Annotated in this window: 52 protein-coding genes and 1 pseudogene (1 of these 53 running past the window's edge); 28 read left to right on the top strand and 25 right to left on the bottom strand. The window is 71.9% G+C overall.

Annotated features, from left to right (window positions below):
• Window positions 1–699: the 5' portion of a PaaI family thioesterase gene (locus GUY59_RS11460; RefSeq protein ID WP_132330278.1), read on the bottom strand. Its footprint begins 15 nt before the window's first position; the window shows 699 of its 714 coding nt (coding positions 1–699); its start codon is at window positions 697–699; the stop codon falls past the left edge of the window.
• Between the two features lie 496 nt (window positions 700–1,195).
• Between GUY59_RS11460 and GUY59_RS11455 the strand changes: the two genes are divergently transcribed.
• The 3 genes from GUY59_RS11455 (at window position 1,196) to GUY59_RS11445 (ending at window position 3,533) form a co-directional block, all read left to right on the top strand.
• Entirely contained in the window at window positions 1,196–1,822 is a 627-nt protein-coding gene (locus tag GUY59_RS11455; RefSeq protein WP_138199643.1) for an AAA family ATPase, read from the top strand.
• 442 nt (window positions 1,823–2,264) lie between these two features.
• Entirely contained in the window at window positions 2,265–2,681 is a 417-nt protein-coding gene (locus tag GUY59_RS11450; protein ID WP_138199644.1) for a hypothetical protein, read from the top strand.
• 72 nt (window positions 2,682–2,753) lie between these two features.
• Window positions 2,754–3,533 (top strand): class I SAM-dependent methyltransferase, encoded by a 780-nt coding sequence (locus GUY59_RS11445; RefSeq protein ID WP_212746152.1) that lies wholly within the window; start codon window positions 2,754–2,756, stop codon window positions 3,531–3,533.
• Between the two features lie 73 nt (window positions 3,534–3,606).
• Here GUY59_RS11445 and glnA read toward each other — a convergent pair whose 3' ends face one another.
• Window positions 3,607–4,968, bottom strand: coding sequence for a type I glutamate--ammonia ligase (gene glnA, locus GUY59_RS11440; protein ID WP_132330282.1), 1,362 nt, complete (start codon window positions 4,966–4,968; stop codon window positions 3,607–3,609).
• A gap of 188 nt (window positions 4,969–5,156) precedes the next feature.
• On the opposite strand from glnA, the gene GUY59_RS11435 reads away from it, so the two are divergent.
• Together GUY59_RS11435 and GUY59_RS11430 are read left to right on the top strand one after the other, a co-directional pair.
• On the top strand, window positions 5,157–5,702 hold the full coding sequence (locus tag GUY59_RS11435) for an EF-hand domain-containing protein (protein WP_132330284.1): 546 nt from the start codon (window positions 5,157–5,159) through the stop codon (window positions 5,700–5,702).
• Window positions 5,703–5,722: 20 nt separating this feature from the next.
• Window positions 5,723–6,721 carry a terpene synthase family protein gene (locus GUY59_RS11430; RefSeq protein WP_201760733.1) on the top strand — a complete coding sequence of 333 codons (999 nt, stop codon included), beginning with the start codon at window positions 5,723–5,725 and terminating at the stop codon, window positions 6,719–6,721.
• A 31-nt stretch (window positions 6,722–6,752) separates the two neighbouring features.
• On the opposite strand, the gene GUY59_RS11425 is transcribed toward GUY59_RS11430, so the two are convergent.
• Window positions 6,753–7,718 carry an ArsR/SmtB family transcription factor gene (locus tag GUY59_RS11425; RefSeq protein ID WP_138199646.1) on the bottom strand — a complete coding sequence of 322 codons (966 nt, stop codon included), beginning with the start codon at window positions 7,716–7,718 and terminating at the stop codon, window positions 6,753–6,755.
• Between the two features lie 59 nt (window positions 7,719–7,777).
• On the opposite strand from GUY59_RS11425, the gene GUY59_RS11420 reads away from it, so the two are divergent.
• The 4 genes from GUY59_RS11420 to GUY59_RS49935 all read left to right on the top strand — a co-directional run bounded on the left by GUY59_RS11420 (window position 7,778) and on the right by GUY59_RS49935 (window position 12,124).
• Entirely contained in the window at window positions 7,778–9,001 is a 1,224-nt protein-coding gene (locus GUY59_RS11420) for an MDR family MFS transporter (protein WP_252374844.1), read from the top strand.
• Window positions 9,002–9,053: 52 nt separating this feature from the next.
• Entirely contained in the window at window positions 9,054–10,826 is a 1,773-nt protein-coding gene (locus tag GUY59_RS11415; RefSeq protein WP_138199647.1) for an NAD+ synthase, read from the top strand.
• 162 nt (window positions 10,827–10,988) lie between these two features.
• Window positions 10,989–11,432 (top strand): metalloregulator ArsR/SmtB family transcription factor, encoded by a 444-nt coding sequence (locus tag GUY59_RS11410; RefSeq protein ID WP_138199648.1) that lies wholly within the window; start codon window positions 10,989–10,991, stop codon window positions 11,430–11,432.
• The gene (locus GUY59_RS49935; protein WP_201760732.1) at window positions 11,429–12,124 is read left to right on the top strand and encodes a GNAT family N-acetyltransferase; all 696 of its coding nucleotides are present in this window, start codon (window positions 11,429–11,431) and stop codon (window positions 12,122–12,124) included. The genes GUY59_RS11410 and GUY59_RS49935 overlap by 4 nt, the downstream gene beginning before the upstream one ends.
• Window positions 12,125–12,199: 75 nt before the next feature.
• Here GUY59_RS49935 and GUY59_RS11400 read toward each other — a convergent pair whose 3' ends face one another.
• On the bottom strand, window positions 12,200–12,838 hold the full coding sequence (locus tag GUY59_RS11400; protein ID WP_236667044.1) for an SDR family NAD(P)-dependent oxidoreductase: 639 nt from the start codon (window positions 12,836–12,838) through the stop codon (window positions 12,200–12,202).
• A 74-nt stretch (window positions 12,839–12,912) separates the two neighbouring features.
• On the opposite strand from GUY59_RS11400, the gene GUY59_RS11395 reads away from it, so the two are divergent.
• Window positions 12,913–13,275, top strand: coding sequence for a MerR family transcriptional regulator (locus GUY59_RS11395; protein ID WP_138199649.1), 363 nt, complete (start codon window positions 12,913–12,915; stop codon window positions 13,273–13,275).
• Window positions 13,276–13,472: 197 nt separating this feature from the next.
• Here the strand turns inward: GUY59_RS11395 and GUY59_RS11390 are convergent, their stop codons facing one another.
• Window positions 13,473–14,144, bottom strand: coding sequence for a TetR/AcrR family transcriptional regulator (locus tag GUY59_RS11390; RefSeq protein ID WP_138199650.1), 672 nt, complete (start codon window positions 14,142–14,144; stop codon window positions 13,473–13,475).
• Between the two features lie 75 nt (window positions 14,145–14,219).
• Between GUY59_RS11390 and GUY59_RS11385 the strand changes: the two genes are divergently transcribed.
• Window positions 14,220–15,356: a DUF885 domain-containing protein gene (locus tag GUY59_RS11385; protein WP_138199651.1), complete on the top strand. Its 1,137-nt coding sequence runs from the start codon at window positions 14,220–14,222 to the stop codon at window positions 15,354–15,356.
• On the opposite strand, the pseudogene GUY59_RS11380 reads toward GUY59_RS11385, so the two are convergent.
• Window positions 15,330–15,769, bottom strand: a pseudogene (locus GUY59_RS11380) (TetR/AcrR family transcriptional regulator C-terminal domain-containing protein). The gene GUY59_RS11385 and the pseudogene GUY59_RS11380 overlap by 27 nt on opposite strands.
• A 108-nt stretch (window positions 15,770–15,877) precedes the next feature.
• Here GUY59_RS11380 and GUY59_RS11370 point away from each other — a divergent pair.
• Window positions 15,878–16,264, top strand: coding sequence for a hypothetical protein (locus tag GUY59_RS11370; RefSeq protein ID WP_138199653.1), 387 nt, complete (start codon window positions 15,878–15,880; stop codon window positions 16,262–16,264).
• Between the two features lie 76 nt (window positions 16,265–16,340).
• On the opposite strand, the gene GUY59_RS11365 is transcribed toward GUY59_RS11370, so the two are convergent.
• The 3 genes from GUY59_RS11365 to GUY59_RS11355 form a co-directional block, all read right to left on the bottom strand.
• A complete protein-coding gene (locus GUY59_RS11365; RefSeq protein WP_132330297.1) occupies window positions 16,341–16,949 on the bottom strand; it encodes a TetR/AcrR family transcriptional regulator in 609 nt (202 codons plus the stop codon).
• 7 nt (window positions 16,950–16,956) lie between these two features.
• A complete protein-coding gene (locus tag GUY59_RS11360) occupies window positions 16,957–18,507 on the bottom strand; it encodes an MFS transporter (RefSeq protein ID WP_138199654.1) in 1,551 nt (516 codons plus the stop codon).
• A 202-nt stretch (window positions 18,508–18,709) separates the two neighbouring features.
• Entirely contained in the window at window positions 18,710–19,984 is a 1,275-nt protein-coding gene (locus GUY59_RS11355) for an MFS transporter (protein ID WP_138199655.1), read from the bottom strand.
• A gap of 135 nt (window positions 19,985–20,119) precedes the next feature.
• Between GUY59_RS11355 and panB the strand changes: the two genes are divergently transcribed.
• Complete coding sequence (panB, locus tag GUY59_RS11350) at window positions 20,120–20,950, top strand: 3-methyl-2-oxobutanoate hydroxymethyltransferase (RefSeq protein WP_138199656.1); 831 nt, start codon at window positions 20,120–20,122, stop codon at window positions 20,948–20,950.
• A 120-nt stretch (window positions 20,951–21,070) separates the two neighbouring features.
• On the opposite strand, the gene GUY59_RS11345 is transcribed toward panB, so the two are convergent.
• On the bottom strand, window positions 21,071–22,021 hold the full coding sequence (locus tag GUY59_RS11345) for a serine/threonine dehydratase (RefSeq protein ID WP_138199657.1): 951 nt from the start codon (window positions 22,019–22,021) through the stop codon (window positions 21,071–21,073).
• A gap of 43 nt (window positions 22,022–22,064) precedes the next feature.
• Window positions 22,065–23,237, bottom strand: a complete 1,173-nt coding sequence (locus GUY59_RS11340) for a trans-sulfuration enzyme family protein (protein WP_138199658.1) — start codon at window positions 23,235–23,237, stop codon at window positions 22,065–22,067.
• 60 nt (window positions 23,238–23,297) lie between these two features.
• Here GUY59_RS11340 and yczR point away from each other — a divergent pair, with 60 nt between their 5' ends.
• From yczR to GUY59_RS51320, 5 genes are read left to right on the top strand one after another with little or no spacing between them, the layout of a single operon-like run.
• Window positions 23,298–24,728 carry an aminotransferase-like domain-containing protein gene (gene yczR, locus GUY59_RS11335; protein ID WP_138199659.1) on the top strand — a complete coding sequence of 477 codons (1,431 nt, stop codon included), beginning with the start codon at window positions 23,298–23,300 and terminating at the stop codon, window positions 24,726–24,728.
• Window positions 24,729–24,740: 12 nt separating this feature from the next.
• On the top strand, window positions 24,741–25,427 hold the full coding sequence (locus GUY59_RS11330) for an alpha/beta hydrolase (RefSeq protein WP_138199660.1): 687 nt from the start codon (window positions 24,741–24,743) through the stop codon (window positions 25,425–25,427).
• Between the two features lie 45 nt (window positions 25,428–25,472).
• Window positions 25,473–26,360, top strand: a complete 888-nt coding sequence (locus GUY59_RS11325) for an ABC transporter ATP-binding protein (protein ID WP_138199661.1) — start codon at window positions 25,473–25,475, stop codon at window positions 26,358–26,360.
• Window positions 26,357–27,094: an ABC transporter permease gene (locus GUY59_RS11320; protein ID WP_138199662.1), complete on the top strand. Its 738-nt coding sequence runs from the start codon at window positions 26,357–26,359 to the stop codon at window positions 27,092–27,094. Before GUY59_RS11325 ends, GUY59_RS11320 begins: the two co-directional genes overlap by 4 nt.
• An 8-nt stretch (window positions 27,095–27,102) precedes the next feature.
• Window positions 27,103–28,797, top strand: a complete 1,695-nt coding sequence (locus GUY59_RS51320; RefSeq protein ID WP_161714485.1) for a helix-turn-helix transcriptional regulator — start codon at window positions 27,103–27,105, stop codon at window positions 28,795–28,797.
• 19 nt (window positions 28,798–28,816) lie between these two features.
• On the opposite strand, the gene npdG is transcribed toward GUY59_RS51320, so the two are convergent.
• Window positions 28,817–29,470: an NADPH-dependent F420 reductase gene (npdG, locus tag GUY59_RS11310; RefSeq protein ID WP_138199663.1), complete on the bottom strand. Its 654-nt coding sequence runs from the start codon at window positions 29,468–29,470 to the stop codon at window positions 28,817–28,819.
• 94 nt (window positions 29,471–29,564) lie between these two features.
• Complete coding sequence (locus GUY59_RS48495) at window positions 29,565–30,719, bottom strand: lipase family protein (RefSeq protein WP_269128756.1); 1,155 nt, start codon at window positions 30,717–30,719, stop codon at window positions 29,565–29,567.
• A 172-nt stretch (window positions 30,720–30,891) separates the two neighbouring features.
• Between GUY59_RS48495 and GUY59_RS11300 the strand changes: the two genes are divergently transcribed.
• Both GUY59_RS11300 and GUY59_RS11295 read left to right on the top strand, forming a co-directional pair.
• The gene (locus GUY59_RS11300) at window positions 30,892–31,470 is read left to right on the top strand and encodes a hypothetical protein (protein ID WP_132330322.1); all 579 of its coding nucleotides are present in this window, start codon (window positions 30,892–30,894) and stop codon (window positions 31,468–31,470) included.
• Between the two features lie 10 nt (window positions 31,471–31,480).
• Window positions 31,481–32,125, top strand: coding sequence for a cyclase family protein (locus tag GUY59_RS11295; protein WP_138199664.1), 645 nt, complete (start codon window positions 31,481–31,483; stop codon window positions 32,123–32,125).
• Here the strand turns inward: GUY59_RS11295 and GUY59_RS11290 are convergent.
• Window positions 32,122–32,325: a hypothetical protein gene (locus GUY59_RS11290; protein ID WP_132330326.1), complete on the bottom strand. Its 204-nt coding sequence runs from the start codon at window positions 32,323–32,325 to the stop codon at window positions 32,122–32,124. The two genes, GUY59_RS11295 and GUY59_RS11290, sit on opposite strands and share 4 nt — an antisense overlap.
• Before the next feature lie 5 nt (window positions 32,326–32,330).
• On the opposite strand from GUY59_RS11290, the gene map reads away from it, so the two are divergent.
• Window positions 32,331–33,179 (top strand): type I methionyl aminopeptidase, encoded by an 849-nt coding sequence (gene map / locus GUY59_RS11285; RefSeq protein WP_132330328.1) that lies wholly within the window; start codon window positions 32,331–32,333, stop codon window positions 33,177–33,179.
• A gap of 19 nt (window positions 33,180–33,198) precedes the next feature.
• Here map and GUY59_RS11280 read toward each other — a convergent pair whose 3' ends face one another.
• From GUY59_RS11280 to GUY59_RS11265, 4 genes are all read right to left on the bottom strand, one after another.
• On the bottom strand, window positions 33,199–33,588 hold the full coding sequence (locus GUY59_RS11280; RefSeq protein ID WP_138199665.1) for a sensor histidine kinase: 390 nt from the start codon (window positions 33,586–33,588) through the stop codon (window positions 33,199–33,201).
• Window positions 33,589–33,795: 207 nt separating this feature from the next.
• Window positions 33,796–35,772, bottom strand: coding sequence for a cytochrome c oxidase assembly protein (locus tag GUY59_RS11275; RefSeq protein WP_138199666.1), 1,977 nt, complete (start codon window positions 35,770–35,772; stop codon window positions 33,796–33,798).
• Entirely contained in the window at window positions 35,769–36,377 is a 609-nt protein-coding gene (locus tag GUY59_RS11270) for a copper resistance CopC family protein (RefSeq protein ID WP_138199667.1), read from the bottom strand. The genes GUY59_RS11275 and GUY59_RS11270 overlap by 4 nt, the downstream gene beginning before the upstream one ends.
• Window positions 36,378–36,435: 58 nt before the next feature.
• A complete protein-coding gene (locus tag GUY59_RS11265) occupies window positions 36,436–37,719 on the bottom strand; it encodes a helix-turn-helix domain-containing protein (RefSeq protein WP_138199668.1) in 1,284 nt (427 codons plus the stop codon).
• 445 nt (window positions 37,720–38,164) lie between these two features.
• On the opposite strand from GUY59_RS11265, the gene GUY59_RS11260 reads away from it, so the two are divergent.
• Window positions 38,165–40,957, top strand: coding sequence for an AfsR/SARP family transcriptional regulator (locus GUY59_RS11260; RefSeq protein ID WP_161714484.1), 2,793 nt, complete (start codon window positions 38,165–38,167; stop codon window positions 40,955–40,957).
• A gap of 30 nt (window positions 40,958–40,987) precedes the next feature.
• Here the strand turns inward: GUY59_RS11260 and GUY59_RS11255 are convergent, their stop codons facing one another.
• Window positions 40,988–42,547, bottom strand: a complete 1,560-nt coding sequence (locus tag GUY59_RS11255; RefSeq protein WP_138199670.1) for a PucR family transcriptional regulator — start codon at window positions 42,545–42,547, stop codon at window positions 40,988–40,990.
• 94 nt (window positions 42,548–42,641) lie between these two features.
• Here GUY59_RS11255 and GUY59_RS11250 point away from each other — a divergent pair, with 94 nt between their 5' ends.
• Genes GUY59_RS11250 through GUY59_RS11240 form a run of 3 tightly spaced genes read left to right on the top strand, consistent with a single transcriptional unit; the run spans window position 42,642 to window position 46,496 of the window.
• Window positions 42,642–44,840 (top strand): molybdopterin cofactor-binding domain-containing protein, encoded by a 2,199-nt coding sequence (locus GUY59_RS11250; RefSeq protein ID WP_138199671.1) that lies wholly within the window; start codon window positions 42,642–42,644, stop codon window positions 44,838–44,840.
• On the top strand, window positions 44,824–45,057 hold the full coding sequence (locus GUY59_RS11245; RefSeq protein ID WP_138199672.1) for an EF-hand domain-containing protein: 234 nt from the start codon (window positions 44,824–44,826) through the stop codon (window positions 45,055–45,057). The genes GUY59_RS11250 and GUY59_RS11245 overlap by 17 nt, the downstream gene beginning before the upstream one ends.
• A gap of 59 nt (window positions 45,058–45,116) precedes the next feature.
• Window positions 45,117–46,496, top strand: a complete 1,380-nt coding sequence (locus GUY59_RS11240) for an NCS2 family permease (RefSeq protein ID WP_138199673.1) — start codon at window positions 45,117–45,119, stop codon at window positions 46,494–46,496.
• Here the strand turns inward: GUY59_RS11240 and GUY59_RS11235 are convergent.
• Window positions 46,493–47,410 carry an excalibur calcium-binding domain-containing protein gene (locus tag GUY59_RS11235; protein WP_138199674.1) on the bottom strand — a complete coding sequence of 306 codons (918 nt, stop codon included), beginning with the start codon at window positions 47,408–47,410 and terminating at the stop codon, window positions 46,493–46,495. The genes GUY59_RS11240 and GUY59_RS11235 overlap by 4 nt on opposite strands.
• A 149-nt stretch (window positions 47,411–47,559) precedes the next feature.
• Here GUY59_RS11235 and ald point away from each other — a divergent pair, with 149 nt between their 5' ends.
• Entirely contained in the window at window positions 47,560–48,675 is a 1,116-nt protein-coding gene (gene ald / locus GUY59_RS11230; protein WP_138199675.1) for an alanine dehydrogenase, read from the top strand.
• 5 nt (window positions 48,676–48,680) lie between these two features.
• On the opposite strand, the gene GUY59_RS11225 is transcribed toward ald, so the two are convergent.
• Window positions 48,681–49,391 carry a DUF3105 domain-containing protein gene (locus tag GUY59_RS11225; protein ID WP_138199676.1) on the bottom strand — a complete coding sequence of 237 codons (711 nt, stop codon included), beginning with the start codon at window positions 49,389–49,391 and terminating at the stop codon, window positions 48,681–48,683.
• 121 nt (window positions 49,392–49,512) lie between these two features.
• Between GUY59_RS11225 and GUY59_RS11220 the strand changes: the two genes are divergently transcribed.
• Both GUY59_RS11220 and GUY59_RS11215 read left to right on the top strand, forming a co-directional pair.
• The gene (locus tag GUY59_RS11220; protein WP_138199677.1) at window positions 49,513–50,151 is read left to right on the top strand and encodes a DUF305 domain-containing protein; all 639 of its coding nucleotides are present in this window, start codon (window positions 49,513–49,515) and stop codon (window positions 50,149–50,151) included.
• A gap of 4 nt (window positions 50,152–50,155) precedes the next feature.
• A complete protein-coding gene (locus tag GUY59_RS11215; RefSeq protein ID WP_138199678.1) occupies window positions 50,156–51,553 on the top strand; it encodes a phytoene desaturase family protein in 1,398 nt (465 codons plus the stop codon).
• A gap of 23 nt (window positions 51,554–51,576) precedes the next feature.
• Here the strand turns inward: GUY59_RS11215 and GUY59_RS11210 are convergent, their stop codons facing one another.
• The 4 genes from GUY59_RS11210 to GUY59_RS11195 form a co-directional block, all read right to left on the bottom strand.
• Window positions 51,577–52,650 (bottom strand): threonine aldolase family protein, encoded by a 1,074-nt coding sequence (locus tag GUY59_RS11210; protein ID WP_138199679.1) that lies wholly within the window; start codon window positions 52,648–52,650, stop codon window positions 51,577–51,579.
• The gene (locus tag GUY59_RS11205; protein ID WP_138199680.1) at window positions 52,632–53,261 is read right to left on the bottom strand and encodes an SDR family NAD(P)-dependent oxidoreductase; all 630 of its coding nucleotides are present in this window, start codon (window positions 53,259–53,261) and stop codon (window positions 52,632–52,634) included. Before GUY59_RS11205 ends, GUY59_RS11210 begins: the two co-directional genes overlap by 19 nt.
• Window positions 53,258–55,465, bottom strand: a complete 2,208-nt coding sequence (locus GUY59_RS11200; protein WP_138199681.1) for a DUF6421 family protein — start codon at window positions 55,463–55,465, stop codon at window positions 53,258–53,260. Before GUY59_RS11200 ends, GUY59_RS11205 begins: the two co-directional genes overlap by 4 nt.
• A 98-nt stretch (window positions 55,466–55,563) precedes the next feature.
• A complete protein-coding gene (locus GUY59_RS11195) occupies window positions 55,564–56,148 on the bottom strand; it encodes a hypothetical protein (protein WP_138199682.1) in 585 nt (194 codons plus the stop codon).
• Between the last annotated feature and the right edge of the window lie 338 nt (window positions 56,149–56,486).

Here is a 56,486-nt window from a genome sequence, read left to right as displayed (position 1 = left end):
CCAGGTGGCGCGGGCGGCGGCCACCAGGGTGCCGTCGTCCTCGTAGATGGCGCTCTGCCCGAACATCTTGCGCCCGTCGCGGCCGGTCGGCCGGGCCACCACGGAGTAGCGGCCGCCAGGGTGGACCGGGCGGTGGATCTGCACGGCCAGCCGCCCGAGCAGCGCGGTCTCCCCCGGGCCGAAGTGGGCCCAGCCGGTGATGCAGTCGAGCACCGCCCCGACGATCGAGGCCCGAACGCCGTCCTCGCCCGTCACGGTGAACGGCACCCGCCATCCGGCCGCCACCATGTCGGTGCCCTCCACGGGCCCGGGGAAGATGCGCAGGCCGTCGCCGGGCTCGCGCATGCCGCAGGCGAAGCACTCGGCGAACGGGTGCGCCCGCAGCCCGACGAACCCCGCCTCGGCGCGGGCGGCGTCGGTGAACGGCACGAAGCCGGGCCCTTCCAGGTCTTCCGCCACGGGGATCGCCTCGACCAGGAGCCGCTCGCCGTGGGAGAGGGAGACGGAGTTGGCCACGTGTTCGAGGCGCAGCTCGGTCTCCAGCGGGGTGGGAGCGTGGAGTGTGACCTCGACGGCTGATCGGCCACCGTTCAGAGCCTCCGCCATGGTGCCCGCTATCCAGCCGCCGTTGGCGATCCCCACCGGGCCGCGGAAGCGCTCGGGAACGGTCAGCACGGTCTGCAAGGCAGCCGTCGTCATGCCACACCCTCCTATATCGCCGCCTATGGCGAAAAGTCCGTAAATGTCAATAGAAGCAGGCCGATTTTAACCAGACTCCCGATTCCCGCAGATGCCGGGGTCTCGCGGCTGATCGACACGACCTACAACGCCTCGACGAGGTCCGTTGCTTCCCACCGGCCGCGCGGTCACGCCTGCCGGGGACGTTAGGTGTCTCACATCGCGCGGACGTGAGCCGGAAGTGAGAAGGAACGAAAATCGGCCTCACCCCGGACCACTGCCGGGAGTGAGGCCGATCAAGGCGTCAGGCCGTACCCTATCCCGGCTTCTCCGCCTCCCGCGACCAATCCGCCGATAGCGGCCGCAAGCCACAGGTCGTCCCCGTCCGGCCCGGCTCTCACCACATGCCTGGCCCCCAGGGCGCGCGTCATGGCCCCGCGTCCGCGAGTGTCTAAGGCACGCGGTCCCTCGCCTGAAGGGCAAGGGACGGGTACGTTGATCATGCGGGGGTGGGCCTGTGCGGGGCGCGAGAGTGCGGTACCCGCCCGGATCCCTGGTCATCCTGACCGGGCTGCCGGGCGCCGGCAAGACCACCCTGCTGCGCCGCCTGTACGCCCTGCGCGGCACCGAGAGCAGGCCCGTCACCGTGGACGGGGCCGTGGTGATCGACTCGGCGCAGGCCAAGCGGCACTGGCATGGCAGGCTCGCCTGGATGCCGGGCTCGGTGCGCCGCGCCGTGGTGTTCGCCACCCATGCGGGCCGCATCCGGCAGGCGCTCGCCGGCGGCCGACCGGTCATCGCCCACAACCGGGGCTGCGGACCGTACGTGCTGAGGGGGTTCGCGTGGCTGGCGCGGCGTCACCGGGCCCGCTTATACCTGCTGCTGCTGGACGCGTCGCCGGAGGCGGCGCTGGCCGGGCAGCGGGCCAGGGGCCGGGTGGTGGCGCCGCGCACGTTCGCCCGCCACCAGCGGCGGTGGGCCGGCCTGGTGGCGCGGGTGAAGAACGGAGACCCCGCGCCAGCGGCGGGCGCGCTGATCGTCGACCGGACGGAGGCGGCCCTGCTGGAGGCGGTCACCTTCGGCGACGGCGAGCTCCCGCGGGAGATCCGGATCACCGGGTCGTCGCCCGAGCACGACGGCTGACCGCGAACGATTTTTCTCCCGGGGTCGTGTCGATCCGGGCAGTCGACCGGCGGGCCGGCCGGCTCGTTGCGAGGGATCGGTACGCATGCTATCTTCTCGGCCGAAAGATCTGCATGCGTGACAACAGGAACCCTGAGGGAGGTGAGGTTGCATGACCGTCGTGATGATGGCCGCCATTCGCGGCATCCGGTCCGTCCTCACGTCCCAGGGCCTTGGCTAGCCTGCCGCAGACGGCTCGCACGGGCCAGGGCTCTTTCAGCAAAGGGTTCTTCCGTTGTCCTCCCCTCATTGTTCTGCCGGCCTTTCCGCGTACGGCTGGAACGCAGGGCTCGAACGGTCCTTCGCCTCCCATCGCTCCGCGGGGCTCATCCCCGTCCGCGTCACCGGTGTCGACCGTCGCGCGTGCGACGTCATCTCTGAGGCGGGCCCGCTCCGGGCCCGCGTGTCGCTTCCGGCAAACCCGGACGCGGCGTCGTCACCCTGCGCCGGCGACTGGCCGGCCCTCCGCCCCAGCCAGGGGCCCGAGCTGGTGGCCCGGTTGCCGCGCCGCGGCGCCCTCCCCGTGATCGTGCTGACCGAGGCCGATCAGCCGGCGGACCCCGGCTCGTCCGCGGCCGAGGTCGCGCGGCCGGCGCCCGGGGTGCAGATCATCACGACGAGCGCCGTCACCCGCCAGGGCCTGGACGTGCTCGCGGCGGCGCTGACCGGCACCGCGGTGTGCTCATCGACATCCCGGGGCTGCGCGGGATCGGCCTCCAGTGCCGCCCGGCTGCGGGCCCGGCACGGTGACCGCGAGAAGGCCCTCACCCGCTCGCTCCGCGAGACCCACGCCTTCAGGGACCGGCGGCGACGCTCGTGACCGGGCCGGCCGTGGGGGCGACGCGCCCACACGGCCGCCATCGCCACCCACCTACGACCATCAGAGGGACACGTGTCCGACTTCATCGACGACCCGGTCGTCAACGCGCTCATCACCCTGCATCACGGCCTGCCCCGCCAGGGGCCCGGCTCGGATGCCACCACCCGGCGGCTGCTGGCGCTGGCCCGCCCGCTCCCCGGCCGTCCCAAGGTGCTGGACCTGGGTTGCGGCCCCGGCCGCGCCTCGCTGCTGCTCGCCGCCGCGGGGGCGGAGGTCACCTCGATCGACACCCACCAGCCCTACCTGGACGAGCTGCGCGAGGCCGCGGCCCGGCGAGGCCTGGCCGAGCGGATCCGCACCGTGAACGTCTCCATGGCCGAACTGCCCTGCCCCGACCACAGCTTCGACATGATCTGGGCCGAGGGCTCGGTCTATCTCATCGGCTTCGACCACGCCTTGCGGTCGTGGCGGCGGCTGCTCACGCCGGGCGGCGTGCTGGTCGTCACCGAATGCGAGTGGAGCACCTCGGACCCCGCTCCGGAGGTTCGCGCCTACTGGGAGCAGGCCTACCCCCTGCGCGGCGCGGACGAGAACACGGCCGCCGCGGCAGCGGCCGGTTACCGCGTGTGCGCGACGTACCGGTTGCCGGACAGCGACTGGTTCGAGGAGTATTACGCTCCTCTCGGGGCGCGGGCCGACGCCGCCGACCTTTCGGTTCCCGGCATGGCGCAGGCCGTCGCCATGACCCGGCAGGAGATCGGGCTGCGGCGCGACCACGCCGACGACTACGGCTATACCGGATATGTCCTACGCGTCGACGGCACGGACGCTGCCACGCCGGCCATGTCGTAGCCCGCCCGGACCCGCGGGGCCGCTGACCTGGCCTGTTCACGGCGAGCTCGGGCTCCGCCGTGAACAGGCCCCTTCACAACACCGGCAGGTAGCGGCCGAGCTCGAACTCGGTCACGGTGCGGCGGTATTCGTTCCACTCGGCCCGCTTGTTGCGCAGGAAGAAGTCGAAGACGTGCTCGCCCAGTGTCTCGGCCACCAGCTCGCTGCGTTCCATGACGGCGATCGCCTCGTCCAGCGACCCGGGCAGCGGCTGGATGCCGAGGGCCCGCCGTTCGGCGCTGGTCAGCGTCCACACGTTGTCCTCGGCGGCGGTGGGCAGCTCGTAGCTCTCCTCGATGCCCTTCAGTCCGGCGGCCAGGATCAGCGCGAACGACAGGTAGGGGTTGCACGCCGAGTCGAGCGAGCGGAACTCGATGCGCGTCGAGCCGCCCTTGTGCGGTTTGTACATCGGCACCCGGACCAGCGCGGAGCGGTTGTTGTGGCCCCAGCACACGTAGGAGGGCGCCTCGCCGCCCTGGCCGGCGATGAACTCGGCACCGCCCCAGAGCCGCTTGTAGGAGTTGACCCACTGGTTGGTGATGGCGGTGATCTCGGCGGCGTGCCTGAGCAGCCCGGCGATGAACGAGCGCCCGATCTTGGACAGGCGGTAGTCGACGCCGGCTTCGTAGAAGGCGTTGCGGTCGCCCTCGAACAGCGACATGTGGGTGTGCATGCCGGAACCCGGGTGCTCGGTGAACGGCTTGGGCATGAACGAGGCCCAGATGCCCTGCTCCAGCGCGACCTCCTTCATGACCAGGCGGAAGGTCATGATGTTGTCGGCTGTGGTGAGCGCGTCGGCGTAGCGCAGGTCGATCTCCTGCTGGCCGGGCGCGCCCTCGTGGTGGCTGAACTCCACCGAGATGCCCATCGACTCCAGCATCATGATCGCCTGGCGCCGGAAGTCGTGGCCGGAGCTGTGGGGGGTGTGGTCGAAGTAGCCGCCCGAGTCGATCGGCTCGGGCCGCCCGCCCGGCTCCGGCCGGTTCTTCAGCAGGAAGAACTCGATCTCGGGGTGGGTGTAGAAGGTGAAACCCATGTCGGCGCACTTGGCGAGCGTGCGCTTGAGCACCCAGCGGGGGTCGGCGTGCGACGGCGAGCCGTCGGGCATGAGGATGTCGCAGAAGATGCGCGCCGCGCCCGGCGTCTCGCTGCGCCAGGGCAGGATCTGGAACGTGGCCGGATCGGGCTTGGCCAGCATGTCGGACTCGTAGACGCGGGCGAAGCCCTCGATGGCCGAGCCGTCGAAGCCGATGCCCTCGGCGAAGGCGCCCTCCAGCTCGGCGGGGGCTATCGCGACGGACTTGAGGAAGCCGAGCACGTCGGTGAACCACAGCCGGATGAACCGGATGTCGCGTTCCTCGAGCGTGCGGAGCACGAACTCCTGCTGGCGGTCCACGGCATCCCCTCAAGACGACAGTACGGGTCTCGTACCCAGGATGCCGTGTCCGTGTTTCGCACACGTTACGAGGGGTGCCGGTGAGGGCGCCCGGGAGGCCGCCGGGGAACAAGCCGGTGCGAGCCTCGCTGACAAAGGGCCCGCCCCGACTTACTGTGATCACGCAGTCAGTCTCGGGGGAGGCATTGGTGGCTATCGACCTGCTCAATCACAAGCTCGATCGAGCGTTCGACCACATCGACGCGAACGGCAACGGCGTCGTCGAGCGTGAGGACCTGCTGGGTCTGGGCGCCCGCATTCTGGTGGGCTTCGGGGAGTCCCCCACCTCGGTCACCGGGGCGAGCCTCGTCGGCAGCTTCGACGGCATCTGGTCGACCTTGTCGCTGGCGCTGGAGCGCGACGGCGACTCCGGTGTCACACGGGAGGATTTCCGTAAGGGGATGACGGCGGCGTTCGTCACCGGCGACCGTTACGACCCGGTGTTCAGGCCGGCGACGGTGGCGGTGGCGGAGTTGTGCGACGCCGACGGCGACGGGAATGTCGGCCCCGCCGAGTTCCGCACGCTGTTGTGCGCGTTCGGCGTGGCCTACGACGACGTGGACGAGGCGTTCGACCGGCTCGACCGGGAGGGCAGGGGCACGCTCACCGTGGACGGGCTGGTCAGGGCCGCTGCCGAGTACTACAGGAGCGACGACCCCAACGCCGCGGGCAACTGGCTCTTCGGGCCGCTGTGAGAACCCCGGTGAGAACGACGGTGAAGACGACCGTGAACACCACCACGAGCACCACCGTGTTCGCCACGGTGCGCACCGCGTTGCGTTCGGCCCTGACGTCCATGCTGCCCCTGCCGCGCAGGGGCGGCTCGGCCGCCGTGGCGCTGCTGCCGCTGACCGAGCGGGTGCCCGCGATGGCGGCGCCGTGCCGCATGCACCCGGCCGTGTACGCGATCGAGGCCGCGGTCATCGACTGGGCCAGGCGCACCGGCCTGCGCGCCGATCCCGGCGTCGGGTTCCACCGGATGGCGGGCCGGGCCTTCGCCGAGTTCGACGCGGCCGCGGCGGCGTTGTTCGCGCAGTGGCTGACGTGGCTGTTCCACCTGGACGACGAGTTGGACGAGGGGTCGTGCCGGCTCGACGTCTTCGACGGCATGCTGAGGGGCGCGGCCGGCCACCCGCTGGAGGCGGCCTTCGCCGACCTGTGGCGGGTGACGAGCGCGCGGATGAGCGACCGGTGGCGGTCGAGGTTCGCGGTGGGGTTGCAGCGCCAGCACGACGCCTGCCGTACGGAGGCCGACAACAGGGCGGCCGGCCGGATGCCGACGCTGGAGGAATATCCGGAACTGCGCAGGGGCACGGTGGGGCCTTACCTGTACGACCTGGTGGAGCCGTGCCTGCGGGTGGAGGTGCCGGGCTGGGTCCATGACGGCGAGCCCTGGCGCCGGCTGGTGGACGCCTGCAGCGACGTCACGGCCTGGTGCAACGACGTGGCCTCACGGCCGAAGGAGCGCGGCGACGTGCACAACTTCGTCGTGCTCGCGATGCGCCAGCTCGGGTTGGGCGAGCGGGAGGCGACCGCGTGGGTGCTGGACCGGATCGCCGACCGATGTCAGGACATGCAGGAGGCGGCCAGGCTGCTGCCGCTCGCCGATCTCGCGCCGAAGGCCGCCAGGGACGTCAGCAAGGTCGCCTGCGCCTATTTGGCGGCGCCGCGCGCCCACCTCGACTGGCTCCTGGAGTCCCAGCGCTACGCCTGACCTCACCGCGGTCGGACGTTGCGCCGGGTTGTCACGAGCCGCCGCACGCGAGCGTGTCGCCCGTGGGGGTGCGGCGGTAGACGACCTGCTTGCCGACCCGCATCCCGACCGTGAGCCCGCTGCCGCTGAGCACGCCGAGGTGCTGGCTGACCGCGCCCGGGGTGAGCGACATGCGGGCGGCCAGGGCCGAGGTGGTGGCGGGCTCGGCGAGCGCGAGCAGGATCTGCGCCCTGCTCCGCCCGATCAGCGCGGCGAGCGCGCCGGGCGCGGGCGGCGGGCCCTGCTCCCACAACGTGCCCGCGCCGAGCACGGGGTAGACGAGCATCGGCTGGTACGGCGCCGTGATCACCCCGACCGACGGCCACCAGAACGCGCTGGGCACCAGCACCAGGCCGTCGCCGTGCACCCCTTCGACCGCGCACCACGGCCGGTCGATGACCAGCCGCTCCCCCGTCCAGGTGACGCCGGGGTCGAGCGTGGCGAACAACCGGCGCGCGCCTCCCTCGGCCAGCTGGCGGGAGCGGCGCAGCACGTCGCGTTCCAGCAGCCCGTACACGCGGGGCCAGAACTCCGCGAAGCACGTCTCCCAGTACGCCTCCAGCGCCCGCGCGATCCTCGCCACGCCGGCCTCGGGGTCGGCCGCGAACCGCTCGATCACCGCCCGGTCGGTCCCCTCGATCCGCAGGGCCTCCCGCCGGGCCGTCTCGGGCGGCGTACGCCTGACCCGGTCGAGTTCGGCGGCGAAGTCGGGCAAGGGCGTGTCGGGCGGCGGGGTGATGAAGTCGGCGAGGTAGCCGGTCGGCGGGACGAGCGCGAACAGCTCGCTCAGGTCGAGCCCGGCCAGCCGGGGCCGGACGGCCTTGATCCAGGGCAGGTGGAGTGACTGCCGGGCGGGTTTCTGGAGGGTGCGCAGGCTCGCGACGAGCTCCCACATGGGGGAGAACGCGAACCGGATGCGGGCGACGTCCTCCGGCGTGAGCACCCAGGTGACCGTCATGGTTTTAGTGTGCCCTAAATCGTTCGCCGCCCATAAGTGGAAATATCACTATTCCTTGCGTGTCACGAATCGTTGTTCAGAAGCCGTCGGACCCGCCGCTGAAGCGGTCCTTCCTCCATGCCATGGTGGGCGGGCTGCCCCGCCCGTTCTGGGCCCTGTGGGGCGGCACACTGGTGAACCGCCTGGGCACCATGGTCGTCCCCTTCACCGGCGTCTACCTGACGCAGAGCCGCGGGCTGTCGCTGGCCGCGGCCGGTCTCGTGATGGGCGTCTTCGGGGCGGGCTCGCTGCTGTCGCAGCTGCTCGCCGGGGTGCTCACGGACCGGATCGGCCGCCGGGCCACACTGTCGGGCGGCATGCTGGCCACCGCCGTGAGCATGCTGGCGCTCGGCTACAGCTCCACGCTGCCGGCGATCCTGGCCGCCATGTTCGCGCTCGGCCTGGTGATCGACGTCTACAGGCCCGCCTCGAACGCCCTGGTCGCCGACCTGGTCTCCCCCGCGGAACGCCCCCGGGCGTACGGGCTGCTGTTCTGGGGGATCAACCTCGGCTACGCGGTCGGCATGACGGCCGGCGGCCGGCTGGCGGAGCTCGGGTTCGTCTGGTTGTTCTGGATCGACGCGATCTCCTGCGTGGTCTTCGCCGCGCTGGTGTGGCGGGCGGTGCCGGAGACCAGGCCGGAGGCGAAGAAGTCCGCCGGCGGCTTCGGCATGGTGCTGCGCGACCGCGTGATGGTGGGGTTCACTCTGGTCGTGCTGGGCCACGCGCTGCTCTACGCGCAGACGATGACCATGCTGCCGGTGGCGATGACGGAGGTCGTGAAGCTCTCACCCGGGCAGTTCGGCCTGGCCATGGCGCTGAACGGGGTGCTCATCGTCCTCGTGCAGCCGCTGGTGTCGGCCTGGCTGGGGCGCAGGGACGCCGCCCGCACGTTCGCGATGGGAGTGGCCGTGATGGGGTTGGGGTTCGCGATGACGGCGTACGTCACCAGCACCACCGGGCTGGCCGTGTCGATCGCGGTGTGGACGACCGGGGAGATCATCGTCGCCGGCGTCCCCGGTGCCGTCGTCGCGGCGCTCGCTCCCGCGCACCTGCGCGGGCGGTACTCGGGAGTGTTCGGCTTCGCATGGTCGCTGGCCGCGGTGCTGGCGCCGCTGCTCGGCGGTCCCCTGCTGGAGCTGGGGCCGAAGGCGTTGTGGTTCACGATGGGCGGCGTCGGCGCGGCCGCGGCGCTCGGCATGCTGGCCCTCGGACCGGCGGTCCGGCACCGGCAAGCGGCATAAGTCACTTTTCGTCTCTAGGACGATAAATAGCGTGACGTATTAGGCTGAGCGCGTGGCTCAACTGCGGATTGCCCTGGCACAGACCAACCCGACCGTCGGCGATCTGGCGGCCAACGCGGACCGGCTGGTCGCGTGGACCCGGGACGCCGCCGAGCGCGGCGCCCACCTCGTCGTCTTCACCGAGATGTCCCTCACCGGCTATCCCGTCGAGGACCTCGTGCTGCGCACGTCGTTCGTGGACGCCAGCATCAGGACCCTGGAGGAGGTGGCGCGCAGGCTGGAGCGGGAAGGGCTCGGCGAGCTTCCCGTGGTCGTCGGCTACGTCGACCGCGCCGGCCTGGCTCCCCGTACCGGCCAGCCGAAGGGCGCGCCCCTCGACGCCGCCGCGCTGCTCCACAAGGGCGAGGTGGTCACCCGCACGGCCAAGCACCACCTGCCCAACTACGGGGTGTTCGACGAATACCGCTACTTCGTGCGCGGCGACCGGCTGCCCGTCTTCCGGCTGCACGGGGTCGACGTGGCCATCGCGGTGTGCGAGGACCTCTGGCAGGACGGCGGCCCCGTGTCCGTCGTCGGGCAGTCGGGAGCCGGGCTGCTCGTCGTGCCGAACGCCTCGCCGTACGAGAAGGAGAAGGACGACGTCCGCCTGGAGCTGTGCGCGCGCAGGGCGCGCGAGGCGGGATGCGCGCTCGTCTACGTCAACCAGGTCGGCGGGCAGGACGAGCTGGTCTTCGACGGCGACTCGATCGTGGTGGACGGCTCGGGCGAGCTGCTGGCGCGGGCCGGCCAGTTCAAGGAGGAGCTGCTGGTCGCCGACCTCGACCTGCCGGCCTCGCGGGAGGAGACGGGGACGTTCCCGTACGACGCGGGCGACGGCACCACGATCACGGTCGAGCGCCTGGTGTTGTCGCAGGACCCGGTCGAGCCCTACGCCCCCGAGCCCGCCCACGTCGCCGAACGGCTGGACCCGTGTGCCGAGGTCTACTCCGCGCTCGTGCTCGCCGTCCGCGACTACGTGGCCAAGAACGGATTCGAGTCGGTCATCCTGGCTCTGTCGGGAGGCATCGACTCGGCGCTGACGGCCACCATCGCCTCGGACGCCATCGGACCCTCGCGGGTCCACGTCGTGCTCATGCCGTCCCGCTACTCCTCCGACCACTCGCTGACCGACGCGGAGGAGCTGGTGCGCAGGCAGGGCGTCAGGTCGAGGATCGTGCCGATCGCGGAGATCGTCAACGCCTATGAGAAGGAGATCGAGCTCTCCGGCCTGGCCGCCGAGAACATCCAGGCCAGAGTGCGCGGCATGATCCTCATGGGGCTGTCCAACCAACACGGCCACCTGGTGCTGACGACGGGCAACAAGAGCGAGCTCGCGACGGGCTACTCCACGCTGTACGGCGACTCGGCGGGCGGCTTCGCCCCGATCAAGGACGTGCCGAAGACGATGGTGTGGGAGCTGTCGAGGTGGCGCAACGCCCACCGCGACCCCTTCTTCCTGATGGAGGCCGAGCGGCCGATCCCGGAGAACTCGATCACCAAGGAGCCGAGCGCCGAGTTGCGGCCCGGGCAGCGCGACACCGACTCGCTACCGCCGTACGAGGTGCTGGACCGGCTGCTGGACGACTACGTGGAGAAGGACATGGGATCGCAGGAGCTCATCGCGGCCGGGCACGATCCCGAGCTGGTGACGCGGGTGATCAGGCTGGTTGACATGGCGGAGTACAAGCGCAGGCAGTATCCGCCCGGCCCCAAGATCACCCCCAAGAACTTCGGCCGTGACCGCCGCCTGCCGATCACCAACAGGTGGCGCGAGAGCACGACCTGACCCGTCACCCAGGACGCGGCCTGGCGAGCCGTCACCCTGGCTCACAGGTCCGGGTGAGCCGCCGCCGTGGCTCACAGCCGCGCACGGCCGTGGAGATCCTTGCCACACCGGTCGTGCGGACATTGGCCGGCAAAAGCGTAACCAGTGCGTTACGCTTTTCTGGTGGACGACGTGGCAGGAGCGATCGCCGACCCGGTGCGGCGGAGGATCATGGTGATGCTGCGCGACGGGCGGTTGTCCGCCGGGCAGATCGCCGAGCGGTTCGCGATCAGCAGACCGGCCGTGAGCCGGCACCTGCGCGTGCTGAGGGAAAGCGGCCTGGTGCGCGACGAGCTCGCCGGCAGGCAGCGCCTCTACGCGCTCGACCCGGGCGAGCTCGACGAACTGCTCGCCTGGCTCTCCCAGTTCGCCCGGCCCTCCGGGTGGGAGCGTCGCTTCGACGCGCTGGAGACAGAGGTGTACCGGACCCGCCGCGAGCGCCGCCCGACCGGGGACGCCGACGGCAGACAGGGCCAGTACGGGCGGCTTTCAGATAAATTGCCCGGTCAGTACGGCCCGCGAGAGCCGTCCGTGCACCGCACCGACCTGGAGGCCGACCTACCGTGACCCTCGACGTCGACCTGCTGGCCATCGAGATCGGTGTCATCTGGCGCCTCGACGACCGCGGCCGTCTGCCCGGGCCGGAAGACCTGGTGATGGGTGTGGCGGCCGACGGCATGACCGCGGTGGTGGGACGTGACGTGCCCGGCGCGCTCGCCGCCCGGCTGCTCGACCTGGTCGCCCGCGGCGTCCCTTCATCCCCAGGTCAGCCGCCGGAAGTGCTGGAGCAGTGCCGCGCGCTCCTCGGAGAGACGACGGTGTCCGGCGGGCCGTGCTACCTGATCCCGCCTCCACCGGTGCTCTTCGACGCTCCTGTGGCCGTGGTGCTTCGGTCGGACGACCCGGCGCACGCTGAGCGCGTACGCTCTCTGCGCCCCCAGAACTGGGCCTGCGATGAGTGGGACGACCTCCTCGACGGCCGCGACGGCGCGCCCTGGGCGATGGCCGTGGCGGACGACCAGGTGGCCGCCGTCTGCCACACCGCGCGTCTGACACCGGCCGGCGCCGAGGCCGGGGTGTGGACGGCACCCGCGTTCCGTGGCCGCGGCCTCGCCGCGGCCACCACCGCCGCCTGGGCCGGTCTCCTGCCGGGCACCCGCCTGTTCTACAGCACGAGCGCGGACAACCACTCCTCGCAGCGGGTGGCGGCCCGGCTCGGGCTCCGCGCCATCGGCTGGTTGTGGAAGCTCACCCGCTGACACGACCCCGCCGACACCCCGCCCGAGTTCCGAACGGACGGCACCACCTCCACACACGGACACCCGTTCCGGGGCTCACCCGCCGGTGCCGCCTGCGTGCAGGACCTCCCGGTCCCAGCGGGACCTCGGCTGGGTGTGCAGGCGCCAGTAGTGCTCGGCGATGTCGTCCGGGTCGAAGTCCGTGCCGGGCGCGACGGGCCCGGCCACGGTGACGCTGGCCACGTGCACACCCGACGGCCCCCACTCCTGGTCGAGCATGTCCACCAGGGTGCGCACGCCCGCCTTGCCGAGCGAGAGGCTGGTGTAGGCCGCCTTGGGCTCGGGCATCCCGCCGGTGATGAGGAACGAGCCGCCGCCGCGCCGGGCCATGGCCGGCACGACGTGCGCGGCCGCGACCAGCGCGCCCACCACGTTGACCGCCCAGGTGTCGAGGTGCGTACGCATGCTCGCCTCGGCGGGCGTGTCGGGCCGGATGACGGCCGCGTTGTAGACCACGACGTCCGGCGTGCCCAGCTCGGCGGTGGCCGCGTCGAGCGCGGCGCGCAGTTCGTCCTCGTCGGCGCTGTCGGCCCGGTAGGCGCGCGCCCCGTCCATATCCAGCGCCGTCCCTGACCGTGAGACGAGGGCGACCTCCATGCCCTCCTTCGCGAACCGGCGGGCGACGGACCGCCCGATACCCGGTCCTGCGCCGATCACCACCACACCCGGCATCATCAGCTCCTTCGCGTTGTTGCCGTAGAACAGTGAGACAGTAAGGCGTCACATCGATGTGAAGGTCAAGGAAACACATGCGGATCGGTGACCTGGCCCGCGAGACCGGGGTGAGCAGGCGGCTACTGCGTTACTACGAGGAGCAGGGCCTGCTCAGGCCCGTGCGGCTGCCCAACGGCTACCGCGACTACGGCGACGCGGACGTGGCCGCCGTCCGCCACATCCGGGTGATGCTGGCGGCGGGCCTGCCGACGTCGGTGATCGCGCAGTTGCTCGACTGCGTGCATGACGACGGCGGGCGGATGGTGCCGTCCGGCTGCCAGGGCATGGCCGGCAGCCTGCGGAGGGAGCGCCGGCGCATCGCCGAGAGCATCGAACGGCTCCAGACCTCCCAGCGGGCGCTCGACTCCCTGCTGGCCGCCGTCGCGGAACAGCGATGACCGCGTAGGACGGCTCCAGCCCGAGCCGTCCCGTCAGGACGGGTCCAGCCGGACCCACCCCGTCAGGGCGGCCGTCGATCACTACGCCTGGATGATCGCGGGTCAGAGACACCAGCCGCGCAGGCGCGCGCCGTGCGGTCCACGGCGGCCGCCTCGGAGGCTTGGCGATCGGGGTCGGAAACCCGGCATCGCCCGACTCAACCGGGTGGCAGGCGAGTCGCGATGCCGTCGAGGACGAGGTCGAGCCCGAGCAGGAACTGGGCGTCGAAGTCGCCGTCGTCGACCTGCGCGTGCCGGGCTAGGTCGCCGACGTGGTCATCGAGGTGCCGGGTGACCTTGCCGCGGATCTCGGCGTCGGCTTCGGGCGTGCGTACGGTGTCCCACCAGGTGTTCTCCGAGGCGACGAAGCCGTTGACGTACGAGCTCAGCGTGCCGACGGCGGCGGTCAGTGTGGCGCCGCTCAGCCCGGCGCCGGCCAGTGCGGAGTAGAACCCCCGGGAGCGCGCCAGCGCGTTCGGCCCGAGCAGGGGGCGGGTGGCGGTGAGCGTCGGCACCCAGGAGTGTCGCCGCATGACCTGCCTGCTCTGGGTGAGCTGGCGCACCAGGAGTTCCCGCCATGGTCCGGCCCCGGGAGGTTCGATCTCGCCGATCACCTCGTCGAGGGCCAGGTCGAGGACGTCCTCCTTGCTCTTGACGTACTCGTACAGCGACATCGTGCCGGCGCGCAGGCGTGCGGCGAGCGCCCGCATCGAGAACCCGGCCACGCCCTCGGCGTCGAGCAGCGCGACGGCGGCCTCGACGATGCGCTCGCGTGACAGGCGTGGTGCGCGCGGCCGGGCGTCGTCGCGGAACCAGATGGACTCCGGCATGCTCCAACCCTTCCGTGCACTGTACGGAAAACCGTACGGCTAGCTTAGGCCACCCGGCACGAAAGAGGAAAAGTCATGAAAGAACAGCAGTGGCAGCACGACCACACGATGCTGGCGTTGCGGGTGAACCGGCTGCTGGGCGGCGGCATGCTCATCTACTCGGGTCCGCAGGAGTGGAGGGCGGCGGCGGAGTCGGAGCCGCCCGCCGACCCGGGTGAGCTGGCCGCGGAGGCGGACCGGCTGCTGGAGCTGGCCCCGTCGGCGTACCTGGCCGCGCAGGTGCGCGCGTTGCGGGCCGTCGCCCGGCGGCTGGACGGCGAGCGGCTGCCCCTGTCCGAGTACGCGCGCGAGTGCCTGGGCCTGGAGCCCCGGCGTCTGCCCGAGGAGGTGTTCGAGCAGGCGCACGCGGAGTTGGACGCGGCCCTGCCGAAGACGGGTGGTTCGCTGGCCGGCCGGATGCGGACGTGGCAGGCGGCGCACACCCTGGAGCCGATGGAGCGGCTGCCGGAGCTGGCGGCCAGGGCGGTGGCCGAGACGCGGGCGCGGACGAGCGCGATCGTCCCGCTGCCGGCGGAGAAAGTGGAGGTCCGGCTCGTGGAGGGGGTGGCCTTCCACGCGGCCGGCGACTACGAGGGCGGGCGGAAGTCCACGATCCACGTCAACAAGGCGATCCCGTTCAACGTCGCCGACCTGCTGTACGTCATCGCGCATGAGGGCCATCCCGGGCACATCGCCGAGTCGATGCTCAAGGAGGACCTGGACGACCAGCGCGTACGGTTCATGTTGTCGCCGTCGTTCGCGCTCAGCGAGGGGCTCGGTCTGCTGGCCGAGGAGATCGTCTTCCCTGGCGACGAGGCGCGGACGTGGCTGGACGAGCACATCCTGCCCGAGGCGGGCGTCCGGCCCGACGGGAGCGACCTGGCCGCGATCCACCACGCGAAGAACGTGTTGTGGGGCGTGTGGGGCAACGCCGTGTTCATGGCGCACGAGGGCAGGAGCGAGGCGGAGCTGGCCGCGTACCTGCGCCGGTGGGCGTTGTACGGCGAGAGCGAGGTGGCGCTGGCGATGGGGCTGATCCAGCCGTCGCCGACCAGCCCGTACCTGTTGGCATATTTCCACGGATGGGAGCTCCTGCGGTCGTGGGCGACCACCCGCGACCGGGTCCGCCGCCTGCTCACCGAGCAGCTACTTCCCGCCGACATCGCTCCCTGACCCGCGCCGCGCGATCAGCGCCTCGACGCCGTCGAGCAGCAACTCGAGGCCGAAGCGGAAGTCGCCGTCGTCGGCCCATCCTTCGCCCCCGCGCAGCGCGCCTCCGCGCACCGCGGCCGACAGGGCCGGATAGGTCCCGGGGTCGAGCAGCCCGGCGAGGACCTCGCCGTAGGCGTCTGCCCCTTCGACGCCCGCGTCGTCGGACCGCGGATCTCCGCCGCCGGCGGTGGTGATGAGCGCCGCGTCGGTCAGCGCGTAACCGGCCAGGGCACTGGCCACGTTGATCTTCTCACCGTCGTCCAGCCCATGCCGTCCAGTGCGGCGAGCAGGCGGTCGAGCCAGAGCAGCCGCCGCGGTCCCAGAGGCGGGGATAGCCGCACGATCGGCAGCAGCCACCGGCGCTCGAGAAGCATGTCGCGCTGGGCGCGGGTCCAGAGCGCGAGGTAGTCGCGCCAGGGCCGGCCGGCGGGCTCAGGCGGCACCGGCACGACGAAGTCGGCATCGCGGTGAGCAGCTCTTCCTTGCTCCCGACGTATCGGTCGAGCGCCGTCGCCGCCACCCCGACCCGCGAGGCCACGGGGCTGGTCACGGGATATGTCCTGGCGATGTCCGCCCTGGCGGCCGTGTGGGGACTGCTGGTCAAGTCGACCCAGGCGGCGGGGGCCTTCAGCTTCGCGGTGCTCTTCCTGCCGTACGTCTCGGACGGGATCGTCCCCGCGGAGACGAGGCCGGGGGTGCTGCGTGACTTCGCCTGCAACCAGCCGGCCACGCCGATCATCGAGACGCTGCGGGCGCTGCTCCTGGACCGGCCCGTGGGCTCGTCGGTGGCGGCGGCGTGGCTGGCCGGTGCGGTGGTGGTCGGCGTACCGGTCGCGGCCCTGCTCTTCCGCCGCAGGACCGCCAGCTAGCCGGGCCGGCGAAGCGTGCGGCCCGGGCACAGGGGCAACGGCCCCAGGGCCGAGGGGCGCGCCGCTCCGGTACGAATCAGGGGCGCGCGGCGATCCCTGCCATGACCACGTCGACGACCCGTTCGGGCAGGCCGGGGTCGAGCTCGCCCTCGGGCCCCCACTTCGTGTGCCAGAGCATCGTTCCCGAGAGCAACGCCATGCCCATGTCGACGTCCAGGCCGGGGTCGAGCTCGCCGGAGGCGATGCCGCGCTCGATCACCGCGCGCATCGCCTCCCTGCGAGGCGTGATGGCCCGCTCGACGAACCGCTCCATCAGCCGCGGATAACGATCGGCCTCGCTCATCGCGATGTTCATCACGCAGCGGCTGCGGGGCTGGCCGGCTTCGGCGCGCATGGCGCCGAGCAGACTGATCAGGTCGTCGCGTACGGAGGTGCCGCCGAGCTCCGGCAGCGGCGCCTTGAGCGTGGCCAGGGCGTCGACGATCAGATCTTCCTTGTTGGACCAGCGCCGGTAGATCGTGGTCTTGCCCACGCCTGCCCTGGACGCGATCGCCTCGATGGACAGCTCGGAGACACCCATGCCTTCGCCGAGCAGGTCGAGGGTCGCCTCGATGATCGCCTTCTCGGCCTTCTCGCTGCGCGGACGGCCCGCGGGGCGGGCAACCGCTGGTTCCTGGATCGTCATCGCGGCCTCACACTGTAGCGGGTTCCCTCTGTTCCGTCTGCTGTACGGGGCGGGGCTTGCCGGGCATCCACCGTGCCACGACCACGACGCCCAGCAGGGCCACCACCGCCGACACCATGGCGGTGACGTGCATGCCCTCGACGAACGCGGCGTACGCCGGCTTGACCAGCGCCTGCCCCTGCTCTCCCAGGGACTGGGCGACGGTCATCGTCCCCATGATCGACTCTCCGGCGGCGTGCCGGGCGTCGGCGGGCAGTGCGGCCAGCACCGGTGCCATCTCGCCCCGGTAGCTGGACGACAGCACCGAGCCGAGCACTGCCACGCCGAGCGCGCCGGCCAGCTGGCGGACGGTGTTGCTCATCGCGGACCCCACACCGGCCTTCTCCCTGGGCAGCGCTTCCATGATGGCGGTGGTCGCGGGAGGCATGATGTTGGCCATCGCCGCACCCTGCACGAAGAAGACGATCTCGATCAGCACGATCGGCGTGTTCTGGTCCATCAGAGCGTAGCTGCTCAGCGCCATGGTCACCACGATCAGGCTCACCGTGGCCGACAGCTTGGCACCGAACCGCTCGTTCACCCGCTGGCTGAGCGGCGAGAAGATGAGCTGCGCCGCGGCGAACGGGATCATCAGCGCCCCCGCCTGCACCGGCGTGAAACCCAGCACGATCTGCAGGTAGAAGGTCAGAAAGAACATCGCGCCCATCATCGCGAAGAAAACGATGCCCATCATGCCGATGGCCGAGCTGAAGCGCACGTTGGCGAAGTTGCGGACGTCGAAGACCGGGTGGTCGATGCGCCGCTCCCACCACACGAACACGCCCAGCACCGCCAGGCCGAACACCGTCGGCACCAGCACCTCGACGCTGGCCACGGTGCCCAGCGCGCCGCCGCGGATGATGCCGTACACGATGGCCACCAGACCGACGATCGACAACGCCACACCCAGCGGGTCGAGTCTCGACGGCTTCGGGTCACGCGACTCGGGCACGACCGTGGAGATCAGGACCAGGCTGACCAGCACGATGGGCACGTTGATCAGGAACACCGAGCCCCACCAGAAGTGCTCGATCAGCAGGCCGCCCGTGATCGGGCCGATCGCCACCGCGAGACCGACGCCCGCGGCCCACACGCCGATGGCCTTGCCGCGCTCACCGGGCGGGAAGACATTGGAGATGATGGCCAGCGTGGCCGGCATGATCGCCGCGCCGCCGATGCCCATCGCCGCCCTCGCCAGGATCAACTGCGTCGGATCCTGGGCGTAGGCGCTGGCCAGCGAGGCCAGCCCGAACAACACCATGCCGATGAACAGCATGCGCTTTCGCCCTGTTCGGTCACCGATCACGCCGAACGTGAACAACAACCCGGCGAACACCAGCGTGTAGGAGTTGATCGCCCATTCGAGCTCGCTCTGGGTCGCCCCCAAGCCCACCGTCTCGTCGGCGATGGTCTTCATCGCGACGTTGAGAATCGTGTTGTCCAGCACGACGGCCAGCAAGCTGAACACCAGCACACCGAGGATCGCCCATCGGCGTGGATGCCCCGTCTTCGGGTCCATGACAAGGTCCTTAATTTCGATACGTCTAAGTTTCGCAACGACACCGTAGCGCAATACATTCCGATACGCAACGGTGCCGTTTCGTAAATAGGGGGTGAACGGCGTGAACATCCGGAAACACGGCGGCCACCCCTCCCTCGGCGCCGCACCGGCTGGACGCGACCGCGCCGGCAGTCGCCGCCGGAGCCGGCCGTAGATCAGCTCACGAGGGGACCGCGTTCAGGCCCGTGCCTGGCTCGTCCGCGCCGCCATCGCGCGTCCCCTCCACCGGCACCACGGCTGCCTGCGCCACCGGCGCCTCGAGAACTTCCGCCGCCGGGCGGCGGCGCCAGAACGGGAGCGCGACCACCACCATGGCCACCCCCGCGGAGCCGGCCACGGCGAACGCCCATGCCGGTCCCGTCCCGTCGATGACGGCCCCCGCGATCGGCGCCGAGGCGGCGCCACCCACCAGCAGCGCGGTGCCGTGGAAGCCCATCGCCTCTCCCCTCGCTCCCGCGGGCACCCAGCGGGTGAGCACGTCGACGGTGGACGAGAGGGACGGGGCGCAGAGCAGGCCCGAGGGAAGCAGCGCCAGGACGAGCCAGTGCCAGCCGCCGCCCACCAACCCCACGGGAACGGTCAGCAGGCCCATCGCCCCGATGAGGGGCAGTGGCGAGAACCCGCGGGACAGGCCTCCGTACAGGAAACCGCCGATCAGGGAGGAGACCGACCAGACGGCCACGGCGAGGCCGGCCCACGCTGTCTGGCCGGTGTGCTCCATGGCGGCGACCAGGGCGAGCTCGGCCCCCGTGAGCACGAACGTGGCCGCCGCGACCGTGCCCAGCAGCGCCACGAACGCCGGCGTGACCCACTGCCGCCTGGGCACCCTGACCGCCGGCTCCGCGCTTTCGCCGGCCGAGCGGGTGGGCGGATTGACCACGATGAGCCCCACGCCCGCGGTCGTCACCCCGACCCCGATGGCGGCCATCGTCGGGCCGCTGCCGAGCGTCGTGACGCCGGCCACCGCGAGCGCGGGACCCGTCATGTAGGACAGCTCGACCAGCATCGAGTCGAGCGCGAAGCCGCTGCGCCGCTGGGCCTCGGGCACCATGGCGGCCAGGCACTGGCGCGTCACGCTGAACACCGGCAGCGCCAGCAGCCCCGCCACCGCCGCCGCCACGAGGAGAACGGGGAACGGCAGCGCCCACGCGCACGCCCAGAACGCCGCCTGCGCCACGGTGGTGGCGGTGACCACGGGACGCAGCCCGTGCCTGTCGACGAACCTGCCCGCCAGCGGCGAGCCGACCGCCATGCCGATCGTGCTGGCCATCGTGACCAGCCCGGCGCGGGCGAAGCCCAGGTCCAGCGTCGTGGCGACGTGCAGGGTCAGCGCCAGGCCCACCGCCGTGGACGGGATGCGCGCCAACAGCCCCACCAGCAGCAACGTGGGGACACCCGGAATCGCGAACAGCCGCCGGTAGGGGTCGAGAGCCATGGTGTTCGTTACCTCCGCGGTGATTCTGGCAAGAGGCACCGACAGTTCCGCCACCGGTTTTCCGCGCATGCCATCATCGGAGGAGTCCGGGTACGCCACAGGGGCGCCTCGAGACCCTTCCTGGAGTGATGACACATGTCCTCTTCGACCACGCTGTACGGCGGCGCCGCCGGGCGCCGCGTCACCGTCCGCGACCTCGCCGCCGCCAAGGAGCGCGGAGAGCGGTGGCCCATGGTCACCGCCTACGACGCCATGACGGCGAGGGTGTTCGACGCGGCGGGCATCCCGGTCCTGCTGGTGGGCGACTCGGCGGCCATGGTCGTCTACGGCCACGACTCCACGCTGCCCGTCACGGTCGACGACCTGATGCCTCTCACGGCGGCCGTCGTACGCGGCTCGTCGCGCGCGCTGGTGGTCGCCGATCTGCCGTTCGGGTCGTACCAGTCCTCACCGCGGCAGGCGCTCGAGACGGCGGCGCGCTTCATGAAGGAGGCGGGCGCGCACGCGGTCAAGCTGGAGGGCGGCCGCCGGATCGTGCCCCAGGTCGAGGCGCTGGTCGCGGCCGGCATACCGGTCATGGCGCACCTGGGCCTGACGCCGCAGTCGGTCAACGTCATGGGCGGCTACCGCGTGCAGGGGCGCGGTCAGGCGGGCGACGAGCTCATGTCGGACGCCAAGGACCTGGAGGGTGCCGGGGCGTTCTCGGTGGTGCTGGAGTGCGTGCCGGCCGACCTGGCGCAGCGGGTGACGACGTCGCTCGCGATCCCGGCGATCGGCATCGGGGCGGGCCCGTCGACGGACGCGCAGGTGCTGGTGTGGCAGGACCTCATGGGCCTGACGCCTCGTCCGGCCAAGTTCGTCAAGCAGTACGCGGACATGGCGGGCGAGATGGACCGCGCCGTACGCGCCTTCGCCGCCGACGTCACCTCCGGCGCCTTCCCCGCGCCCGAGCACACCTACCGCTGACCGCCCCGCACCGGCCACCCCGGCGGGCCACGGGTCCGCCGGGGTAACGCCGGACGTGGACACCCGTCCGCGAGGCTGCGCGCGTCCGGTGACGGAGCACCGGACCTCGCGCGGCCGGTGTCAGGTGGTCAGGGTCGCGGGATCGGTGTTGGAGCCGCAGACGACGACCGCCACCCGCTCCCCCGGGCTCGGCGTGCAGACGCCCGACAACACCGCCGCGTACGCCGCCGCGCCGGCGGGCTCGGCTGCGATCCGGTGCCGTTGCCAGAGGGTACGGCGGGCGGCCATGATCGCCTCGTCGGTCACGAGGGCGCTCTCGACCCTGGGCCCGGAGAGGATCTCGAAGGCCAGGCCGCCGATCGTGCTGGCACCCAGCGCGTCGGCCCCCACCCCGCTCACCTCGACGGGAACCGGGCGGCCCGCCTCAAGCGCCGCCCGCAGGGTCGGGATCCGCTCGGGTTCCACGGCGACGATCCGCGGCCCCGCTCCGGAGACGCCCGCCACCGGCCCCGGGGAACCCACTGTGCCCACGGTGATGCCGGCGGCGAAGCCGCCGCCTCCGACGGCCACCACCACGGTGTCCACACCGCCGGTCTGCTCCACGATCTCCAGCCCGGTGGTCCCCTGCCCGGCGATCACCTCGGGCTGGTCGTAGGCGTGCACTGTCAGCGCGCCGGTCTCGGCGGCGCGTTTGGCGGCGGCCTCGGCTGCCTCGGAGTAGATGGCGCCGGTCTGCGTGGTGTGCGCACCCAGTTCCTTCAGCCCGGCCACCTTCACCGGGCTGGTCACCTCGGGCACGAAGATCTCGGCCCGCACGCCCAGCTCCCGGGCCGCGTACGCCACGGCCAGCCCGTGGTTGCCGCCGCTGGCCGCGATCACGCCGCAGTCGGGCAGCTCGCCGGCCGACAGGATGCGGTTGAACGCCCCGCGTACCTTGAAGGAGCCCGAGTGCTGGAGCAGTTCGAGCTTGAGGAACAGTCCGGGCGAGATCTCGAGCACCGGGGTGCGCAGCGCCAGGCCGCCGATCCTGCCGGCGGCGGCCCGCACGTCCTCATGGGCGACTGTGGTCACGTCGTCCTCTCGTTCATGACATACCTGGTCGTAGCACCCGACACTATGTCAGCGCCTGGGAGATGTCGGCCCACAGGTCGTCCGGGTGCTCGATGCCGGCCGCGATGCGCACCGTGCCCTCGCCGATGCCGCTGCGGGCCAGTTCCTCGGGGCTGAGTGAGCGGTGCGAGGTTGAGGCGGGGTGCAGGATGAGCGTCTCGACGCCGCCCAGCGAGGGGGCGAGCAGCGCCAGGCGTACGGAGCTCATGAACTTCTCCCCTGCCGCGCGCCCGCCGGCGAGGTCGAACGCGAACACCCCGCCGAACCCCGGCAGCAGCTTGCCCGCCAGCTCGTACGACGGGTGCGAGGCGAGCCCCGGCCAGTGCACGGCCGTCACGGCGGGGTGCTCGGCGAGCCGGACGGCCAGGTGGTGGGCGTTGGAGCAGTGGCGTTCCATGCGCAGCCCCAGCGTCTGCAGCCCGCGCAGCGTCAGCCAGGCCGCGAACGGGTCGGCCGATGCCCCGAGCTCGACCGAGAAGTGCCACACCTTCTCGTAGAGTGCGGCGTCGGCGAAGACGGCGAGCCCGCCGACCACGTCGGTGTGCCCGGACAGATATTTGGTCGTGGAATGCACAACGATGTCCGCGCCGTGCTCGATCGGCCGGCAGAGCATGGCCGTGGCGAACGTGTTGTCGACCACGGACAGGATGCCGAGCTCGCGGGCCACCGCGCACATGCCCGGCAGGTCGGCCACGAGCGTCATCGGGTTGCTGATCGTCTCCAGGTAGACGAGCCTGGTCTCGGGCCGTACGGCGGCGCGCAGGGCGCCGGGGTCGTTCTCCGGCACGTACGTCACCGTGATGCCGAACCGGCCGGTCAGCTCGTTGAGCATGGCGGCGGTCCCCCCGTACAACGATCGCTGGGCCACGATGTGGTCGCCGGGCTTGAGCAGGCCGAGCAGGACGGTGTTGATCGCGCCCATGCCCGACCCGGTGGCCACGGCTCCCGCGCCGCCTTCGAGCCCGGAGACGGCCAGCTCCAGGGAGCGGACGGTGGGATTGGTGTAGCGCCCGTAGACGTACGCGCCGTCGGGGCGGCCCATCGACGCGGCCATCACGGCGGGGTCCTCGAACACGAACCCCGAGGTCTGGTAGATGGGAACGCTGATCGGACGGCTGCCCTCGACGGCCGGCTGAGGCGGGTGCACGGCCCGCGTTTCAGGGCGGAATTCGCTCATAAGCCAAGGATCGCCCACAAATGGGACTCACCGTGAGGGCCAATGCCACAGAATTGGTCCATGAATGGGGCCAATCATGATGACCTGGTCGACCTGCTGGGCCGCTGGGCGTCGGGGCGCGGGCCGCTGTACCTGCTGCTCGCCACCAGGCTGCGGGAACTGATCGACGACGGCGTCGTGCCGCCCGACGAGCCGCTCCCGCCGGACCGCGTGCTCGCCAGGCGGCTGGCGGTGGGCCGGGGCACCGTGGTGGCGGCGTACGACCTGCTGCAGCAGGAAGGGCTCGTCGTGCGCCGGCAGGGCAGCGGCACCCGCGTGGCGGCACTCGGCCTGCCCGCGACGCGCTCGGCAGACGGAGTGGCGGCCAACCCGCTGCTGCTGCACCTCCTGCACCCGCCGGACAGCGTGCAACTGCTCACGTGCGCCGCGCCGCCCGACCCGCCGGAGGCGATGTTCGAGGCGTACGCGGAGGCCGGGGCGCGGCTGGCGGGCACCCGCTCCATGGGGTACCGGCCGGCCGGGGAGCCCGCCCTGCGGGAGGCGCTGGCCACGTACTACACCGGGCGCGGCGTGCCGACGACACCCGAGGAGATCATCGTGACGACAGGCGCGCAGCAGGCGCTCACCCTGCTCGCCGGGCTGCTGCTGTCCCCCGGGGACACCGTGCTGGCCGAGACGCCCACGTACCCGGGCGCTCTGGAGGGCTTCAGGCAGGCGGCGGCGGCCATCAGGCCGGTGACGGCGGAGCAGGCGGACGCTTCCATGCGCGAGCGTCCCGCGCTGGCGTACTTCGTCCCCACGGCCCGCAACCCGGACGGCGCCGTCATGGACCGTCCGGCGCGCAGGCGGCTGGCCGCGCTGGCCGCGGAGCACGACGTTCCGCTGATCGACGACGAGGCCCGCGCCGAGCTGTGCTTCTCGGGCGAGACGCCGCCGCCGCTGGCGGCGTACGGACGGGGCGAGCAGGTCATCACGGTCGGCTCCCTGAGCAAGCTCGTCTGGGGCGGCATGCGCGTGGGCTGGATCCGCGCGGCGGCGCCGCTGGTGGCGCGGCTGTCCAGGCTGCGGGCCGTACGCGACCTCGGCGGCGAGGTCTTCAGCCAGTTCGCCGCCGTCGCCCTGCTCCGCCGCCTCGACGAGGTACGCGCCGCGCGGGTGCGCACGTCCCGCCGGCTGCACGACCATCTCTGCGCCGGGCTGCGCGAGCGCCTGCCGTCGTGGACGTTCGAGCCCGCGCTCGGCGGCCAGACCCTCTGGGTAAGCATCCCGCGCGGCGACGCCGGCTCGTTCGCCCAGGTCGCGCTCCGTCACGGGGTCGCGGTGGCGCCCGGCCGGTCGTTCGACCCCGCAGGCGGGCACACCGGCCACATGCGGCTGCACTTCCTGCTCCACGAGGACGAGCTTTCGCGAGCGGTGAACAACCTGGCCGCGGCCTGGGCCGTCTACGACGGGTCGGACAAATCGGGCTCCCGTCGGGCCCTGGTCGTCTGACAGGGTGGGCTCATGGATTCGACCTTCGTACTCGTGCACAGCCCTTCCGTCGGGCCCTCGACGTGGGCCCCCGTGGCCGAGTCGCTGGAACGCCGCGGGCACGCGGCGGTGGTGCCCGACCTGACCGGCGTGACCGCGGGAGAGGCGCCCTACTGGCCGCGCGTGGTGGAGACTGTGCGCGCGGCCACACCCGCCAGCCGCGTGGTGCTCGCCGGGCACAGCAACGCCGGGCTCTTCCTGCCGTTGATCAAGGAAGGGCTCGACGGGCGGGTGGTGGCCTGCGTGTTCGCCGACGCGCACCTCCCGCCGCGCGACGGGCTGGTCAAGGCCGCCGACGACGGGTTCCTGCCGTTCCTGCGCGACCTGGCGGGCCCCGACGGGATGTTGCCGCGCTGGACCGACTGGTGGGACGAGGAGGACGTCGTGGCCCTGCTGCCCGACCCCGCGACGCGGGTGCGGGTGGCGGCCGAGCAGCCCCGGCTGCCGCTCGACTACTACACTCAGGCCCTGCCCGTGCCCGCCGGATGGGACGACGTCAGGTGCTCGATGTTGTGGTACGGCCCACCGTACGACACGATCGCCGAGGAGGCCGGGCGGCGCGGCTGGCCCGTGACCCGCCTGCCCGGTCAGCACCTGCACCAGCTGATCGACCCGGAAGGCGTCACCGACGCGCTGCTCAAGCTCTCCGGGAAGTCGTGAATTCTTCACTGCCGTCCGCGATCGCGCCCCGCGATAGTCGGACCCGTGAGAGCGATAGAAGTGAGCGGGCTCAGCAAGAGCCACCAGGGTTTCCCCGCGGTCAAGGACGTCTCGTTCGAGGTCGCCGAAGGCACGGTCTTCGCACTGCTCGGCAGGAACGGCGCGGGCAAGACCACGACGGTCGAGGTGCTCGCCGGTTTCCAGCGCGCCGGCAGCGGCACCGTGCGGGTGCTCGGCCTCGACCCCTGGTCCGACAGGGCGGCCCTGCGTCAGCGCGTCGGGATCATGTTGCAGGAGGCCGGGTTCTTCCCTGAGCTGACGGTCGCCCAGACCGTCGGCATCTGGCGCGACTTCACCGCCGCACCGCGCCCGCGCGACGAGGCGCTGGAGCTGGCCGGGCTGGCGGGCCGGTCCGGCACGCGGGTGCGCCAGCTGTCCGGCGGCGAGAAGCGCAGGCTCGACCTCGCGCTCGCCCTGCTGGGCCGCCCCGACGTGCTGTTCCTCGACGAGCCGACGACCGGCATGGACCCCGAGGCGCGGTCGAGGACCTGGGAGGTGGTCCGCGACCTGGCCGGGCAGGGCATCACGGTCCTGCTGACGACCCACTACCTGGAGGAGGCGCAGCGCCTGGCCTCCGCCCTCGCCGTCATGGACCAGGGTGAGATCGTGGCCTCCGGCGGGATGGCGGAGACGCTCGCGGCGCGGCGCGGGCGGGTGGCGTTCCGGATGCCCGCCGAGGTCCGTCCCGCGGACCTGCCGCTGGCGGTCACCCTGGAGGGCGACCTCGCCGTCTTCCGGGCCGAGGATCCCGATCTCGCCGCGCAGACGCTCCTCAGCTGGGCGGCCGCGCGCGGCGTGCGCCTGGCCGGCCTGGAGGTCCGTACGGCCACCCTCGAAGACCTCTTCCTCGACCTGTCCAGGAGCGCCCGATGACCGGCCCGATGACCGGCCCGATGAACATGGCCGCCACCTACCGCCTCGCGACCCGCCTGTTCTGGCGGGACAAGTCCATGGTGTTCGCCTCCGTGGTCACACCCGTCGGGCTGGCCGTCGGGATGCCCGCCCTCATGCGGAACGTGACCGGCGTCGCCGCGGCCACCCACGTCTTTCAGGGCGCGCTCGCGCTGCTGCTGGCGATCACCGCGTTCATGAACGTCACGGTCGTCCTGGCCGGCCGCCGCGACCAGCTCGTGCTGAAACGGCTGCGGGCGAGCCGGCTGACCGACGCGCAGATCCTCACCGGCCAGATCGCCGGCACGGCGACCCAGACCGTGGTCGTGACCGTGTTGTGCACGCTGGCCGTGCACCTCGTGGCCGGGGTTCCGCTGCCGGCGAACCCCTTCTCGTTCGCCGCCGTCGTGATCGCAGGCTCGGCCGTGTTGTCCCTGCTCGGCGGCGCGTACACGGCCGCCGTCCCGCGCGCGGAGCTGGCGGCGGCGTTCACCACGCCGGTGTTCCTGGTGGCGGGCGTCTCCGCGGGCGCGATGGGCCCCATCCCGCTGCCCTCGTGGCTGCCTCCCGTGCTCGACCTGCTGCCGACCACGGCCGTCGTCGACGCCGTCAGGACCGGCGACCTCGTCGTCCCCCTGTTGATCCTGGCCGGATGGACGCTGGCCGGGCTGGCCGCGATCCGGCTGTGGTTCCGCTGGGAACCACGCAGGTCATGATCGTCACCGTGATCTCGTCATCCGCCAGGCGGCTCGCGACCGGGTTGCTCGTCGGCGTCTCATGCGCCTACACGATGATCGCGCTGCTCTACTTCCAGCAGGGCGCGACCTACGGTGTGCTGGCCGCCATGGCGATCACCGCCGTGATCGCCACCCACTCCCTCAACATGCGGGCGGCGCTGCGCGATGCGCGCCCGCCGCTCTTCCCTGCCACGCTCGTGCTCCAGGCGGTCGCGACCTACCTGCCGGACCTGCTGCCGGGCGGCTGGTCGGCCGTGGCGGCCCCGCTGCTGGCCGGCACCCTGCTGGTCTTCCTGCCGCTGCGCTGGGGCGGCGCGCTGGTGGGGCTCATGATGGTCTACGAGGGCGCCGTGTTGTCCCTGTCGGGCCCTATGCCGGTGATCGTCGCCTTCTACGTGGTCACCGTGCCGACGACGGGGGCGATGACGTACGCGCTGGTGCGGTTCGTCCGGGTGACGGCCGAGCTGGAGGAGGCCAGGGCCGAGCTGGCGGACGCCGCGGTGATGAGGGAACGTCTGCGCATCTCCCGCGACCTGCACGACGGGCTCGGCCGCAGCCTCACCGCGATCGCGCTCAAGGGCGACCTGGCCGCCCGCCTCATGGAGGGCGATCCCGGCCAGGCCCGCTCGGAGGTGGGCGAGCTGGTTCTGGTGGCCAGGGAGGCGGCCAAGGACGTACGGCAGGTGGCCAAGGGCTACCGGGAGTTGTCTCTGACCGGCGAGGTCGACAGGGCGGTGGCGCTGCTGGAGTCGTCCGGGGTGGACGCGCAGGCGCACCTGGCCGACGTGCCGCTCCCCCGGCGGTCCGAGGAGGCGCTGGCGTGGGCGGTGCGCGAAGGGGTCACCAACGTCCTGCGCCACAGCCGGGCCACGACCTGCACGATCACGACGTCGCTGCACGACACGACGCTCCGTCTCGAGGTGGCCAACGACGGCGCGCTCACAGGCTCGGAACCCGCCGGCGGCGGGCTCACGGGCCTGGCGGAGCGGGCCGCGCAGGCCGGCGGCTCCTGCGCGGCCCGCTCCGCCAGGCCCGACGGGCGTGGGAGGTTTCCTGCTGGCCGTGGAGGTGGCGACGTGATCAGAGTGCTGCTGGCCGAGGACATGCACATGATCCGCGCCGCCCTCACCGCCCTGCTCCGCCTCGAGTCCGACATCGACGTGGTCGCGGAGGTCACCCGCGGCGACGAGATCGTGCCCAGGGCCATGGAGACCCGCCCCGATGTCGCCGTCGTGGACATCGACCTGCCGGTCGTCGACGGCATCACCGCCGCCGCCGAGCTGCGCGAGCGCCTGCCGTCCTGCCGGATCCTCGTGCTCACCGCGATGGGACAGCCCGGCCACGTGCGCAGGGCGCTGGCCGCCGGCATCGAGGCGTTCCTGGTCAAGGACGCGCCCGGCGACCGGCTCTCCGACGCCGTCAGGCGTACGGCCGCCGGCCTGCGCGTGCTGGACGCCGAACTCGTCACCTCGGCCATGGAGCACGGCGAGAGCCCGCTGACGCCCCGGGAGTCGACCGTGCTCAGGGAGGCGGCCAGGGGCGCGTCGGCCGAGGACACCGCCGCGCGGCTGCACCTGTCGCCCGGCACCGTACGCAACTATTTGACCGGAGCCATCACCAAGACGGGCGCCCGCAACAAGATCGACGCCATCCGCATCGCCGAGGACGCCGGCTGGTTGTGAGCCGGGTGCCTCACGCGGGTCAGATGTCGGTGACGCGCAGGCCGGCGTGCGCCTTGTAGCGGCGGTTGATGGAAATGATGTTGGCGGTCAGCGCCTCCACCTGGTGGGCGTTGCGCAGTCGTCCGCCATAGACGCCCCGCACTCCCGGGATGGCCTCGGCGAGGGCCTGCACCGTGCTCGTGGCCTCGCGGTCGTCGCCCAGCACCAGCACGTCGAGGTCCACCTTCTCCACCGACGGGTCCATCAGCACCACGGCCGACACGTGGTGGAAGGCGGCCACCACGCGGCTCTCGGTCAGCACCGCGGCGGCCTGCTGCGCCGCGCTGCCCTCCTCGACGGGGAGCGCGTACGCGCCCTGCTTGTCGAACCCGAGCGGGTTGACGCAGTCGACCACGATCTTGCCTGCCAGCTCGGCGCGGAGGGACTCCAGCAGCGCCTTGTGCCCGTCGTACGGCACCGCGACGATCACAAGGCCGGCCTGGGAGGCGACGGCGGCGTTCTCGTCGCCCGTCGCACCCGCACCGATGGACTCGGCCGCCTCCTGGGCGCGCTGGGCGCTGCGCGATCCGATCAGCACCGGATGCCCCGCGAGCGCGAACCGCCGCGCCAGCCCTTTGCCCTGGTCGCCGGTGCCGCCGAGGATGCCGATGGAAAGCCCGTTAACGTCAGTCATAAACAGATCATGCCAGCTCCGCCCCTCCGGACCGGCAGCCGGGCTCACCGCGGGCGAGCCCGGCCCACCGGCGAAAGGCGGATCCGGCGGCGGGTCAGCAGTTGCCGGACGTGGGCAGCCCGTACAACCGAAGCGCCAGCCACCCGATGGCCAGCGGCCCGCCCTCGACGGCTCCGGTGACGTGGTCGGGCGCGGGCAGCCCGGCCCAGCGCACGTTCACCCCGGCCCGGCAGTACTCCGAGCGCAGCGCCGACCCCACCGAGAGCGGGATGATCTGGTCCCCACTGGCGTGGTAGAGGAACACCGGCACCTCCGGGGCCACGGACCCGAGCCGGTTCTCCGCCAGTCGCGCCCGCCACTTGGGCTGGCCGAGCAGGTCGATCGGGCTCAGGTCGGAGAAGCGCAGCCCGGCGAGCTTGTCCAGGTCGCCCACGCAGTCGTCGGCGGCGTCGGCGAGCAGCGCACGGCCGCGATCGTTGAGGTCGGCGTCGAGGTCGAGCTCCGGGTAGGCGGCGTCGAGCCCCACGCCGGCGGCCGCGGCCAGCCCGAAGTCGTCGCCGCCGTCGAGATGGGCGGCGACGGCGTGCAGGTCGGCGGGCACGCCGCCGGCCGCGACGGCTCGCAGCCGCAGTTCGGGCGCGTACGCGGGCTGCAGCTGGGCGGCCCATCCGGCGGAGGCGCCGCCCTGGGAGTAGCCCATGACGGCGACGGGCGCCCGGCCGGACAGCCCCGCGCCGGGCACGCGGGTCGCGGCCCTGATCGAGTCGAGCACGGCGCGCCCCTGGGAGATCCCCGCCATGTACGTGTGCGGCCCTGGCGTGCCGAGCCCCTCGTAGTCGGTGATCGCCACCGCGAACCCCTTGAGCAGCAACAGGCTCACCAGCGCGAGCTCGGCCTCGCGGCCCTGGGCCATGCTGACGGAGGGGGCGCACTGGTCGCCGAGCCCGTGGGTGCCGACGGCGTACCCGACGATCGGGCGGGTGCCGAGCGGGTAGCGGCTCTTGGGCACGAGCAGCGTGCCGGAGACGGTGTTGGGCGAGCCGGTGGCGGAGGTGGAGTGGTAGAGGACGTGCCAGGCGTTGACCGGCACCTCGAGCAGCTTGCCCGGCAGCAGGTAGACGGTGGTGGGCCGGGCCGAGACGACGTCGCCGGGGGTCGCCGCGCGGGCGGGGGTGGTGACGAGGGACAAAACCAGCAACAGGGTCGATAACAGGGACAGGGACATGCTGACGCGCACACGTGAGGTCATGTGCCGCCCCTTTCTTGAGGATTACGCACTCGGGGGGCGGCGCCGCGAGCCGATCGTTACTCGCCGGTAACCCCTTGTCAAGGCCCGTTCTGGCGGGTGGCGGCCACCTGGTGTCCGTACACCACTCCCGAATCAGCCTCCCCGCGAGGACGACGTCGGGCACCATGGAGGGATGGACTCAGGATCGGTGGCACTCCTGCGCGAGCTCCTGGCCGACACCGGCTGGATCGACCGCGCGCGCGAGCTGGGTCTCGCCCTGCGCGCCACCCGCTCGCCCGGCGGCCTGCTGCTGGTCGGCCCGCCCGACGACGAACCCTGGCACCTGACCGCGCATCTCAGCGACGAGGCGCGCTACTCCGGGCTGACGCAGCTCACGCCCACCCTGGTGCGCTGGGCCCCGCCGAGCGACGCTCCCGCCCACCTGCGCGTCGGCTTCGACCGCCTGGAGCGGGCGGCGCGGGGCGAGACGTTGTTCGTGCTGGCCGAGCAGCAGGCCCCTGTCCCGCTGCTCGAACGCGTCGACGACGCCCGGCGCACGGGCGCGACGATCCTGGCGATCGAGGGCGGCGACGCCGAGCTGACGGGCCTCGCCCATGACGCGATCGCGGTGCCCCGCAGCGGGCCGGTGACGTTCGACGGCGCGCAGCACCTGGTGAGCGCGGCGGCCGGCGAGGTGGAGCGGCGCCTGGGGCTGCGCGAGCGCCTGGCCAGGCTGCTGGACAAGGTCAGCGGCCCGCAGGTGACCGACTGAGGAGGCGCCGGTGATCGTCGAACTCAGCCACCGTGTCGTCGAGGGAATGACGACCTTCCCCGGCATCCCTGGTCCGAAGCTCGGGGTGCACCTGAGCCGGGAGGACTCACGTGGGATGTACGCGCCGGGCACGGAGTTCCACATCGGCGTGATCACGATGGCCGCCAACACCGGCACCTACGTCGACACCCCGTTCCACCGGTACGCCGGCGGCGGCGACCTGTCGCAGGTGCCGCTGTCGAAGCTGGCCGACCTTCCCGGCCTGGTGGTGCGGGCCGCGGGGCAGCGCGTGGTGAGCCTCGACCGGGCGCTGGACGTACGCGGCCGGGCCGTGCTGATCCACACGGGATGGGACCGCCACTTCGGCACCGACGCCTACGCCCACGGACACCCTCACCTCGCGCCCGAGTCGGCCGCCTGGCTGGCCGGGCAGGGCCCGGCACTGGTCGGCATCGACTCGCTCAACATCGACGACACCCCGCCGCACGGCGAACGCCCCGCCCACTCGATCCTGCTGCGGGCGGGCATCCCCATCGTGGAGCACCTGACGGGGCTGGACGCGCTGCCCGACGACGGTTTCCGCTTCCACGCGGCGCCGCCGATGGTCGCCGGCCTCGGCACGTTTCCGGTCCGGGCCTACGCCGTCGTGCCTTAGTCGTCGTCCTCGTCGGCCTCATCCCATGCCTTGTTGCGGTCGGCGGCGCGCTGCAGCGCTCCGGCGGCTTCCTGCTCGGACGCGTAGGGCCCCATCCGGTCCTTGTTGGGGCACCCCTTGTCGGGCTCGACCCTCATGTGCTTGAGGCAGAACCACCACTGGCCTTCGCTCACGGGGTCAATTCTGCCCCGTAGACTCATGTTTCATGACGACACTGCTCCAGCCAGGGCGAGTTTCGCCCATGCGAAAGGTCCCCGCCCACATCGAGCGGCCGGAGTACGTCGGCAAGAAGCGCCCCACCACCGGCGAGTCCGACGTGAAGACCCCCGAGATGATCGAGCGTATGCGGGTGGCGGGCAGGATCGCCGCCCAGGCACTCGAGGAGGTCGGGAGAAACGTCCGGCCGGGCGTCACGACCGACGAGCTCGACAGGATCGGCCACGACTTCCTCATCGACCACGGCGCCTACCCGAGCACGCTCGGCTACAAGGGCTATCCCAAGTCGCTGTGCACGTCGATCAACGAGGTGATCTGTCACGGCATCCCCGACGACACCGTGCTGCGCGACGGCGACATCGTCAACGTCGACATCACCGCCTACATCGGCGGCGTCCACGGCGACACCGACGCCACCTACCTCGTGGGCGAGGTCGACGAGGAGTCGCGGCTGCTGGTGGAGCGCACACGCGAGGCGATGATGCGCGCGATCAAGGCGGTCGCCCCGGGCCGGCAGCTCAACGTCGTGGGCCGCGTCATCGAGGCGTACGCCAAGCGGTTCGGCTATGGGGTCGTGCGAGACTTCACCGGCCACGGCATCGGCACGAGCTTCCACTCCGGCCTCATGGTGCCCCACTACGACGACCCGTCGCTGCGGGTGGAGCTGGTGCCGGGGATGACGTTCACGATCGAGCCGATGCTGACGCTGGGGACCATCGACTACGACATCTGGCCCGACAAGTGGACCGCGGTCACGAAAGACCGCAAGCGCACGGCCCAGTTCGAGCACACCATCGTGGTCACCGACACCGGCAGCGAGATCCTCACCCTGCCCTGACCGTGCGCCGGCGCCCGCGTCACCGCCGCATGGGCACCACCCCGGTCACCGTGGTGCCCTCTCCCGGCACGGTGTTGACCGACAGGCTGCCGCCGATCTCCGCGAAGGCCGCCCGCATCCTCGCGATCCCGCGCCCCGTCACCGGCGCGGGAAAGCCTTTGCCGTCGTCGCTGACGGTCAGGCGCAGCCCGCTCCTGCCCGCGGTCACGGCGATGGAGACGGTCTTGGCCCTGCTGTGCCGCTCGACGTTCGACAGAGCTTCGCCCATCGTGGTCATGACGCCGCGCGTCACGCGCGACGGCACGTCCGTCGCGGGCAGCGCCCAGGTCTCGACCACGATCCCTGTGCGCTCCGACCACTCGGTGAGGCAGGTCTCCAGCGCCTCGGCCAGGCTCTGCCCCCCTCGCATCCGCGTTTCTTCCGCCAATGGTCTCGCCTCTCTTGGCACCGGGCCCACGCCGGTCCCCACTCCGGCGCTCCCGAACCCGCGCAGAGCGCAATCCCCCTCAAGGCTGCGCCCGCCGGCGAACAGGGTTATGCCCGTCTCCCCTGAAGGTCAGGCTACCCGCCGGTCGGTAGGCGTGTGCTGAGAAGATAGAAGGCCGTGGCCGAACGGCTACTCGCCCTTGTCAGCGCGGTTGAGACGGGCGAGGTAGGCGTTGTAGGAGTCGAGTTCCGGGTCTCCGGCGCTGGAGCGGTCGGCCTTGCGGTCGGTGCGCCGCGCCTGCCTGTCGTCGTCCTTGTACCACTGTGCCGCGATGGCCAGCAGCACGATCAGCGTCGGGATCTCGCCGAACCCCCAGGCGATGGCCCCGCCGTCGCGCTGCGTCTGCAGCAGCGTGTCGCCCCAGGTGCGGCCGAGCTGCTCGTACCATCCGGAGGCGATCACCGTGCCCATCATCATCAGGGCGATGCCGAAGAACGCGTGGAACGGCATGGTGACGAAGAGCATCAGCAGCCGCCAGACGTACGGCAGCCGGTGCGGCCCCGGGTCGACGCCGACGATCACCCAGAAGAACAGGCACCCGCTGATGAGGAAGTGCATGGTCATCCAGATGTGGCCGAGGTGCTCCTGCATGGCCGACTCGAACAGCGGCGTGAAGTAGAGCGCGTACGTCGACGTCACGAAGATGGACGTCGCCACCAGGGGGTGGGTGACGACCTTGGTGAACCGGCTGTGCAGGATCGTGGTGATCCACTCCCGCGGCCCGCGGTCGCCCCTCCTCGACGCGGGCCTGAGCGCGCGCAGGGCCAGCGTGACGGGCCCGCCGAGCACCAGGAAAATGGGCACGACCATGGAGAGCGTCATGTGCTCGATCATGTGCACGTTGAACATGACCTTGGCGTAGCGGGCCAGCCCGCTCTGCGTGGCGAACACCAGCAGCGCCACGCCGGCGAACCACGACGCCGTGCGGCCCCACGACCACGCGACACCCCGCCGCGCCAGCCGGTATACGCCCGCGCCGTAGAGCCCGGCCAGGACCGCTGCGACCACGGCGAAGAACAGGTCGAACCACCACAGCGTGAACACGTTCGCCGGCGACAGCTCCGGCGGCACGGGGAAGCCCAGCAGCTCGAACGCCCGGTCGGCGGGCAGGACGACGTCGGGGGGCCGCGTGCGCGACAGCGCCACGGCCAGCCCGACGGTGGCGAGCATGAGCAGCGTCTCGCCGCCCGCCAGCCGGGTGAACGCCCTGGGCCGGCCGGCCGCGAGGTCGGCCAGCGTGCGCTGGCGGTGCCAGTAGCCCACGTAGCCGAGCAGCACGAACGCCACGATCTTGGCCACGGCCAGCAGGCCGTAGTCGGACGTCCACAGGTCGGAGACCGCGCCCAGCCGGGCCACCAGGCTGAACAGCCCGGACAGCCCCACACCGACGTAGCACCACACGGCCATCCGGGAGAACCTGGTGGCGGCCACCTCCAGCTGCGGCTGGGCGCGCAGCGCGTGGACGGCCAGCACGACGAGCCCGCCCACCCACAGGGCGAGGGCGAGCAGGTGCAGCGCGACCGACGAGGTGGCCAGGTCGTGGTTGGGCGAGGAGGCGCTGTGCCCGGTCAACGGCGCGGGCAACATCGTCACCAGCGCGAACACCAGCAGCCCCGCCGCGGCTCCGGCGGTGATGGCGCCGCGCGAGAACAACGCGATCGCCACCCCGAACAGCACCACGAGCGTCAGCGCCACCCCCTGCGTGGTCTGGGTGGCGTAGCTGGTCAGGATGGTGCGCTCGAGGATCTGGGGCACCGTCCTGCCGATGGACTCCGCGGCCCCGAAGAGGATGGCGAGGAACGCCGACCCCGACCACGCCAGCGCCGCCCACGAGCTGGCCTTGACGTAGTCGACGGCGGTCCTGCCGAGCACGCCCTTGTCGTTGGGCAGCAGTGCGGCGGCCATGAGCAGCAGGCCGACGGTGGCGACCCCGGCCGCGTCCATGAGCAGCTTGGACAGCGGCAGCCCCCACCTGACGACGGCGCCGGCGTCTGGCAGGCCGGGAATGATCTTGGGGAAGGCGCTGCCTCCGGCGATCATGCCGATCACCAGGGCGGCGATCGCGGCCCCCGCGCCGGCGAGCGTGAGACGCGTCGCCCGGCTCACGGCTTCTTCTTCCGCGCGCTGAGCAGGAACCCGATGCCGATGCCGACGAGCGCGCCGATCACGATGATCAACCAGACGGGGAACGTGACCTGCTGCTGCGCCGAGGCCTGGTCGGCGTCCGCGGAGGTGCCCTCGGACGGGGGCGCGGAAGCGGCGGGCTCCGACGGTCCGGAGCTCGCGGGAACCGACGCGGGCGCCTCGCTCGTCGCCGTCTCCTCCTCAGGGCCGGGGGACGGCGTCCGCGCCCCCTCGACCCGGAACGGGATCTCCCCCTCGATCGGGTGGCCGTCGGAGGACACGACCCGGTAGGCGATCGTGTATTTCCCGTCGGGCAGCGGCCCCTTGACCGCCTGGCGCACGACCGCGCCGTCCAGCTCGGGCTTGCCCTGCTGGTGCTGGTCGTCGCCGGGCCCCCGTACGATCACGAACGGCATGCGCACCTTGGCGGTGAACTCGAGCTCGACCTCGTCGAGGGCCTCGACCTCGGCGCCCTTGGCCGGCGAGCTGCTCTTGAGCGCGTCGTGGGCCAGGGCGGGAGCGGCGCCGGACACGAGCAGGGCGGCGGCGAGCATCGCGGCGAAGGCCGCGAACGGGGATCTCTTCATGGCACCTTCAAGGCTACCGACGCCCCTGCCCGGTCCGGACTCCGATCTCAGGACCCGTCTACAGGCCCGCGCAGGCCAGTGCCCGCTGGTAGGCCTCGACCGCCCCCTCCGCGTCGCCCAGCTCCTCGATCGTCTCCGCCGTGGCCAGCCAGGTCGACGCGGAGCGGCGGGAGTCGGGCAGCGGCGTCAGCCAGTCGCGCACGGACGCGACGTGACCGGCGGCCTCGGCCGAGCGCCCGACGGAGCCGTAGGCCCTGCCGAGCAGCAGGTTGGCCTCGGCGCCGAGCACGTGACCGTATTCGGGGACCAGGTCCCTGCCGATCTTGGCGTGCTCGACGGCCTTGTCGAGGTCGTCGAGCATGTATTCGGCGTAGGCCAGCTCCACGTGGACCCGGGCCTTGTCGATGGTGCTGGTCGAGGTCTGCTCGAACTCGGCGACCGTCGCGCGCAGCTCGTCGCGTACGGCGGCGGCCTCGGTGGGCCGCGCCTTGAGCCGCTGCTGCAGGAGCGCGAGGCGCATCCTGGCGACGCTGCGCGGATGGCCGTGCTCCAGCTGCACCGCCATGGCCCGCTCGGCGAAGGACAGCGCCTCCTCGTTGTGACCGGTGTTGTAGGCGACGTTGGAGGCGATCCAGTTGGCGGCCACGATCGAGCGGGGCGTGCCGAGCGCGTCGGCCGCGTTGAGCAGCTCGGCCGAGAACTGGCGGGCGCGCAGCAGGTCGCCCCGGTGCATGTAGGCCGACAGCAGCGTCGCGGCCAGCTCGACGAGCGGATCGCTCCAGGGCAGGCGGGCGCTGCCGCCCAGCATCTGCTCGCCCACCGTGACGGCCTCGGTCAGCCGCTCGCTGTCGCGGTAGGCGCGGCACAGCACCATGGCGACCTCGATGCGCCGCTCGGCGGACAGCTCCTCGTCGCGGAGCTTGAGCAGGATGGGGATCGCCTCGTCGAGCGCGCCGGCCGCCTCGTGGGCGAGGGCCAGCCCGTACTCGGTGTCTTGACGAAGTGTGGGCAACCCTGTCAGGTTGCTGTTGGCCAGCAGTTCGCGGAAGCGGGTGCGGGCCTCGGCGACCTCACCGTTCTCGAGCGCCAACCGGGCGTAACCGAGAGCCAGCTCGATGTCCTCCATCTGCTCGGCGGTCACACCGTTGATCAGATAGGACAGCGAACAGTCCAATTTCTGGGCCAACAGCTCCAGAACGGCAGGAGTCGGGGTACGCTTGCCACTCTCGATCAACGACACGTAACTGTCCGACAACTCGGGATGCGCCAGCTGTGCCTGCGACAGGCCGCGTTGTCGCCGGACTGTCTTGATGCGAAGTCCAACCAGGTCAGATGTGGTCACAGTCGTCGCTCCCTGAGAAGATATAGTCCGAGCAACCCCCACATAGGCGAGGGAGAACCCCCATGCGTATGCGTATTGCCCTGTCGGCACTGGTCACTGCGATGATGGTCGCTGCAGCCCTTGCGGGCAATGCTACGACCGCGAGTGCCGAAATGTCGCCTGTCACCGCCAATCAGGACTCAAGCGACTGCTGCTGAGGCCCTCAGGCCGCAGGGGCACACCCCCGGCATCGGAACGCGAAACCGCACTGCGCTTCCGACACCCCGTGGACGATGAGGCACGCCCTCGTCATGTGTGCCCCTCAAACCCCGCTCCCAGGTGTTCCTTCGGCCCGGGTCCTCCAGCCCCTTCCTGATCCGGAAGTCTATCCGGCGCCGTCTACATTTGATCTACAGTGATCACTTCGACGACGCTGCCCTGGGGTGACGAAGGAGCGGGGAGTCGCGTGAGCGAGAAGATCTACATCCGCCTGCTCGGCGCGGTCACCGGTGAGCGGGAGGCCGAGCCCATCGATCTCGGCCCCGCCCGGCAACAGGTCGCTCTCGCGCTGCTCGCCTCCGCCCCCGCCCGGCCCGTCCCGATGCACCGGCTCGTCTCCGGCATCTGGGGCGAGGACGCCCCGCGCAACGCCGAGCAGAGCGTCTACACCTACATCTCCGGCTTACGCCGCGCCTTCGAGCCCTCGCGTGGACGCCGCGAGCCGTCACGGCTGCTGTCGGGCACGTCCGCCGGATACATCCTTCGCCTGCGGCCCGGGCAGGTGGACGCGGTGCTGTTCGGCGAACGCGTCGCAGAGGCTCACCGTGCTCAGCGCTCCGGCGACGACCGGCAGGCCGTACGCCTGCTCGACCAGGCCCTGCTGATGTGGCGAGGCATCGCGCTGAGCGGCCTTTCCGGCCCGTTCGTGGAGAAGGAACGCGACCGCCTGGAGCAGCTCCGGCTGTCGGCGGTCGAGCAGCGCGCGGAGAGCCTGCTGCGCCTCGACCGGCACGCGGAGATCATCGAGGAGCTGCGTGACCTCACCCGTCACCGCCCCCTGCGCGAGCGGGCACGCGAGCTGCTCATGACGGCGCTGTTCCGCTCCGGGCGCCAGGCGGAGGCGCTGGAGACCTTCGAGGAGGGCAGGGTCGTCCTCGCCGAGGAGCTGGGTCTCTCCCCCAGCGAGGGGCTGCGCAGGTGCTACGAGATGGTGCTGCGCGCCGACGCGGCTACGCTCTCGCCACAGCCGCGCCAGTTGCCGCGGCGGCTGGCGGAGTTCGTGGGCAGGACGGATGAGGTCGTCCGGCTGCGGGAGCGGCTGGCTCCCGGTGACGACGCGCCGCCCGGCCCACTGGTGATCATCACGGGGCCGCCCGGCGTGGGCAAGTCGGCGCTGGCCGTGCAGGTCGCCCACCTGGTGGAGGAGCGTTTCCCCGACGGTCAGCTCTACGTCAACTGCCGGGGCGCCACGCCCGAGCTGCCCGCGCTCAGCGCGCTGGAGGTGCTTGGGCGGTTCCTGCGCGCGCTCGGCGTGCCTCCCCACGCCGTGCCCTCCGACCTCGACGAGGCGGCCGCCGTGTGGCGCAGCCGCCTGCACGGCCGGCGGGTGCTGGCGCTGCTCGACGACGCCGCGGACCTGGGGCAGATCCGGCCGCTGTTGTCCACGCCGTTCGGCACCTCGCTGCTGGTGACCAGCCGCGAGACCATGACCTGGGGCGATGACTTCTTCCAGTTGGAGCTGGACCGGATGTCGCACGCGGAGTCGGCCACGATGCTGGCCGGGCTCGCCGGCGCGGGCCGGGTGACGGAGGACGCGGGGCAGACGGCGAGCCTGGTGCGGTTGTGCGACGGTCTGCCGCTCGCCTTGAAGATCGCGGGGGCGCGGCTCGCCGGCCGTACCGACTGGACCGTGGCGACGCTGACCGCCCGGCTGAGCGACGAGCGGCGGCGGCTGCACGAGCTCGCCGTGGGCGACCTGGCGGTGCGTTCCAGCCTCGCGGCCGGCCACACTGCGCTCGAACGCGGCCGCCGGGCCGTCGACCGGCAGGCCGCGCGCATCCTCGCGCTGCTCGGCCTGCTGCACGTGCCCGAGGCGACCGCCGAGGTGGCGGGCGCGCTGCTCGGCGTGCCGCCCGCCGAGGCGGAGCCGGGGCTGGAGCGGCTGGTCGACGCCCACCTGCTCGACCGCGCCGGCCAGGGCCGCTACCAGCTGCACGACCTCGTCCGGCTCTTCGCGGGCGAGTTGCGGCCGGACGGCGCCAGGGACGCGCTCATCCGCGTGTTCTCCTACTACGCGGCCTCGGCGCGGCTCGCGAGCAGCGTCATCGACCCGCACCGCGTGCAGACCGCCGCCCCCGTGGACGCGGTCCCCCACCAGGTGTCCGGCGTCGAGGAGGCCAAGGCGTGGCTGCACGAGGAGGAGCCCGTCCTGGTCGCCGCGGCCGCCCAGGCCATGGGCTCCCCCGACGAGGCGATCGCCAGGCTGGGGATCAACCTCGCGTTCGGACTCGCCTGGCACCAGCAGCGGGCCTACGACATGGCGACGATGCACGAGCTGAACACGAAGGCCCTGCGGCTCAGCGAACGGCTCGGCGACGAGGCGAGCGCGCAGGTCGCCCACGACTACATCGCCAACGCCCTGCGCGTGACCGGGCGCACCGACGAGTCCGTCGCCCACCTGCTGGCGTCGCTGGCGATCGCCAGGCGGCTCGGCGACGCCTTCGCCGAGCAGCGCGCGATGGGCAACCTCGCCGTCGTGCACATCACGGGCGAACGCTTCGAGGAGGCGCTCCCGTGGGCGGAACGCCAGCTCGCCCTCGCCAGGAGGATCGGCTCGCGGGTGGGGGTGCGCTACGCGCTGATGATGGCGGGCAACGCCCACCGCGGCGCCGGGCGTCCCGAGGATGCGTGCGAGCCGCTCAACGCGGCCCTGGCCGACGCCCAGGAGGTGGGAGACCTCACGCACGAGGCGCAGATCCGCATGGGGCTGGGCGAGACGCACCTCGCCTTGGGCCGGCCGGAGGAGGCGCTGGAGCACCTCGTACGGGCCTCCGACCTGATGACGCTGGTCGGCTACCGGATCGGGAAGCTGCGCTGCCTGGTGGGGCTGTCGTACACGCACCGGATGATGGGGCGGCCGGACCGGGCGCTGGCCTGCGTGACCGAGGCCGCCGGCTTCGGCGGCGCGCTCGGCAACCCCCGCTGGGAACGGCGACTCGCGGAGGAGCAGGCGGCGGTGCACAAGGCGCTGCAGCCCTGAAAGGCGGCACTGAGCAGTGGCACCGAGCCTCTATCCGGGCGTGCCGGTGTCCCTGAGTGCGAGGAAGAGGTCGACCCGGTCCGCCATCGCCGACAGGTCCCTGCCGGTCAGCTCCTCGATCCTGCGCACCCGGTAGCGCACGGTGTTGACGTGCACGTGCAGCCGTTCGGCGCAGGCGTTCCACGATCCGGCGCAGTCGAGGTAGACGCGGAGGGTGCCCACGAGCTCCGACTGGTGGGTGCGGTCGTAGTCGAGCAGCGGCGCGAGCAGCCGGGCGGTGAACGAGCGGCGCACGTCGGCCGGCACCGTGGCCAGCAGCAGCGCGTGCGTGTAGATCTCGTCGCTGGTCACCACGCCGCCGTCGCGGGCCTCGGCCAGGCGTCTGGCGTGCCCGGCCTCCTCGATCCCGCCCTTGACGGCGGCGGCACCGGTCAGCGCGCCGCTCAGCCCGGCGCAGACGCGCGTCCCCTGCAGGGCCGACAGCACCCGTACGCCGGCGCGCAGCCGGTCGGCGACCTCCGAGGCGCTGCGCCCGCGCAGGGGCACCACGGCGACCGCACCACCCGAGCCCGCGCCACCACTCATGGCCGGACCCGCGGCTGGACCCGTGGGCGTGCCCACGGCGGCGACCGCCTCGCGGCCGAGCAGCTCCTCGACGACCTGGCCGCCGAGCGCGTCGGGGCCGAGCGCGTCGGGAGTGGCGGGGCCGGGGGCGGTGTCCTGGCTCGGCACGGTGGCGTTCACGACCGTGTACGGCTCCGCCGCGTCGATGCCGCACGTCCGCAGCCTGGCGTTCAGCTCGGGCAGGTCGGCCTCGGTCAGCGCGGCGGCGACGAGCTGGCCGATCAGGCGGCGTTCGACCCTGCGCCCCTCCTCCATCCGGCTGCGTTCGAGCGCCACGCAGGCGGCCAGCTCGTAGCCGACGTCGGCCCTGCCGAGCAGGTCACCGTCGCAGGCCAGCGCCCAGCCCGAGGCGCGGTGGCCGCGTCCGACCGCGAAGATCGTGCTGTCGCCGGCCCGCGCGGGAAGCCGGGGCGCCGTCAGGTACGCCGTGGCCAGACGTACCGGGTCGTCGGCCGCCCCGACGATCACTTCCCCGGACGCGGACACGACGGCGCCGGTGACGCCCAGTTCGGCGGCGGTCAGCCGGAACAGCTCGGGAAGGTCCGCGCCCTCGGCCATGGCGGCGACGAGCCTGCGGTGGCTGCCGAGCGCGTGGCGGACGTCGCCGGACAGGCGGGGCACGACCAGTTCGGCGAGCGTACGGAAGGACACCTCGGTCGGCACCTCGACCAGCGGCAGCCCGGCGGCCTCGCAGGCGGCCACCAGGTCGCCCGGCACGTGGCCGAGCCAGGCCTGCCCGGCGCCGAGCGCGGCGACGCCGGCCTCGGACAGCGCGGCCACGAAACGCGCCGAGTCCGCCGGCTCGTGCCACCACATGAGCCCGGACAACACCAGCTCGCCGCCGCTCAGATACCGCCCGGGCTCGGGCAGGTCGGTGATGTGCACGGTGCCGAACTCGCGGGCAGGGTCGCCGGCCAGGAGCGTGAGGCGCAGCTCCTCGATGGCCAGCAGGTGAGAGATGCGCATTTGGAGGAATATACAAGGAGGTACGCACAACCGCTGACCGGGATTTGACGCCGGGCGCATAGGACGGGACCGGCGGCGGTGCTCTACTCGGAAGATGACGGAGACGGCGAGCACCATCACCGCAGGACAGGGCGTGGGTGAGAGCGCGCGGCGCCCGGACGCCGTGCTGAAGGTGACCGGCGAGTTCGCCTACGCCTCCGACCTGTGGCTGGACGGCATGGTGTGGGGGGTGACGCTGCGCAGCCCGCACCCGTCGGCGTGGATCCGCTCGATCGACGTGGGGCCGGCGCTGAAGATCGACGGGGTGCTGACGGTGCTGACGCACGAGGACGTGCCGGGCGTCAAATTCTTCGGGCTGGACCGCAGGGACCAGCCGGTGCTGGCCATCGACCAGGTCCGCTACCAGGGCGAGCCGGTGGCGCTGGTGGCCGCCGACCATCCGGAGACGGCCCGCAGGGCGGCCGCGGCGATCGTGGTGGACTACGAGGTGCGTGAGGCCGTCACCGACCCGCGCGAGGCGCGGGACGTCGTCCGGCACCAGCCGGTACGCCGGGGCGAAACGTTCGAGGCGGAGGTCGTCGTCACCGGCGAGTACGAGGTCGGCATGCAGGACCAGGCCTTCCTCGGTCCCGAGTCGGGCCTGGCGGTGCCGGCCGAGGACGGCGGCGTCGACCTGTACATCGCCACCCAGTGGCTGCACGTGGACCGCGACCAGCTCGCCCCCTGTCTCGGCCTGCCGCACGACAAGGTACGCCTGACGCTGTCGGGCGTCGGAGGCGCGTTCGGCGCGCGCGAGGACCTGTCCATGCAGGTGCACGCCTGCATGCTGGCCCTGCGGCTGAACCGCCCCGTGAAGATCGTCTATGGTCGCGAGGAGTCGTTCTTCGGCCACGTGCACCGCCATCCGGCGCTGATGCGCTACGAGCACGGCGCCACCCGCGACGGCCGGCTCGTCTATGTCAAGGCGGACATCCTGCTGGACGGCGGCGCCTACTGCTCGTCCTCCCCCGCTGTCGTGGGCAACGCCGCCTCGCTCGGCGTGGGGCCGTACGAGGTGCCGAACGTCCGCGTGGACGCGACCGGCGTCTACACGAACAACCCGCCGTGCGGCGCGATGCGCGGTTTCGGCGCGGTGCAGGCGTGCTACGCGTACGAGTCGCAGATGGACCGGCTGGCCGAGGCGTGCGGCCTGTCGCCGGTCGAGATCCGGGTGCGCAACGCCGTCGCGCAGGGGTCGCGCCTCATCACCGGCCAGCTGATCGACGCCCCGGCACCGCTGGCCGGGATGCTGCGCGACCTGGAGTCCATGCCGCTGCCGGAGGGACCGCCCGCGACGGACCTGCGGGCGCTGCCGGGCGGCGTCTCTCAAACCACGCACGGTGAGGCGGTGCGCCGGGGCGTCGGCTACGGCGTCGGGATCAAGAACATCTGCTTCTCCGAGGGCTTCGACGACTACTCCACGGCCCGGGTGCGCGCCGAGTTGGTGGGCGGCGAGCCGCATGTCACCGTGCACACGGCGGCGGCCGAGGTGGGGCAGGGCCTGGTGACGCTCCAGGCCCAGATCGCGCGCACGGAGCTGGGCGTCGCCGACGTCACCGTGGCCACCGCCGACACCGCGGTCGGCTCGGCCGGCTCGTCGTCGGCCTCACGGCAGTCGTACGTCACCGGGGGCGCTGTGCGGGCCGCCTGCCAGGCCGTACGGGAACGGTTCGGGGGCCTGCCGGCGTGGGAGGCGCTGGAGAGGTCCGGGCCGATCGAGGAGACGCGCGAATACCGGCACCGTCCCACGTACCCGATGGATCCGGTCACGGGCCAGGGCGACTCGCACACGCAGCTCGCGCTGTGCGTGCACCGGGCGGTCGTGGACGTGGACGTGGAGCTGGGCCTGGTCAAGGTGGTCGAGCTGGCGGCCGTGCAGGACGTGGGCCGCGTGCTGAACCCGCAGGCGCTGGAGGGCCAGATCCACGGCGGGTCCGCGCAGGGGCTGGGGCTGGCGCTGATGGAGGAGATCCAGGTCCGCGACGGCCTCGTGCTGAACCCGTCGTTCACCGACTACCTGATCCCCACCATCCTCGATATGCCGCCCATGCAAACGAAAATCCTGGAAAATCCAGACCCTGCGGCGCCGTACGGGTTGCGCGGCGCGGGCGAGCCTCCGACCCTCTCCTCCACCCCTGCCATCGCGGCGGCGGTGCGCGCGGCGACCGGGCTCCGGTTGACTCGCGTTCCGATCAGGCCGGAAGATATCGCCTTGTTCACCAACGGGGAGGTATCTGATGACAAGCGCACATGAGGCGGCCAAGGCGGAGTTCCAGCGTTTCGACGCCGACGGCGACGGCCTGCTGACCGCCGCCGAGATCCGCCAGGCCAACGAGGCGCTGGGCGGGCAGGGCGTGTCCGAGAGCGAGATCGAGGCGTTCATCCAGTCGGCCGACAACGACGGGGACGGCAGGATCGGGCTCGACGAGTTCGTCGGCCTGGTGGGTCACGGGCGGCACGAGAAGGCGTGATCTCGTCCCCCGCCGGGTAACTCCCGGGGCATGCCCCCTTGGTCGTTGAGGGGGATGGCGTGCTCGACAGGCTCTTCGAGCTCACCGGGCGGGGGACGACCGTCGGCCGTGAGGTGCGTGGCGGGGCCACGACCTTCATGGCCATGGCCTACATCATCCTGCTCAACCCCATCATCCTGGCCGGTGCCAGGGACGTCACCGGCGCCCGGCTCTCCATCGCCGAGCTGACCACGTCGACCGCCCTCGCCGCCGCCGTCTCCACCCTGCTGATGGCCGTCGTCGGCAACGCCCCCTTCGGCCTGGCCGCGGGGCTCGGGCTGAACGCCGTGGTCGCCTACCAGGCCGCGCCCCACATGACGTGGGCGCAGGCCATGGGCCTGGTGGTGCTGGAAGGCCTGGTCATCATCGTGCTGGCGGTGACCGGCCTGCGTACCCTGATCATGAACGCGATCCCGCTCGCGCTCAAGCACGCCATCAGCGTGGGGATCGGGCTGTTCATCGCCCTGATCGGCCTGGTGGACGCCGGGTTCGTGGCGGCGGGCGAGGGCACGCCCGTGCAACTCGGCGCGACCGGCCACCTCGCGGGCTGGCCGGTCGCGGTGTTCTGCTTCGGCCTGCTCCTGATGATCGTCCTGTACGTCCGCAGGACCCCGGCCGCGATCCTCATCAGCATCGCCGTCACCGCCGTCCTCGCCATCCTGGTGAACTCGCTGGCCACCATCCCCACGCGGGAGTGGGGCGTGGTCGCGCCGCGCGTGCCCGAGTCGCTGGTCTCGGCACCGGACTTCGCCCTCGTCGGCGCCTTCGACCTGTTCGGCGGCTTCGCCACGGCGGGGGCGCTGACGGCGACCGTGGTGCTGTTCACGCTGGTGTTGTCGGGGTTCTTCGACGCCATGGGCACGATCATCGGGGTCAGCGACGAGGCGGGGCTGATCGACGAGCGCGGGCAGGTGCCCAGGCTGGGCCGGATCCTGACCGTGGACGGCGTGGCCGGCATGGTGGGCGGCTCGGTCAGCGCCTCGGCGAACACCGTCTTCGTCGAGTCGGCCGCCGGCGTCGGCGAGGGCGCGAGGACCGGCCTGGCCAGTGTGGTGACCGGGGCGCTGCTCGGGGTGACGCTGCTGTTCACGCCGCTGGCCTCGGTGGTGCCCGCCGCGGCGGCCGCGCCCGCGCTGGTGCTGGTCGGGGCGCTGATGATGACGCAGAGCAGGAACGTGCCCTGGGGAGACCTCGACCTCGCCGTGCCGGCGTTCCTGACGATCGCGCTGATGCCGTTCACCTATTCGATCACGAACGGCGTGGGTGCCGGAGTGATCGTCTACACCCTCATCAAGGCGGCCAGGGGCCGCTTCTCGGAGATTCCGTTGCTGCTCTGGATCGTCTCGCTGGTCTTCCTGGCCTACTTCGCCATCGACGGGCTGGAACTGCTGTTCGCCTAGCGGAGGTCGGCGCTGTTGCAGGCCACGCCGTTGCGGTCGACGTCGGTGTACCAGGCGTACTCGGCGTGCCTGCCCCGGTAGTAGGGCCCGTCGCCGGCGGCCACGGCCTCCTTGCAGCTCGCGTAGCGGCGGTCGGTGGCGCGCGCGGCGCCGCTCTGTGTCGTGCCGGTGCCGCCGGTCTGCGTCGTCTGCGGAAGGCCGGTGGAGGGCGGCCGGGACGGGACACCGCTGGAGGCGGGACCGGTCGAGGCGGGACCGGTGGAGGCCGGGCCGGTCGGGACCGGGGCGCTGGAGGCGGGACCGGTCGGCGCCGGGCTCGGCGTGCCGCCCAGCAGGCGGGCCACCAGCACGTCGGCCTCGTCCTTGGTGTATCCCGCGATGCTCATGCTGTCGCCGTCCATGTGCTGCGTGACGATGGGCGCGGCCAGCACGGTCTTGGGCACCTCGGCCTTCTCCGGGGCCAGCACGACGGCGACCTGCCGCTGCTCGGGCACCTGCTCGTCGATGAGCTGGACCAGCCGCTCCTTGAACGCCGGCGCGATCGCGATGCGCACGGAGTACTGGCCGTCTTTCTCGCGCACCGGCTCGATCTTCTGCACGGCGCCGACCGTGACGCCGTCCTCCAGGAGGTAGCAGGTGGTCCGCTCGGCGTCGAGCACGGCGGGGTCACCGGGGCAGGGCGCGGGTTTGGTCTCCCTGACGGGGGCGAAGTGGATCGGCACGGACAGCCGCGTGGGCGGCGCGCCGCCTAACAGCGGGGTGTCGGGGCTGCGGGTCATCAGGACCGCGACCGTGCCGAGCACGCCGGCCACCAGCACGACGAGGACGAGCGAGACGATCAGCACGATGGTGGTGAGCCTGCTGGCCTGCGGCTCTCCCGGGTCCGCGGGTGGCGGCTCTTCGGGTGTGTCCATCGGTGGCGACCTCATCCTGGCGTTCGGGATGCCGGGCAGCTTATCGAGGACGAGCGGCACGCAGGTAATCAGCCGAACAATCCTCACTTCTCACCGCTATAGAAGAAAGAATGAGGGTAAAACACCATCTTGACGAAAAGGATTGTCAGATGAAGGTCGGTGTACCCCGAGAGGTCAAGAACAGCGAATATCGAGTGGCCCTGACACCCGCGGGCGTACACGAACTGGTGCGTCACGGCCACGAGGTCTACGTCGAACGCGACGCGGGCGCCGGCTCGTCAATCCCCGACGCCGACTTCGCCGCGGCCGGCGCCGTGCTGATCCCCGACGCCGACGAGCTCTGGTCCGCGGTCGGCCTGGTCATGAAGGTCAAGGAGCCGATGCCGGAGGAGTACCACCGCCTGCGCAAGGGCCAGGTGCTGTTCACGTACCTGCATCTGGCCGCGAACGAGGCATGCACGCGGGCCCTGCTCGAGTCGGGCTGCACCGCGGTCGCCTACGAGACCGTGCAGACGCCGGGCGGCGCGCTGCCCCTGCTCGCACCCATGTCGGAGGTCGCCGGACGGCTGGCGCCACAGGTCGGCGCCTACCACCTCATGCGCTCGGAGGGCGGCAGGGGCGTGCTGATGGGCGGCGTCCCCGGCGTGCGGGCGGCACACGTCGTCGTGCTCGGGGCCGGGGTGTCCGGCATGAACGCCGCGGCCGTCGCCCTCGGCATGCAGGCCGAGGTGATCCTGCTGGACAAGAACATCGACAAGCTGCGCCAGGCCGACCTGATCTATCAGGGCCACTGCCAGACGTTCGCCTCCAACACGCTGGAGGTCGAGCGCGCCGTGCTGGAGGCGGACCTCGTCATCGGCGCCGTGCTGGTGCCGGGCGCGAAGGCGCCGACGCTGGTGAGCGACGACCTGGTCAGCCGGATGAAGCCGAGCTCGGTGCTGGTGGACATCTCGATCGACCAGGGCGGCTGCTTCGCCGGCTCCCGCCCGACCACGCACGAGCAGCCCACCTACCGGGTGCACGAGTCGATCTTCTACTGCGTGGCCAACATGCCCGGCGCGGTGCCGCACACCTCGACGTTCGCGCTCACGAACGTCACGCTGCCGTACGCGCTGGCCATCGCCGACCTCGGCTGGCCGAGGGCCATGCGCGAGGACCCCGCGCTGGCACTCGGCCTGAGCGCCCACGAGGGCCGGCTGACCAGCCGGCCGGTCGCAGAGGCGCACGGGCTGGAGTGCACGCCGCTGGAGGACGTGCTGGCCTGAGCCTGTTACTGCTGGGACTCGCTGGGCGCCGGCGAGGCGGTCTCCATCGGCGCCTGCTGTTGGCCCGTGGGCTCGGGCGGCAGGGGCGCCTGGTCGGCCGTGGTGGTGACGGCGGCCTCACCGCCGCAGGTGGCGCCGAGCTCGGGAGTGTCGGGCCCGTTCTGGTATTTCTTGATGAACGCCCCGAGCTTCGGGTCGTTGGCGTCGGTCAGCTTGAGCTGGTGGCCCCACGACGAGACGACGATCGGCGACGGCAGGTCGGGGAACGGGCTCATCAGCATGTAGTCCTGCTGACCCGTGGAGGAGGCGACCTGCGTCAGCGCGTCGAGCTGCGCCTTGGGCAGGTCGGGCCGGTAGGTGATCCAGATCGCGCCGTGTTCCAGCGAGTGCACCGCGTGCTCGCTGTGGATCGGCTTGTCGTAGATCGCGCACTGCTGCCAGTTGTTGTGGTGCTGGCCGCCCACCGGCGGCGTCTCCTTGTAGGAGACCTTGGTCCACACGTGCTGGCCGCCTTCGTACCGGGCGCTGGTCACCGCGTCCAGCGAGGTCTCACGAGCCTGTTTGACGAGGTAGAAGCCCACCACACCGACGAGCACCACGATGATGAGACCTCCGGTGCCCCACATGAGCAGCGCTGCGCGGCGCTGTTTGCGCCGCTGCTCGGCCCGCATCTTCTCCAGATGCTCGCGCCTCGCCTGCGCCTTCTCCTTGGCCATCGTTCCTCCATCGGCGTACCAAACTCCGGTCACCCTATGCCCTCCGGGCGTATGCGGGTAATAAGCGCTTCATAAGTCTCGAATCACGCCCGCTCCCCCAGGTGGGTACGCTGTACTGACCATGGAAAAGCCCGCGCGGAAATCGTTTCTCGCCTTCGGCGGCGTGCTGGTGCTGGCCGTGGCGGCGTTCCTGCTGTTCGGCCGCGGTGGCACCCCCGGCGACACGTCCCCTGAGGCCGGTTTCGCCCGCGACATGGCCACCCATCACGCCCAGGCCGTCGACATGGCCTTCAAGATCAGGGACAAGCGTCCCGCCGCGGAGATCGACAGCCTGGCCTTCGACATCATCAACACCCAGGCCAACCAGCGGGGCATGTTCCTGGGCTGGCTGCAGCAGTGGGAGCTCACGCAGTCGACCGACCAGCCGGCGATGGCCTGGATGCGCGGGCACGGACATGGCGAGGCCACCCAAGAGGCCGCCCCCGGCGTGATGCCCGGCATGGCGAGCCCGCAGGAGCTGACCAAGCTCGGGCAGGCGCAGGGCAAGGACGCCGAGGTGCTCTTCCTGCAGCTGATGATCCGTCACCACGAGGGGGGCGTGGAGATGGCCGGGGGCCTGCTCGAGCTCTCCACCCGGGCCGAGGTGGTCAACATGGCGCAGAAGATCGTCTCCAGCCAGAGCGGCGAGATCAAGCTCATGACGGACCTGCTCGAGAAGCGCGGCGCGCGTCCCTACCCGTCGATCCTGACCCCCCGATAGCACCATGAGCCCCGACGCGGTCGTCGTGGGGTCCGGGCCCAACGGGCTCGTCGCCGCCATCCTGCTGGCCCGCGCCGGACGCAGGGTGCTGCTGCTCGAAGCCGCCGGCCGATTCGGCGGCGGGCTGCGCTCCGGCGAGCTGACGCTCCCCGGCCGGGTGCACGACCTGGGCGCGACGGTGATGGCCATGACGCTGGCCTCCCCCGCCTTCCGCGAGCTCCGGCTGCAGGGCGTCGAGTTCGCCCAGCCGCCGATCGCCGCCGCCCATCCTTTCGACGACCGTCCCGCCGTGCTCGTGCACCGCGACGCCCGCCGCACCGCCGAAGGGCTCGGGCGCGACGCGGGCGCGTGGCTGGCGACCGTGGGGGCCACCGCCGGAGGCGGGCTTCCCCTGGTGGAGATGCTGCTCAAACCGCTCGGGCCGTGGACGGGACCGCCGTCGGCGTACGTACGTGCTGCCGCGTTCGGGGCGATGGCGGCGCTGCCCGCGACGACCTTCGCCCGGAGTGCGTTCAGGACCGCGGAAGGGCGTGCGGCGATCGCCGGCATGGCCGCCCACTCCATGCTCGACCTGCGCCGGCCCATCACCGCGGGCTACGCCCTGATGCTGGCGTCCCTGGCCCACACGGTCGGCTGGCCGGTGGTGCGGGGCGGGTCGCAGGTCCTCGCCGACGCCCTCGTGGCCGAGCTGCGCTCACTGGGCGGGGAGGCGGTCACCGGCCACCGCGTGCGCCGGCTCTCCGAGCTGGACGCGCCCACGATCGTGCTCGACGTGACACCCCGGCAGTTCATGTCGATGGCCGACCTTCCCGACGGCTACGCGCGCCGCCTGCGCGGTTTCCGTTACGGGCCCGGGGTGTTCAAGCTGGACTGGGCGCTGGACGGGCCCGTGCCCTGGCGGGACCCCGCGGTGGCGGACGCCGGCACGGTGCACCTGGGCGGGACGCTGGAGGAGATCGTGCTCAGCGAGGCGGAGACGGCCGCCGGGCGGCACTCGCCGCGCCCGTACGTGCTGCTCGTCCAGCCGTACGCGGCCGACCCCTCGCGGGGCGGGCCCACCCTGTGGGCCTACTGCCACGTCCCCAACGGCTCGCCGGCCGACATGACGGACGCCGTCGAAACCCAGATCGAACGGTACGCCCCGGGCTTTCGCGACCGCGTGCTCGCCCGTCACGCCATGGGTCCCGCGGCGCTGGAGGCGGCCAATCCCAACCTGGTCGGGGGTGACCTCAGCGGCGGCCTGGCGAGCCTGGGCCAGTTCGTCAGGCGGCCGGTCTGGTCGCCGGCGCCCTGGCGTACACCGCTGCCCGGGGTGTTCCTCTGCTCCTCCTCGACCCCGCCGGGGCCGGGCGTGCACGGGATGGGCGGCTGGCAGGCCGCCCGCCTCGCCCTGCGGCCCTGACCCACGGCCCGCCGCACCGGCCGTCAGGAGGAGGGGGTCGTCATCTCCTCGGCGACGGCGGCGGCGAAGGCGTCCACGTCCGCTTCCGTCGTGTCGAAGGCGCACATCCAGCGCACCTCGCTCACGGCTTCGTTCCACATGTAGAACAGGAAGCGTTTCTGCAGCCGCACGACGACGTCCCTCGGCAGGACGGCGAACACGGCGTTGGCCTCGACGGGGCGCGGCAGGCTCACCCCCGGGATGGGGCGCACGGCCTCGGCGAGCCGCCGGCCCATCGCGTTGGCCTGGCGGGCGTTGCGCAACCACAGGTCGCCGCCCAGCAACGCCTCGAACTGGGCCGACACGAACCGCATCTTCGACGACAACTGCATGAACGTCTTGCGGATGTAGTCGACGCCCCGCGCCGCGTCGGGGTTGAGCACGACGACCGCCTCGCCGTACAGCAGGCCGATCTTGGTCCCGCCGAACGACAGCACGTCGACGCCGGCGTCCGTGGTGAGCGCCCGCATCGGTACGTCGAGCGCGGCGGCGGCGTTGGTGAGGCGGGAGCCGTCGAGGTGGACGAGCAGGCCGAGGTCGTGGGCGTGGGAGCAGACGGCGGCGATCTCGTCGGGGGTGTAGACGGTGCCGAGTTCGGTCGTGTTGGACAGGGACACGACGCGCGGCTGGGCGCGGTGCACGTCGCCGAACCCCCACGCCTGCCGGTCGATCAGCTCGGGGGTGAGCTTGCCGTCGGGGGCAGGGACGGTCAGCAGCTTGATGCCGCCGGCGACCTCGGGGGCGCCGCCCTCGTCGGTGTTGATGTGGGCGCTCTCCGCGCAGATGACCGCCTCCCAGTGAGCGGTCATGGCCCGCAGGGAGACGACGTTCGCGGCGGTGCCGTTGAACACCGGCCAGGCCTGGGCGCGCTCGCCGAAGTGCCGCCGGAAGATGTCCTGCAGGGCCTCGGTGTAGACGTCGTCGCCGTAGGAGGTCTGGTGTCCGCCGTTGGCCGCGGCGATGGCCTGGAGGATCTCCGGGTGCACGCCGGCGTAGTTGTCGCTGGCGAACGAGATGAGCTGGGGGTCGTGCCGGGGAATCAAGAAGTCAGGTCCCATCGCGTGCCGTTGATCTCCTGCGCGGGCCGGTCGTAGAGGCCGCCGACCGCCGCCGCCAGGTCGTTCACGTCGGTGAAGCCGGCGAATTCCGCGTCCGGCCTGGCCGCGCGCATGGCGTCGTTCACCAGGGCCTTGACCACGAGGACCGTGGCCGCGCTGGACGTGTCGCGCAGTGCGTCGGCCAGGGAGAAGGTCCAGGCCTCCGCCGCCGCCTTGGCCGCGGCGTACGCCGCGCCGCCCGCCTCGGGGTGCTGGGCCGCCTTGGCGGAGACGATCACGAAGCGGCCGTTGCCGCTGCGGCGCAGCAGCGGCTCGAAGGCCAGCGACACGTGCTGGAGCGTACGGATCAGCAGGTCGTGCAGCGCGTCCCAGTCGGCGAGGTCGGTCTCGGCGAACGAGCCGCTACCGCGCCATCCGCCGACCAGGTGCACCACGCCGTCGACGCGCCCGTGCTCGTGGTCGATCCGCTCGGCCAGGCCGGCTACGGCGGCACGGTCGAGCAGGTCGACGTCCTGCTTGTCAACGCCGATCACAGTGTGCCCATTTTTACGGAAATATCCGGTCACAGCTTCACCGGTAGGCCCACCGGCCCCCGTCACCAGAATGATCATGCTCGGAGCCCTTCAGTCGATTCGACCACGTCGGCCAGCTTACGGCGGAGCGCCTCGTAGAACATGCTCAGGGGGAACTCGTCCGGCAGCACCGCGTCCACCTTGGCCTTCTGTTCCTCGGGCAGCCCCTGGATCCCCCGGGCCCATGTCGATGCCGGATGCGGCGGCACGTACGCGCTCACCAGCTCGTACGCCGCCAGCCAGTGCGCCAGCTTGGACCTGTCGATGCTGTCGCGGTAGAGCTTCTCGACCTCGCCCCGCAGGTCGGCCACGCCGTCGGTCACCCGCTCCCAGTCGATGGTGAGCCGGTTGTCCGTCCACCGCACGATGTCGTTGCGGTGCAGGTACGCGAAGAACAACTGCCCGCCGAGCCCGTCGTAGTTCCGCACCCGCCGGCCCGTGATCGGGAACCGGAACAGCCGGTCGAACAGGATCGCGAGCCGCACGTACCGGGCGTACGGGACGCCACGCGCCTCCAGCTTCACCGCCTCGCCGAACGCGGTCAGGTCGCAGCGCAGCTCCTCCAGCGCGTACAGCCAGTACGGCATCCGCTGCTTGATCATGAACGGGTCGAACGGCAGGTCGCCGTGGCTGTGGGTACGGTCGTGCACCAGGTCCCACAACACGAACGTGTCCTGCGCGAGCCGCTGCGACTCCAGCAGCCTGGCGGCGTCGGGCGGCAGGTCGAGCCGGAGGGTCTCGGTCGCGGCCCTGGACACCCGCCGGAACCTGGCGGCCTCCCGGTCGGCGAAGATGCCGCCCCAGGTGAAGCGCTCGGGCGCGGACCGCACGGCGACCGTCTCGGGGAACAGCACGGCGGAGTGCGTGTCGTAGCCGGAGGTGAAGTCCTCGAACGCGATCGGCACGAACATCGGATTGTCGTAGCCGTCCGCCTCCAGGCCGGCCAGCCAGCCGGGCCAGATCGTACGGATCCAGACGGCTTCGAGGTTGCGGTCCGGGTTGCCGTTCTGGGTGTACATGGGAAAGACCACGACGTGCTCGAGGCCGTCCTCGCGCTGGGTGTCGGGGTGGAACAGGTCGAGCGAGTCGAGGAAGTCGGGCACGCCGAGTCCCTGCGCGGCCCACTTCGCCAGGTCGTCCTGGACGGCTTGGAGGTAGAAGGCGTCATGGGGGAAATATGGCGAAATTTCGCCTACGTACTCCGCGATCGCCCCGACCAGCTCGCGGGCCCTGCCCTTCGACTCCTCCGGCACCGAGCCGTCCTTGACCTGCAGCGGCCTCAGCTCCTCGACCGCCCCCTTCAGCCGGCCGAAGGCCGCCGCCTTCCCCTCCCGGGTCTCGTCGCGCTCGGAGCCGTCCGCGCCCGGCTCCGGGACGCGGGCGGCCCAGGTGACGACGTTCCCCCAGAGCGTACGGTGGTCGTGGTCGTCGATGGAGTCGTCGCCGAACAGGTCGGAGTCGGCGAACACGGCGACCCGGCCCTTGCCGTGCCTGAGCGCCAGGGCTAGCGGCGCGCCCGCCGGGTCGGCGTCGTCCGACGTCGCGAACAGCACGGTCGCGCCCGCCTGCGACACCCCGCCGTCGGCGGTCGCGGCGGGAACGTTCTGAGCGGTCGCGGCGGCCATGCCATCAGCGGTCGCGGCCGGAACAGCGGCGGCGGAAAAGCCCTGAGCGGTCGCCGCCAGGGTGCCGCTGCCGGCCACGGTGAGCGTGCCGGAGCGGTAGAAGCAGGCGCGCTCGACACCGGCCAGCAGCCCGCCCGGCGCGGCGGGCTCGGCGAGAACCCACGTGGCGACGTCCCTGTGCGCGTGCTTGGGGTCGCGCACGGTGGTGTGCTCGACGTCCACGCCGAACCGCGCGAGCAGCGCGCCGAGGTTGTTGCCGTACTTGTCCTGCTCCTCCTCGGCGAGCACCACCAGGCCGCCGCCCGCCGCGACGAAGGAGCACACGGCGTCAAGCTCTTCGGTGGTGAAGACGGGACTTCCCTGGCCGGTGGTCCGTTCCCACCGCTCCCCCGACGGGTGCGCGATGACGAGGACGTCCTGCTCGGCCAGCACCTCGGGGCGGAGCGCCCCGGACGTGTGCGCCGCGACCGCGTACCCCAGGTGCCGCAGGAGGCCTGCCGCGCGGGCGTAGCTGTTGTCGTCGGGGTGGGCCGGGTTGATGGCCTCGGCCACCTCGCGCCGGACGGTCCACGACTCGCTGTGTGCCTCGTCGAACAACACCCGGGGGAATGCATGCATGAAAGATCTCCTGCTTCTACCGGTTCAAGGCGCAAAATATACACACAAATCCGGTATGCTTCGTCAAAGTATCCCGCATGATGAGACAGACGAGCGGGTCAGGACACGTGAACGCTCTGCCGGATACGCGCCTGGGTGGCGTCGTCACAGGTGGCCTTGGCGCAGAAGTACATGACGAGCATGGTCTTCGGCTCGCGGTCGATCACGTAGCTGACGAAGCCGAGCCTGGTGCCGGTGACCGGGTCGCGCAGCGCGCCGTCGAAGCGGGTCGCCGGCCTGTTGCCCGCCTGGTCCGGCACGGGCCTGCCGACGTCGACCTGGCCGGGCAGCAGGGCGTCCATCTTGGCCTTCATCTGCTCGGAGGTACCGCCGGCGTCGAGCGTGTCGGAGACCTGGACGTACAGGCCCGCGGCGCTGTCGGGCTCGTCGGCGACGATCTCGGAGACCGTCGACCAGTCGGCGGCGGGGCCGGCGACGAACAGCCGCTCGAACTCGGTGGCGTGCGGCGAGGCCACCGCGAACAGGTCCTGATGGGTGCGCACGGTCCAGTCGCCGGGGTAGTCGAACGTGAGCGGCGCGGCAGAGCTGGTCTTGTAACGCTCCCAGGTCTCCCCCCGGGTGCTCAGGGCGATCATCGCGACGAGGGCGAGCGCCGCGGCGGCGGCGACGAGCGTGGCCGCCACGATCGGGATCCGACCGGGGCGTCTCGGTGGGGAAGGCGGGGACGGCGGTGAGGGTTGCGTGGGCGCCCCGTGCGCCCCGCCCGAAGCCTGGGCGAACGCGGACGCGGCGTGCGGCCCGGAGGACGGGGCCGAGTGCGGGCCCCTGTCCGGGCCCGGCTCCGGGCTGGGGTGCGGACCGGAAGACGGGACCGGCGGTCCCGCCTGCGAGCCGGGCTGCGAGCCGGGCTGCGAGCCGGGCTGGGATCCCGGGCGCCGTGCTGAATCCGGGCCGGAGTCGGAGCCTGAGTGCAGGCCGGACCGCCCTTCAGGATGCCCCTGGTGCGGGGGCGGGTGAGGGC

The organism is Nonomuraea sp. K271, assembly GCF_009908215.1.
In the GTDB taxonomy this organism is placed as follows: domain Bacteria; phylum Actinomycetota; class Actinomycetes; order Streptosporangiales; family Streptosporangiaceae; genus Nonomuraea; species Nonomuraea longispora.
This window is presented reverse-complemented; position numbering and strand designations above follow the sequence as displayed.

Bases quoted from the DNA above. Each gene is read 5' to 3' on its own strand.
- GUY59_RS11425 (WP_138199646.1), bottom strand. From the start codon at position 7,718: ATGACGGTCACCTGGGTGCTCACGCCGGAGGACGTCGCCCGCATCCGG.
- GUY59_RS11400 (WP_236667044.1), bottom strand. From the start codon at position 12,838: ATGATGCCGGGTGTGGTGGTGATCGGCGCAGGACCGGGTATCGGGCGG.
- GUY59_RS11395 (WP_138199649.1), top strand. From the start codon at position 12,913: ATGCGGATCGGTGACCTGGCCCGCGAGACCGGGGTGAGCAGGCGGCTA.
- GUY59_RS11390 (WP_138199650.1), bottom strand. From the start codon at position 14,144: ATGCCGGAGTCCATCTGGTTCCGCGACGACGCCCGGCCGCGCGCACCA.
- GUY59_RS11385 (WP_138199651.1), top strand. From the start codon at position 14,220: ATGAAAGAACAGCAGTGGCAGCACGACCACACGATGCTGGCGTTGCGG.
- GUY59_RS11365 (WP_132330297.1), bottom strand. From the start codon at position 16,949: ATGACGATCCAGGAACCAGCGGTTGCCCGCCCCGCGGGCCGTCCGCGC.
- GUY59_RS11360 (WP_138199654.1), bottom strand. From the start codon at position 18,507: ATGGACCCGAAGACGGGGCATCCACGCCGATGGGCGATCCTCGGTGTG.
- GUY59_RS11355 (WP_138199655.1), bottom strand. From the start codon at position 19,984: ATGGCTCTCGACCCCTACCGGCGGCTGTTCGCGATTCCGGGTGTCCCC.
- panB (WP_138199656.1), top strand. From the start codon at position 20,120: ATGTCCTCTTCGACCACGCTGTACGGCGGCGCCGCCGGGCGCCGCGTC.
- GUY59_RS11340 (WP_138199658.1), bottom strand. From the start codon at position 23,237: ATGAGCGAATTCCGCCCTGAAACGCGGGCCGTGCACCCGCCTCAGCCG.
- yczR (WP_138199659.1), top strand. From the start codon at position 23,298: ATGAATGGGGCCAATCATGATGACCTGGTCGACCTGCTGGGCCGCTGG.
- GUY59_RS11330 (WP_138199660.1), top strand. From the start codon at position 24,741: ATGGATTCGACCTTCGTACTCGTGCACAGCCCTTCCGTCGGGCCCTCG.
- GUY59_RS11320 (WP_138199662.1), top strand. From the start codon at position 26,357: ATGACCGGCCCGATGACCGGCCCGATGAACATGGCCGCCACCTACCGC.
- npdG (WP_138199663.1), bottom strand. From the start codon at position 29,470: ATGACTGACGTTAACGGGCTTTCCATCGGCATCCTCGGCGGCACCGGC.
- GUY59_RS48495 (WP_269128756.1), bottom strand. From the start codon at position 30,719: ATGACCTCACGTGTGCGCGTCAGCATGTCCCTGTCCCTGTTATCGACC.
- GUY59_RS11300 (WP_132330322.1), top strand. From the start codon at position 30,892: ATGGACTCAGGATCGGTGGCACTCCTGCGCGAGCTCCTGGCCGACACC.
- GUY59_RS11290 (WP_132330326.1), bottom strand. From the start codon at position 32,325: ATGAGTCTACGGGGCAGAATTGACCCCGTGAGCGAAGGCCAGTGGTGG.
- map (WP_132330328.1), top strand. From the start codon at position 32,331: ATGACGACACTGCTCCAGCCAGGGCGAGTTTCGCCCATGCGAAAGGTC.
- GUY59_RS11280 (WP_138199665.1), bottom strand. From the start codon at position 33,588: ATGCGAGGGGGGCAGAGCCTGGCCGAGGCGCTGGAGACCTGCCTCACC.
- GUY59_RS11270 (WP_138199667.1), bottom strand. From the start codon at position 36,377: ATGAAGAGATCCCCGTTCGCGGCCTTCGCCGCGATGCTCGCCGCCGCC.
- GUY59_RS11255 (WP_138199670.1), bottom strand. From the start codon at position 42,547: ATGCGCATCTCTCACCTGCTGGCCATCGAGGAGCTGCGCCTCACGCTC.
- GUY59_RS11250 (WP_138199671.1), top strand. From the start codon at position 42,642: ATGACGGAGACGGCGAGCACCATCACCGCAGGACAGGGCGTGGGTGAG.
- GUY59_RS11245 (WP_138199672.1), top strand. From the start codon at position 44,824: ATGACAAGCGCACATGAGGCGGCCAAGGCGGAGTTCCAGCGTTTCGAC.
- GUY59_RS11235 (WP_138199674.1), bottom strand. From the start codon at position 47,410: ATGGACACACCCGAAGAGCCGCCACCCGCGGACCCGGGAGAGCCGCAG.
- ald (WP_138199675.1), top strand. From the start codon at position 47,560: ATGAAGGTCGGTGTACCCCGAGAGGTCAAGAACAGCGAATATCGAGTG.
- GUY59_RS11225 (WP_138199676.1), bottom strand. From the start codon at position 49,391: ATGGCCAAGGAGAAGGCGCAGGCGAGGCGCGAGCATCTGGAGAAGATG.
- GUY59_RS11220 (WP_138199677.1), top strand. From the start codon at position 49,513: ATGGAAAAGCCCGCGCGGAAATCGTTTCTCGCCTTCGGCGGCGTGCTG.
- GUY59_RS11215 (WP_138199678.1), top strand. From the start codon at position 50,156: ATGAGCCCCGACGCGGTCGTCGTGGGGTCCGGGCCCAACGGGCTCGTC.
- GUY59_RS11210 (WP_138199679.1), bottom strand. From the start codon at position 52,650: ATGGGACCTGACTTCTTGATTCCCCGGCACGACCCCCAGCTCATCTCG.
- GUY59_RS11205 (WP_138199680.1), bottom strand. From the start codon at position 53,261: ATGATCATTCTGGTGACGGGGGCCGGTGGGCCTACCGGTGAAGCTGTG.
- GUY59_RS11200 (WP_138199681.1), bottom strand. From the start codon at position 55,465: ATGCATGCATTCCCCCGGGTGTTGTTCGACGAGGCACACAGCGAGTCG.